This window comes from Streptomyces sp. NPDC058646 (assembly GCF_042716875.1).
Lineage (GTDB): Bacteria > Actinomycetota > Actinomycetes > Streptomycetales > Streptomycetaceae > Streptomyces.
On record NZ_JBHXRK010000001.1, the window covers coordinates 456,948 to 512,614 of the forward strand.

50 protein-coding genes and 1 pseudogene (1 of these 51 only partly in view) are annotated in these 55,667 nt (G+C 73.7%); 27 read left to right on the forward strand and 24 right to left on the reverse strand.

Translation table 11 applies throughout. The features are described from left to right. Both ACFWUZ_RS01970 and ACFWUZ_RS01975 read left to right on the forward strand, forming a co-directional pair. Positions 1 to 77: the 3' portion of a GNAT family N-acetyltransferase gene (locus ACFWUZ_RS01970; RefSeq protein WP_384365468.1), read on the forward strand. The gene continues 277 nt to the left of window position 1, outside the view; only the last 77 of its 354 coding nucleotides appear in the window; the start codon falls outside the window, past its left edge; the stop codon is at positions 75 to 77. Further along, positions 71 to 715 carry an aspartate/glutamate racemase family protein gene (locus ACFWUZ_RS01975; RefSeq protein WP_384365471.1) on the forward strand — a complete coding sequence of 215 codons (645 nt, stop codon included), beginning with the start codon at positions 71 to 73 and terminating at the stop codon, positions 713 to 715. Before ACFWUZ_RS01970 ends, ACFWUZ_RS01975 begins: the two co-directional genes overlap by 7 nt. Positions 716 to 1,057: 342 nt before the next feature. Here the strand turns inward: ACFWUZ_RS01975 and gndA are convergent, their stop codons facing one another. Beyond that, positions 1,058 to 2,503, reverse strand: coding sequence for an NADP-dependent phosphogluconate dehydrogenase (gndA, locus tag ACFWUZ_RS01980; protein ID WP_384365474.1), 1,446 nt, complete (start codon positions 2,501 to 2,503; stop codon positions 1,058 to 1,060). A 185-nt stretch (positions 2,504 to 2,688) separates the two neighbouring features. On the opposite strand from gndA, the gene ACFWUZ_RS01985 reads away from it, so the two are divergent. After that, positions 2,689 to 3,993: a transglycosylase family protein gene (locus ACFWUZ_RS01985; RefSeq protein WP_384365477.1), complete on the forward strand. Its 1,305-nt coding sequence runs from the start codon at positions 2,689 to 2,691 to the stop codon at positions 3,991 to 3,993. Between the two features lie 105 nt (positions 3,994 to 4,098). Here the strand turns inward: ACFWUZ_RS01985 and ACFWUZ_RS01990 are convergent. After that, positions 4,099 to 4,842: pseudogene (locus ACFWUZ_RS01990) on the reverse strand (DMT family transporter); the annotation flags it as partial. Between the two features lie 426 nt (positions 4,843 to 5,268). On the opposite strand from ACFWUZ_RS01990, the gene ACFWUZ_RS01995 reads away from it, so the two are divergent. Next, positions 5,269 to 6,744 carry an SDR family NAD(P)-dependent oxidoreductase gene (locus tag ACFWUZ_RS01995; RefSeq protein ID WP_384365480.1) on the forward strand — a complete coding sequence of 492 codons (1,476 nt, stop codon included), beginning with the start codon at positions 5,269 to 5,271 and terminating at the stop codon, positions 6,742 to 6,744. A gap of 96 nt (positions 6,745 to 6,840) precedes the next feature. On the opposite strand, the gene ACFWUZ_RS02000 is transcribed toward ACFWUZ_RS01995, so the two are convergent. Continuing rightward, positions 6,841 to 7,392: an HD domain-containing protein gene (locus ACFWUZ_RS02000; protein WP_384366283.1), complete on the reverse strand. Its 552-nt coding sequence runs from the start codon at positions 7,390 to 7,392 to the stop codon at positions 6,841 to 6,843. A gap of 295 nt (positions 7,393 to 7,687) precedes the next feature. Between ACFWUZ_RS02000 and ACFWUZ_RS02005 the strand changes: the two genes are divergently transcribed. Further along, positions 7,688 to 7,861 carry a hypothetical protein gene (locus ACFWUZ_RS02005; protein ID WP_384366353.1) on the forward strand — a complete coding sequence of 58 codons (174 nt, stop codon included), beginning with the start codon at positions 7,688 to 7,690 and terminating at the stop codon, positions 7,859 to 7,861. Between the two features lie 187 nt (positions 7,862 to 8,048). After that, positions 8,049 to 9,032: an NAD-dependent epimerase/dehydratase family protein gene (locus ACFWUZ_RS02010; protein WP_384366286.1), complete on the forward strand. Its 984-nt coding sequence runs from the start codon at positions 8,049 to 8,051 to the stop codon at positions 9,030 to 9,032. Here ACFWUZ_RS02010 and ACFWUZ_RS02015 read toward each other — a convergent pair. Genes ACFWUZ_RS02015 through ACFWUZ_RS02025 form a run of 3 tightly spaced genes read right to left on the reverse strand, consistent with a single transcriptional unit; the run spans position 9,018 to position 11,880 of the window. Beyond that, positions 9,018 to 10,457, reverse strand: a complete 1,440-nt coding sequence (locus tag ACFWUZ_RS02015) for a lipase maturation factor family protein (RefSeq protein WP_384365483.1) — start codon at positions 10,455 to 10,457, stop codon at positions 9,018 to 9,020. The genes ACFWUZ_RS02010 and ACFWUZ_RS02015 overlap by 15 nt on opposite strands. 20 nt (positions 10,458 to 10,477) lie before the next feature. Next, entirely contained in the window at positions 10,478 to 11,011 is a 534-nt protein-coding gene (locus ACFWUZ_RS02020; RefSeq protein ID WP_384365486.1) for a DUF1990 family protein, read from the reverse strand. Beyond that, on the reverse strand, positions 11,008 to 11,880 hold the full coding sequence (locus tag ACFWUZ_RS02025) for a YndJ family protein (protein WP_384365488.1): 873 nt from the start codon (positions 11,878 to 11,880) through the stop codon (positions 11,008 to 11,010). The genes ACFWUZ_RS02020 and ACFWUZ_RS02025 overlap by 4 nt, the downstream gene beginning before the upstream one ends. Positions 11,881 to 12,113: 233 nt before the next feature. Here ACFWUZ_RS02025 and ACFWUZ_RS02030 point away from each other — a divergent pair, with 233 nt between their 5' ends. From ACFWUZ_RS02030 to ACFWUZ_RS02050, 5 genes are all read left to right on the forward strand, one after another. Continuing rightward, positions 12,114 to 13,343: a DUF6777 domain-containing protein gene (locus tag ACFWUZ_RS02030; protein WP_384365491.1), complete on the forward strand. Its 1,230-nt coding sequence runs from the start codon at positions 12,114 to 12,116 to the stop codon at positions 13,341 to 13,343. After that, positions 13,315 to 15,441, forward strand: coding sequence for a SpoIIE family protein phosphatase (locus tag ACFWUZ_RS02035; RefSeq protein ID WP_384365494.1), 2,127 nt, complete (start codon positions 13,315 to 13,317; stop codon positions 15,439 to 15,441). Before ACFWUZ_RS02030 ends, ACFWUZ_RS02035 begins: the two co-directional genes overlap by 29 nt. A gap of 156 nt (positions 15,442 to 15,597) precedes the next feature. Then, positions 15,598 to 16,830 (forward strand): hypothetical protein, encoded by a 1,233-nt coding sequence (locus ACFWUZ_RS02040; RefSeq protein ID WP_384365497.1) that lies wholly within the window; start codon positions 15,598 to 15,600, stop codon positions 16,828 to 16,830. 20 nt (positions 16,831 to 16,850) lie between these two features. Further along, positions 16,851 to 17,711, forward strand: coding sequence for an Fpg/Nei family DNA glycosylase (locus ACFWUZ_RS02045; RefSeq protein WP_384365500.1), 861 nt, complete (start codon positions 16,851 to 16,853; stop codon positions 17,709 to 17,711). A gap of 27 nt (positions 17,712 to 17,738) precedes the next feature. After that, a complete protein-coding gene (locus ACFWUZ_RS02050; protein ID WP_384365503.1) occupies positions 17,739 to 18,155 on the forward strand; it encodes a hypothetical protein in 417 nt (138 codons plus the stop codon). Here ACFWUZ_RS02050 and ACFWUZ_RS02055 read toward each other — a convergent pair. Continuing rightward, positions 18,152 to 18,652 carry a hypothetical protein gene (locus ACFWUZ_RS02055; protein ID WP_384365506.1) on the reverse strand — a complete coding sequence of 167 codons (501 nt, stop codon included), beginning with the start codon at positions 18,650 to 18,652 and terminating at the stop codon, positions 18,152 to 18,154. The genes ACFWUZ_RS02050 and ACFWUZ_RS02055 overlap by 4 nt on opposite strands. Positions 18,653 to 18,842: 190 nt before the next feature. After that, complete coding sequence (locus ACFWUZ_RS02060) at positions 18,843 to 19,382, reverse strand: sigma-70 family RNA polymerase sigma factor (RefSeq protein WP_384365509.1); 540 nt, start codon at positions 19,380 to 19,382, stop codon at positions 18,843 to 18,845. A 310-nt stretch (positions 19,383 to 19,692) separates the two neighbouring features. Here ACFWUZ_RS02060 and ACFWUZ_RS02065 point away from each other — a divergent pair, with 310 nt between their 5' ends. Beyond that, a complete protein-coding gene (locus tag ACFWUZ_RS02065; protein ID WP_384365512.1) occupies positions 19,693 to 20,895 on the forward strand; it encodes a CapA family protein in 1,203 nt (400 codons plus the stop codon). Between the two features lie 43 nt (positions 20,896 to 20,938). Here the strand turns inward: ACFWUZ_RS02065 and ACFWUZ_RS02070 are convergent, their stop codons facing one another. Then, complete coding sequence (locus ACFWUZ_RS02070; protein ID WP_384365515.1) at positions 20,939 to 21,400, reverse strand: universal stress protein; 462 nt, start codon at positions 21,398 to 21,400, stop codon at positions 20,939 to 20,941. Positions 21,401 to 21,460: 60 nt separating this feature from the next. On the opposite strand from ACFWUZ_RS02070, the gene lysX reads away from it, so the two are divergent. Further along, on the forward strand, positions 21,461 to 24,766 hold the full coding sequence (gene lysX / locus ACFWUZ_RS02075; protein ID WP_384365518.1) for a bifunctional lysylphosphatidylglycerol synthetase/lysine--tRNA ligase LysX: 3,306 nt from the start codon (positions 21,461 to 21,463) through the stop codon (positions 24,764 to 24,766). A gap of 126 nt (positions 24,767 to 24,892) precedes the next feature. Beyond that, entirely contained in the window at positions 24,893 to 25,747 is an 855-nt protein-coding gene (locus tag ACFWUZ_RS02080; protein ID WP_384365521.1) for a polysaccharide deacetylase family protein, read from the forward strand. A 3-nt stretch (positions 25,748 to 25,750) separates the two neighbouring features. Here the strand turns inward: ACFWUZ_RS02080 and ACFWUZ_RS02085 are convergent, their stop codons facing one another. Then, on the reverse strand, positions 25,751 to 26,413 hold the full coding sequence (locus tag ACFWUZ_RS02085; RefSeq protein WP_384365524.1) for a class F sortase: 663 nt from the start codon (positions 26,411 to 26,413) through the stop codon (positions 25,751 to 25,753). 399 nt (positions 26,414 to 26,812) lie between these two features. On the opposite strand from ACFWUZ_RS02085, the gene ACFWUZ_RS02090 reads away from it, so the two are divergent. Next, positions 26,813 to 27,313 (forward strand): hypothetical protein, encoded by a 501-nt coding sequence (locus ACFWUZ_RS02090; protein ID WP_384365526.1) that lies wholly within the window; start codon positions 26,813 to 26,815, stop codon positions 27,311 to 27,313. A gap of 180 nt (positions 27,314 to 27,493) precedes the next feature. Here ACFWUZ_RS02090 and ACFWUZ_RS02095 read toward each other — a convergent pair whose 3' ends face one another. The 3 genes from ACFWUZ_RS02095 to ACFWUZ_RS02105 form a co-directional block, all read right to left on the reverse strand. Beyond that, the gene (locus ACFWUZ_RS02095) at positions 27,494 to 28,138 is read right to left on the reverse strand and encodes a hypothetical protein (RefSeq protein ID WP_384365529.1); all 645 of its coding nucleotides are present in this window, start codon (positions 28,136 to 28,138) and stop codon (positions 27,494 to 27,496) included. A 196-nt stretch (positions 28,139 to 28,334) separates the two neighbouring features. Further along, entirely contained in the window at positions 28,335 to 29,105 is a 771-nt protein-coding gene (locus tag ACFWUZ_RS02100) for a hypothetical protein (RefSeq protein WP_384365532.1), read from the reverse strand. A gap of 36 nt (positions 29,106 to 29,141) precedes the next feature. Continuing rightward, positions 29,142 to 29,297, reverse strand: a complete 156-nt coding sequence (locus ACFWUZ_RS02105) for a hypothetical protein (RefSeq protein WP_384365535.1) — start codon at positions 29,295 to 29,297, stop codon at positions 29,142 to 29,144. Between the two features lie 884 nt (positions 29,298 to 30,181). Between ACFWUZ_RS02105 and ACFWUZ_RS02110 the strand changes: the two genes are divergently transcribed. Both ACFWUZ_RS02110 and ACFWUZ_RS02115 read left to right on the forward strand, forming a co-directional pair. Next, positions 30,182 to 31,012 carry an SAM-dependent methyltransferase gene (locus tag ACFWUZ_RS02110; RefSeq protein ID WP_384365538.1) on the forward strand — a complete coding sequence of 277 codons (831 nt, stop codon included), beginning with the start codon at positions 30,182 to 30,184 and terminating at the stop codon, positions 31,010 to 31,012. 86 nt (positions 31,013 to 31,098) lie between these two features. After that, positions 31,099 to 33,303, forward strand: a complete 2,205-nt coding sequence (locus ACFWUZ_RS02115) for a putative bifunctional diguanylate cyclase/phosphodiesterase (protein ID WP_384366289.1) — start codon at positions 31,099 to 31,101, stop codon at positions 33,301 to 33,303. 44 nt (positions 33,304 to 33,347) lie between these two features. Here the strand turns inward: ACFWUZ_RS02115 and ACFWUZ_RS02120 are convergent, their stop codons facing one another. Then, complete coding sequence (locus ACFWUZ_RS02120; protein ID WP_384365540.1) at positions 33,348 to 34,499, reverse strand: FAD-dependent oxidoreductase; 1,152 nt, start codon at positions 34,497 to 34,499, stop codon at positions 33,348 to 33,350. 127 nt (positions 34,500 to 34,626) lie between these two features. Between ACFWUZ_RS02120 and ACFWUZ_RS02125 the strand changes: the two genes are divergently transcribed. Further along, positions 34,627 to 35,271 carry a TetR family transcriptional regulator gene (locus tag ACFWUZ_RS02125; protein WP_384365543.1) on the forward strand — a complete coding sequence of 215 codons (645 nt, stop codon included), beginning with the start codon at positions 34,627 to 34,629 and terminating at the stop codon, positions 35,269 to 35,271. Between the two features lie 112 nt (positions 35,272 to 35,383). Here ACFWUZ_RS02125 and ACFWUZ_RS02130 read toward each other — a convergent pair whose 3' ends face one another. Beyond that, a complete protein-coding gene (locus ACFWUZ_RS02130; RefSeq protein ID WP_384365546.1) occupies positions 35,384 to 36,262 on the reverse strand; it encodes a LysR family transcriptional regulator in 879 nt (292 codons plus the stop codon). Between the two features lie 95 nt (positions 36,263 to 36,357). Here ACFWUZ_RS02130 and ACFWUZ_RS02135 point away from each other — a divergent pair, with 95 nt between their 5' ends. The 4 genes from ACFWUZ_RS02135 (at position 36,358) to ACFWUZ_RS02150 (ending at position 40,714) form a co-directional block, all read left to right on the forward strand. Further along, positions 36,358 to 37,062, forward strand: coding sequence for a succinate dehydrogenase cytochrome b subunit (locus tag ACFWUZ_RS02135; RefSeq protein ID WP_384365549.1), 705 nt, complete (start codon positions 36,358 to 36,360; stop codon positions 37,060 to 37,062). Positions 37,063 to 37,064: 2 nt separating this feature from the next. Then, positions 37,065 to 39,041 carry a fumarate reductase/succinate dehydrogenase flavoprotein subunit gene (locus tag ACFWUZ_RS02140; protein ID WP_384365552.1) on the forward strand — a complete coding sequence of 659 codons (1,977 nt, stop codon included), beginning with the start codon at positions 37,065 to 37,067 and terminating at the stop codon, positions 39,039 to 39,041. Then, positions 39,038 to 39,778, forward strand: coding sequence for a succinate dehydrogenase/fumarate reductase iron-sulfur subunit (locus ACFWUZ_RS02145; RefSeq protein ID WP_384365555.1), 741 nt, complete (start codon positions 39,038 to 39,040; stop codon positions 39,776 to 39,778). The genes ACFWUZ_RS02140 and ACFWUZ_RS02145 overlap by 4 nt, the downstream gene beginning before the upstream one ends. Positions 39,779 to 40,063: 285 nt before the next feature. Further along, complete coding sequence (locus ACFWUZ_RS02150) at positions 40,064 to 40,714, forward strand: hypothetical protein (protein WP_384365558.1); 651 nt, start codon at positions 40,064 to 40,066, stop codon at positions 40,712 to 40,714. A gap of 36 nt (positions 40,715 to 40,750) precedes the next feature. Here ACFWUZ_RS02150 and ACFWUZ_RS02155 read toward each other — a convergent pair whose 3' ends face one another. Beyond that, complete coding sequence (locus ACFWUZ_RS02155; protein WP_384365561.1) at positions 40,751 to 43,186, reverse strand: ABC transporter; 2,436 nt, start codon at positions 43,184 to 43,186, stop codon at positions 40,751 to 40,753. Between the two features lie 5 nt (positions 43,187 to 43,191). Next, complete coding sequence (locus ACFWUZ_RS02160; RefSeq protein WP_384365563.1) at positions 43,192 to 44,214, reverse strand: LLM class flavin-dependent oxidoreductase; 1,023 nt, start codon at positions 44,212 to 44,214, stop codon at positions 43,192 to 43,194. Between the two features lie 54 nt (positions 44,215 to 44,268). Here ACFWUZ_RS02160 and ACFWUZ_RS02165 point away from each other — a divergent pair, with 54 nt between their 5' ends. Further along, complete coding sequence (locus tag ACFWUZ_RS02165; RefSeq protein WP_384365565.1) at positions 44,269 to 44,763, forward strand: hypothetical protein; 495 nt, start codon at positions 44,269 to 44,271, stop codon at positions 44,761 to 44,763. A 15-nt stretch (positions 44,764 to 44,778) separates the two neighbouring features. On the opposite strand, the gene ACFWUZ_RS02170 is transcribed toward ACFWUZ_RS02165, so the two are convergent. Continuing rightward, positions 44,779 to 44,994: a dodecin gene (locus tag ACFWUZ_RS02170; RefSeq protein WP_384365567.1), complete on the reverse strand. Its 216-nt coding sequence runs from the start codon at positions 44,992 to 44,994 to the stop codon at positions 44,779 to 44,781. A 164-nt stretch (positions 44,995 to 45,158) separates the two neighbouring features. On the opposite strand from ACFWUZ_RS02170, the gene ACFWUZ_RS02175 reads away from it, so the two are divergent. From ACFWUZ_RS02175 to ACFWUZ_RS02185, 3 genes are all read left to right on the forward strand, one after another. Then, a complete protein-coding gene (locus ACFWUZ_RS02175) occupies positions 45,159 to 46,418 on the forward strand; it encodes an extracellular solute-binding protein (protein WP_384365570.1) in 1,260 nt (419 codons plus the stop codon). A 125-nt stretch (positions 46,419 to 46,543) separates the two neighbouring features. Then, positions 46,544 to 47,407, forward strand: coding sequence for a GNAT family N-acetyltransferase (locus ACFWUZ_RS02180; RefSeq protein WP_384365573.1), 864 nt, complete (start codon positions 46,544 to 46,546; stop codon positions 47,405 to 47,407). Next, positions 47,404 to 48,297: a lysophospholipid acyltransferase family protein gene (locus ACFWUZ_RS02185; RefSeq protein ID WP_384365576.1), complete on the forward strand. Its 894-nt coding sequence runs from the start codon at positions 47,404 to 47,406 to the stop codon at positions 48,295 to 48,297. Before ACFWUZ_RS02180 ends, ACFWUZ_RS02185 begins: the two co-directional genes overlap by 4 nt. Here the strand turns inward: ACFWUZ_RS02185 and egtD are convergent. Genes egtD through egtA form a run of 4 tightly spaced genes read right to left on the reverse strand, consistent with a single transcriptional unit; the run spans position 48,228 to position 52,616 of the window. Continuing rightward, positions 48,228 to 49,202, reverse strand: a complete 975-nt coding sequence (gene egtD / locus ACFWUZ_RS02190) for an L-histidine N(alpha)-methyltransferase (protein ID WP_384365579.1) — start codon at positions 49,200 to 49,202, stop codon at positions 48,228 to 48,230. The two genes, ACFWUZ_RS02185 and egtD, sit on opposite strands and share 70 nt — an antisense overlap. Further along, the gene (gene egtC, locus ACFWUZ_RS02195; RefSeq protein ID WP_384365582.1) at positions 49,199 to 49,972 is read right to left on the reverse strand and encodes an ergothioneine biosynthesis protein EgtC; all 774 of its coding nucleotides are present in this window, start codon (positions 49,970 to 49,972) and stop codon (positions 49,199 to 49,201) included. Before egtC ends, egtD begins: the two co-directional genes overlap by 4 nt. Continuing rightward, positions 49,972 to 51,285: an ergothioneine biosynthesis protein EgtB gene (gene egtB, locus ACFWUZ_RS02200; RefSeq protein WP_384365585.1), complete on the reverse strand. Its 1,314-nt coding sequence runs from the start codon at positions 51,283 to 51,285 to the stop codon at positions 49,972 to 49,974. The genes egtC and egtB overlap by 1 nt, the downstream gene beginning before the upstream one ends. Then, complete coding sequence (gene egtA, locus ACFWUZ_RS02205) at positions 51,282 to 52,616, reverse strand: ergothioneine biosynthesis glutamate--cysteine ligase EgtA (protein ID WP_384365588.1); 1,335 nt, start codon at positions 52,614 to 52,616, stop codon at positions 51,282 to 51,284. Before egtA ends, egtB begins: the two co-directional genes overlap by 4 nt. 112 nt (positions 52,617 to 52,728) lie before the next feature. Here egtA and ACFWUZ_RS02210 point away from each other — a divergent pair, with 112 nt between their 5' ends. Continuing rightward, entirely contained in the window at positions 52,729 to 53,568 is an 840-nt protein-coding gene (locus tag ACFWUZ_RS02210) for a TIGR02452 family protein (RefSeq protein WP_384365591.1), read from the forward strand. A gap of 170 nt (positions 53,569 to 53,738) precedes the next feature. On the opposite strand, the gene ACFWUZ_RS02215 is transcribed toward ACFWUZ_RS02210, so the two are convergent. Together ACFWUZ_RS02215 and ACFWUZ_RS02220 are read right to left on the reverse strand one after the other, a co-directional pair. After that, a complete protein-coding gene (locus ACFWUZ_RS02215) occupies positions 53,739 to 54,203 on the reverse strand; it encodes a type II toxin-antitoxin system PemK/MazF family toxin (protein WP_384365594.1) in 465 nt (154 codons plus the stop codon). A 31-nt stretch (positions 54,204 to 54,234) separates the two neighbouring features. Further along, a complete protein-coding gene (locus tag ACFWUZ_RS02220; RefSeq protein ID WP_384366292.1) occupies positions 54,235 to 55,638 on the reverse strand; it encodes an amidase in 1,404 nt (467 codons plus the stop codon). Between the last annotated feature and the right edge of the window lie 29 nt (positions 55,639 to 55,667).

Sequence of the window (55,667 nt, forward strand, 5' to 3'; positions counted from 1 at the left end):
GCGAGGCGCCGGAAGCGGCGGCCGCGGTGGTCGACGCCGCCAAGGCTCAGCTGGCCGCCGACCCCGACCTGTGGTGAACGGGCTGCTCCTGCTGCACACCTCGCCCGTGCACGTCCCGGTCTTCGACGCGCTGCGCGACCGCTGCCATCCGGGGGCCGGGCTGCGGCACCTGGTGGCCCCGCACCTGCTGGACCGGGCCCGTGCGGAAGGGCCGGAGTCGGTGGCTCCGGCCCTGCTGGGGCTGCTCGCCGAGGCGGGGCCGTCTCCCGTGCTGGTGACCTGCTCCACCATCGGCGCGGTGGCCGAGGCCCTCGCGCCCGCCCTGGGCGTCCCGGTGCTCCGCGTGGACCGGCCGATGGCCGCGGCTGCCGTGCGTACGGGCCCCCGGATCGCCGTACTGGCCACCGTCGAGTCGACGCTCACGCCGACCGGGGAACTGCTGGCCGAGGAGGCACGGGCCGCCGGAGCGGCGGTGTCGGTGCGTACGCAGCTGGTCGCCGGGGCCTGGGAGCGCTTCGAGGCCGGGGACGCGCAGGGCTGCCTCGCCCGTGTGGCGGCGGCCGTCGAAGCCGTCACCGATGCGGACGTCGTCGTCCTGGCCCAGGCCTCCATGGCCGCTGCCGCGGAGCTGGCCGCATCCCGGATCCCGGTGCTCTCCAGCCCCGCCCCCGGTCTGGCTGCCGGCCTGGAACTGGTCTCCCGGCACACCGCCTGATCGGGCCCCGCCGGGCGGCGTACCCCGCGGCATCGGGGGAAGGTGGGACACATGGTGCGAGAACCAGAACGGACCCAGCCCCCCGACCCGCAGCCGCCCGGCCCGGGCCCGGAACCCACCCCGCGGCCGAACCCCTTCCCGGACCCCGATCCCATGCCGCGTCCGGCGCCGCCCGTACCCGGGCCGGTGCCGGAGCCCGACCCGATCCCGGCCCCGCCGGGACCCGCGCCGATCCCGCAGCCCGGCCCCCTGAGCTGAACCGGGGGCCCCGGCGGAGTCGGAGGGTCCGATCCGGGCCGGCACCGGTCCGGCCGACCGGCCGGACCGGTGCCGGCCCGCGCGTCAGTCCGTGCCGACCTCGGAGCGGTCGCCGCTCCAGAGGGTGTGGAACGAGCCCTCGCGGTCGGTGCGCCGGTAGGTGTGCGCCCCGAAGAAGTCGCGCTGGCCCTGGGTGAGGGCCGCCGGGAGCCGCTCCGCGCGCAGGGCGTCGTAATACGCCAGCGAGGCGGCGAAGGCGGGCACCGGGATGCCCTGGCCGACCGCCGCCACGAGCACGGCACGCCAGTCGTCCTGGGCCGCACCGATCTCACCCGCGAAGCTCTCGTCGGCCAGCAGGCTCGGCAGGTCGGGCCGGGCGTCGTACGCGGCACGGATCCGGTCCAGGAAGGCCGCCCGGATGATGCAGCCCCCGCGCCACAGCGAGGCCGTCGCACCCAGGTCCACGCCCCAGCCGTACTCCTCGCTCCCGGCCCGGATCTGGTGGAAGCCCTGGGTGTAGGCGACGATCTTCGACGCGTACAGCGCCTGCTCCACCTGGGCGGCGAAGGCGTCCGCCGCCTCCGGCGACAGCGCGGAGGCCGTCGGGCCCGCCAGCCCGCGCGCGGCCGCACGCAGGTCCTGGTGGCCGGAGACGGCACGGGCGAAGACCGCCTCGGCGATCCCCGACACCGGCACACCCAGGTCCAGCGCGATCTGCACGGTCCAGCGGCCGGTGCCCTTCTGTTCCGCGGCATCGGCGACCACGTCGACGAAGGGGCGGCCCGTCGCGGCGTCCGTGTGGGCGAGCACCTCCGCCGTGATCTCGATCAGGTACGAGTCCAGGCGTCCCCGGTTCCACTCACGGAAGGTCTCCGCGATCTTCGCGGGGGAGTAGCCCGCCACCTCGCGCAGCAGGTGGTAGGCCTCCGCGATGAGCTGCATGTCGGCGTACTCGATGCCGTTGTGCACCATCTTGACGAAGTGCCCGGCGCCGTCGGGCCCCACGTGCGAGGTGCACGGGGTGCCGTCGGAGGCCTTGGCGGCGATCTTCTCCAGCAGCGGCCCCAGGGAGGCGTACGACTCCTCGGACCCGCCGGGCATGATGCTCGGGCCGAGCAGCGCGCCCTCCTCGCCGCCGGAGATGCCCACGCCCACGAAGTGGATGCCGCGCTCGCGCAGCTCCTTCTCCCGGCGCCGGGTGTCCTGGAAGTGGGCGTTGCCGCCGTCGATGATGACGTCGCCCTCCTCCAGCAGCGGGGCGAACTCGCGGATGACGGCGTCGGTGGGCTCCCCGGCCTTCACCATGATGACGAGGCGCCGGGGGCGCTCCAGCGCATCGACGAACTCCTTCGCGGATCCGGCCGCGACGAAACTGCCCTCGTGCCCGAACTCCTCCACCAGCGCCGTGGTCTTCGCCGTGGTGCGGTTGTGGACGGCGACGGTGAAGCCGTTGCGGGCGAAGTTGCGGGCGAGGTTGCTGCCCATCACCGCGAGCCCGGTGACTCCGATCTGAGCCGTGCTGGTGCTCATGCGTGCGCTCCTGCGTGCTTCGACGTGCGGGGAGTGCCGACGCTACCGCGCCGCCGTCACCCGCCGGTCTCCCACGCGTCGATACAGTGTCAATTTCAGCCGGAGCGCGCCCTGTTGCGCCCCTTGTCAGGTCCCGTGCGTGCCGTTAGGTTGTGCGGTTCCTGATGTCTTCGATGGGGGCTCCCATGGGTGTACGGGGCCGGCACCGCCGGTATCAGCCGAGCAGCATCAACCGTGCCTCGCTCGCGCTCACCGCCGGCGGCGCCGGCATCGCGCTCCCCCTCATCGGTGCCGGAGCCGCCCACGCCGCCTCGGTGGACACCTGGAACAAGGTCGCCGCCTGCGAGTCCACCGACAACTGGCACATCAACACCGGGAACGGCTACTACGGCGGGCTCCAGTTCAGCCAGAGCACCTGGCGGGCGTTCGGCGGCACCGCGTACGCCGCCCGCGCGGACCTGGCCACCAAGGACCAGCAGATCGCCGTCGCCGAGAAGGTGCTCAAGGGGCAGGGACCGCAGGCCTGGCCCGCCTGCGGGAAGAAGGCCGGGCTCTCCCGCAGCGGTCCGGCCCCGGCCGTCGCCCCCCAGGCCAAGGTGCAGGTCAAGGTGCAGGTGCAGGAGGCCAGGCCCCAGGCCCGGCAGGCCGGGGCGACCGGCCGGCCGCAGGGGGTCGTGCCCCGGCCGACCGGTACCCCGGTGCTGCCGAACCCGTACGTCGTCGCGCCCGGCGACTCCCTCTCGGCGATCGCCACCCAGCAGCGCGTCGAGGGAGGCTGGCAGGCCCTGTACGAGACGAACCGGGCCACCCTGGGCACCGACCCGAACCTGATCTTCCCCGGCCAGCGGCTCACCCTGCGGATCACCTCGGCGCCGCCCGCCCAGAACCCGGAGAAGCCGCCGCGCACCGCCGAGCCCGTCAAGCCGGTGGAACCGGCGGCGGAGAAGCCGGCCGCGAAGCCCGCGGAGAAGCCGGCCGCCAAGCCCGCGGAGAAGCCGGCCGCCAAGCCCGCGGAGAAGCCGGCCGCCAAGCCCGCGGAGAAGCCCCGGCAGGCGCCCCCCTCAGCGCAGCAGAAGCCGGCCGCCGGGAGCTACTCCGCGCCCGTCGACGCAGCCCTGGGTACCGCCTACCGGGTCTCCGGCTCCTCCTGGTCCAGCGGCTATCACACGGGGATCGACTTCCCGGTGGCGACGGGCACGTCCGTCAAATCCGTGGGTCCCGGACAGGTCGTCTCGGCCGGCTGGGCCGGGGCGTACGGATACCAGGTCGTCATCCGGCACACCGACGGGCGCTATTCCCAGTACGCGCACCTGTCCGCCCTGGGGGTCAAGGCCGGGCAGCAGGTCTCGGGCGGCCAGCGGATCGGCCGCTCCGGTTCGACCGGCAACAGCACGGGCCCCCACCTGCACTTCGAAATGCGCACGGGGCCCGGCTACGGCTCCGACATCGACCCGCTGAAGTACCTCCGCAGCCACGGGGTCTCCCTCTGACCCACGGGTGTGCGCGGGCACGGCGGTGAGCAGGACCAGACCGGACGCCGCCACCACGGCGCTCGCCAGCGCCGCCGCCGTGCCCGCGCTCCCGTACCGGAAGCCCTCCTCGAAGAGGGAGATGCCGACCACCGTCGCGACCACCGGATTGACCACGGTCACCGTGGCCAGCGGCGCGGTCAGCCCGGCTCCCCGGTACGCCGCCTGGGACAGCAGCAGCCCGCCCGCCGCGAGCACGGCGATCGCCGCGAGGTCGGGCCAGAGGGCACCCAGGGAGTCCGGGGAGAAGGTCTCGGCCACCGACTTGGTGAACACCGAGGCCATGCCGAAGGCGAGGCCCGCCGCGGTGGCCAGCAGGACGCTGTGCAGCACGGGCCGGTGCATCCGGTGCGCCGCCAGGAACAGCACGAACGCCCCGGCTCCGGTCACGCTCAGCAGCAGGCTCCGCTCCGAACCCGCCAGGGCCTGCTCCGCCCGGCCGTCCCCGCCGGTCAGGGCCAGCAGACCCGCCAGGCCCACCGTGGCCAGTACAGCCCCGCGCCAGGCCGCGGTACCCGCCCGGCGCCCCACGAAGAACGCCGCCATCGGCAGGGCGAAGACGATGGTGAGCGCGCCGAGCGGCTGGACCAGGCTCAGCGGTCCGTAGGCCAGCGCCACCACGTGCAGCAGGGCGCCCAGGCCGTTCAGCCCCACCGCCGCCCACCAGCAGGCCCGGCGCAGCGGCGCGTACCGCCGGTCCGGCGTGGTCGCCGCGACCTGTTCCTGGACGATGGCGCCACCGGCGTACGCGAGCGCGGACACGAGGCAGAGCAGGACCGAAAGCGCTAGGGCACTCATACGTTCCACCATGCCCCACCCGGACGGACGATTCCTCCCCCCGGAGGCGGGCCCGAGTCATACTCCAGACATAGTCCAGACGGAGTACAGAATCGCTGCACAAGTCGTGCGGACGCGGTACGCAGCCGGTGAAGCGGAGGCAGACGTCCGCTTCCGTTTCCGTCCCCCTTCCGCCTCCGGATCCGCGTCCGGATCCGCTCCGGCCGGCGTCCGCGGACCGCACCGGACGCGATCGGTGCGGTGTCGCCGCGCAGCGTCCCACCGCACCGGCACCGCCCTTCCCGGGGGCCCCCGCTCCGCCGGGTGACGGCCGTTTCGCGGAACGTGAGGGCCGCGTGATCGGGTTTGGTCCCGGGCGCGGGGAATCCGTACAGTTTCCCCTTTGGGGACTTCCGCAGCAGGCGGATGCGGACGAGCGATCAAGGAACGGCAGCGGCGATGACGGTGACCGAAGACAGCCACGACTACGGGCACGCCTACGGACCGGGCATCGACCCCGAGCGGCTGGAGCTGTGCCTGAGCGTGCTCGACGAGCTGGACAAGCTCGACGTCGACCACCCCGACGCCGTCACCGTACGCCGCGCTACCGCCGGGCTCTACCGCACGGTCAAGCAGCGCCGCCGCCAGGAGCGCCGCGCCGCCAAGACCGCCAACGACAAGGCCGTCACCGAGGCGACCGCGACCGGCTCGGCCGAACGCATCGACGACGAGACCCAGGGCAACGCCCTGACCGCGGCCACCAAGGGCCCGATCGCCGGGATACTCCAGCGCCCGCGCTCCTGCTACATCTGCAAGACCCGGTACGTCGAGGTGGACGCCTTCTACCACCAGCTCTGCCAGGACTGCGCCGCCTTCAACCGTGCGCGCCGCGACGCCCGGACCGACCTGACCGGCCGCCGCGCCCTGCTCACCGGCGGCCGCGCCAAGATCGGCATGTACATCGCGCTGCGCCTGCTGCGCGACGGCGCGCACACCACCATCACCACGCGTTTCCCCAACGACGCGATCCGCCGCTTCAAGGCCATGCCCGACAGCGCCGAGTGGCTGCACCGCCTGAAGATCGTCGGCATCGACCTGCGCGACCCGGCGCAGGTCGTCGCGCTCGCCGACTCGGTGGCAGCCGAGGGCCCCCTCGACATCCTGATCAACAACGCCGCGCAGACCGTACGCCGCTCCCCGGGTGCCTACAGCGAGCTGGTCGCCGCCGAGAACGCCCCGCTCCCGGCCGGCGAGCTGCCTTCCGCCGAGGTCATCGGCACCTTCGGCAGCGGCACCGTCGACCGCGTCGCCGCGCTGCCCACCGGCAGGGGCGAGAAGCTCACCGCCCAGGACGTCACCGAGCTGGCCCTGGTCTCCGGCTCCGCCTCCCTGGAGCGGATCGCCGCGGGCACCGCCATCGACGCCGGCGGCCTCGTACCGGACCTGCACGACACCAACAGCTGGATCCAGACGGTGTCCGAGGTGGACCCCATCGAGCTGCTCGAAGTGCAGCTGTGCAACTCCACCGCGCCGTTCATCCTGATCAGCAAGCTCCGCCCGGCGATGGCGGCGGCCGAGGCGGGACGCCGCTACGTGGTGAACGTCTCCGCGATGGAGGGCGTCTTCAGCCGCGGCTACAAGGGCGCCGGGCACCCGCACACCAACATGGCGAAGGCCGCGCTGAACATGCTGACGCGCACCAGCGCCCAGGAGATGTTCCAGAAGGACCAGATCCTGATGACCGCGGTCGACACCGGCTGGATCACCGACGAGCGGCCGCACCCGGACAAGGTGCGTCTTGCCGAGGAGGGCTTCCACGCCCCCCTCGACCTGGTCGACGGCGCGGCCCGGGTCTACGACCCGATCATCCGCGGCGAGGCCGGCGAGGACCTGTTCGGCGTCTTCCTCAAGGACTACGCCCCCGCCAACTGGTAGACCCGCCGGGCCGCCCGCCCCTGCAGCCGCCGCCCCCGCGGCCTCCGCCCCGACCGTGGCGGGAGGCCGCGGGGGCGCACTGCGTACGGGTGTCGCTCAGGCGCGCGCCCGGGTGCGGGCCGCCACCAGTTCCAGGACCGGCCGCCAGTCCTCCACGGTCCCGGCGTCCAGGCCCGGCACCTTGCCCGCGTCGTCCGCCCGGCGCAGGGTCACCGCGGCCTCCGCGTCCGGGTCGGCGGCGAAGGCGCGGACCTCCGCCCCGCCCATCACCCCGCCCTGCGCCCGCAGGGTCAGCGCGCTCTGCGGTGACAGCGCCCGCTCCGGCTCCACGGCGGCCAGGTAGCGCTTCGCCGGCACGTGCAGCCGTATCAGCCGGGCCACCCGCTCGCCCAGCAGTGCACGCAGGGCCTCAGCCGCGCGGTCGGCGTGCCCGGCGTCGTCACCCGGACGGAGCACATGGCCGAGATCGTGCAGCAGCCCCGCGATCTGGAGCTCCTTGTCGGCGGGGCGGGCGCGGCGCAGCAGGGCCGCCGTCTGCAGTCCGTGGTCGTGCAGGTCGACCGGATCGCCGCTGCGGTCCGGGGTGTCCCAGGCGCCCCGGCAGGCGTGCAGCAGCTCCATCAGCTCCTCGACGCAACCGACCTCCACCCCACCGGACTTCGCCACTGTTGCGCCCCCTCCGCCGCCCCGTACGCCGGCGACGAGCAGACCATCGTCGCGGGCGGCCGGAGCCACGACATGATGAACTCGGGGCGAAATCAAGCGGTCGGTGTGGATTTTGCCTTTCCATCGAGCGGGGGTGCGCTCAAATGTGTACTCTGAGGGGCATCAACAAGGCCCCAACCGGGCCATGCTCCACCAAGGCGCCACCGCGCCCGGTAATCCTGATCTCCCTGCCCGGCGCGGTTCGCCCGCCGGGTTACGCGACACAGAGGAGTGCGCGGTGACAGATACGAAGAAGCCCGAGCAGGTGCTGCTCGACACGACGTGGCGCAAGAAGACCCCTCGTTCCGACGAGCTCGGCAGCCTCGAAGTCTGGGCACGGTCCGCCCCGATCAGGCTGGCGGGATACGAGGACGACCTGGCTGAGGCGCACATCCTGCCCGGCATCGACTGACCCTCGCGCCGCGACCCCCGCGCCGCGAACCCGAGCGCCCCCGCCCGAACGGAACCGGGGGCGCTGCCCTGCACGGCAGACCGGGACGCCCGGCTGCCCGGGTTCCCCGAAGGCGTACGCCGTGAGCGTCATCGCTGAGGGCGATCACGGGTTCCGCGGGCCCGGCCGCACCGTCAGGCTGATCGTCATGAAACTGCTGATGCTGGGTGGTACCGAATTCGTCGGCCGCGCGATCACCGAGGACGCCCTCGCCCGGGGCTGGGAGGTGACCGTCTTCCACCGGGGCCACCACGCGCCCCCGCCGGGCACCTCGGCCCTCCACGGGGACCGCACCGCCCCCGGCGGTCTGGAAGTCCTCACCACAGGGGAGTGGGACCTTGTCGTCGACACCTGGAGCGGAGCCCCCGCCGCGGTCCGCGACAGTGCCCGCCTGCTGCGGGACAGGGCCCGGCACTATGCGTACATCTCCAGCCGTTCGGTGTACGCGTACCCCTCCCCGCCCGGCCTCGACGAGGACGGGCCGCTCGTCGAGGGCTCTCCCGACGCCGGGTCCGTGGCGTACGCCGAGGACAAGCGGGGTGGTGAACTCGCCGCCCTGGACGCCTTCGGGGACCGCGCCCTGCTGGTCCGCGCCGGGCTGATCATCGGCCCGTACGAGAACGTCGGCCGCCTGCCCTGGTGGCTGAACCGGCTGGCCAGGGGCGGCCCCTTCCTCGCGCCCGGCCGTCCCGACCTGCCCCTGCAGTACGTGGACGTGCGCGACCTCGCGCGCTGGACCCTGGACGCGGCCGCCGCCGGGCGCGGCGGCGCGTACAACCTGGTCTCCCCGCCCGGCCACGCCACCATGGGCAGCCTGCTGGCGGCCTGCGCGGCCGCCACCGGCGCCTCGGCCGAGCCGCGCTGGGTCGACGCGGCGGCCCTCGAGGCCGCCGGGATCGAGCCCTGGACCGAGCTTCCCATCTGGCTCCCGGAGGGGGAGCTGCACGACTTCATGTTCGGCGGCGACGTCGGCAAGGCCGTCGGGGCGGGCCTGGTGTGCCGGCCCGTGGAGGAGACCGTGGCCGACACCTGGAGCTGGCTGCAGTCGCTCGGCGGCGTCGCCCCGCACCGGCCCGACCGGCCGCAGAAGGGCCTCTCCGCCGAGCGGGAGGCCGCCCTACTCGGGCTCTGACCGGGCCGCTTCCGCGAGGCGGGTCGGCGGGAGGTACTCGCGCAGCAGCGTGCGGTGCCACCAGGCACCCGTCTCGCGCAGCTCCCGCCAGGTGGTGAACCGGTAGCGGTACAGCCGGGCCCGGACCCAGCGGGGCGGGGCGTCCGGGAAGGGGTTGTGGCGGAGCAGGCGCAGGGTGTCGCGGTCGCCCGCGAGCAGCCGTTCCACGAACGGGCCGAACCAGTCGCGCGCGTAGCCGGGGGAGAGCGCGGCGAACCACATCAGCCAGTCGAGCCGCAGGTGGTACGGGGCGAACTGGCGCGGCGTCCGGCGCGGTTCGCCCGGTTTCCCCTTGAACCCGTACTCACGCCAGTCCCCGTCCTCGCGGGGCAGCCGGTCGGCGGTGCCCTCCACCACGACCTCGTCGCGGATCCGGCCCACCGTGCCGAAGGCCCCGTAGGTGTTGACCAGGTGCAGCGAGTCGAAGGAGCGGTTCATCACCTGGCGGCGCGAGACCATGTTGAGCACCGGATGCCGGCTCAGCACCAGCACCAGCACGGTCACGGCGCAGACCAGGGCCGCGAACCACACCGGCGCCCCGCGCGAGGCGGCGGCCGGGGGAGGGCCCGCGAGCCCGGTGAAGTCCACGGCCGACAGGGCCAGCGTGATCGTCAGCCAGTTCAGCCAGGCGAAGTTCCCCGACAGGACCAGCCACAGCTGCGTGGCCACGATGGTCCCGGCGGCGTACGAAGCCACCGGCTGCGGGGTGAACAGCAGCACCGGGACCAGCAGTTGGGTCACGTGGTTGGCCGCGCACTCCACCCGGTGCAGCGGCCGGGGCAGACGGTGGAAGAACCAGCTGAGCGGCCCCGGCATCGGCTGCGTCTCGTGGTGGAAGTACAGGCAGGTGAGCTTGCGCCAGCAGGGGTCCCCGCGCATCTTGATCAGCCCCGCGCCGAACTCCACCCGGAAGAGCACCCAGCGCAGCAGCCACAGCACCAGCACCGGCGGTCCGGTCCGGGCGTTGCCGAGGAAGACGGCGAGGAAGCCCACCTCCAGCAGCAGCGACTCCCAGCCGAAGGAGTACCAGGTCTGCCCCACGTTGACGACGGAGAGGTAGAGCAGCCACAGCAGCGCCCACAGGGCCATGGCCGCGGCCAGCGGAACCTCGTCGCCGGCCCCCGCGGCGAGTGCGGCGGCCAGGGCCGCCCCGGTCCAGGCGCAGGCCGCGAAGAAGCGGTCCGAATAGTGCAGTTGGAACAGGCTCGGGGCGCGGCGGAAGGGCACGTGCCGCACGTACCGCGGCACGGGCAGCATGCCGTGCGCCCCGATCAGGGCCCGGAACTGCAGGGCGGCCCCGAGGAAGGCGAGGAGGTAGACACCGGCCAGGGCCCGCTGGAAGACCAGCCGGCCCAGCCAGTACCCGGGCGCCGTGAACCAGTCCATCGCCTCCAGTATCGGGCCGGTCAGGCCGCCGCGGCCAGCCTGCGCACGGTGCGCCCCAGCCGGCGCGCGTACTGCCGCTGGAGGACGGGGACGACGGGGCCCGCGAGGCGGGTGTACCAGGAGGCGGGGCGGCTGAAGGCGGTGACCGTGAACCACACCGTGCCGTCGGCGTCCATGGCGACGACGAAGGACTCCTCCCCGCATTCGGGGTGGCCCTCGAGGGTTCCGTAGGCGAAGCCGATGCGGGTGGGCTCGTACGCCGTCCAGATCACCTCGCACGCCGCGGTGACCCGCAGCGGGCCCAGGCCGATGCCGACCTCCACCCTGCCGCCCGGCCGGGCGGCGCGGTCCGTGGCCCGCACCCGCATCCCCGAGCTCCGGTGGGCGTGGAAGGTGGTGACGGCGACCCCGGCGCTCTCGAAGACGGCCCGGCCGTGCCCTGTCCGGGTGCGGTGGCGCAGGTGGTGGTATCCGGCGGGCAGGGTCCGGAGCGCCGTCGCACCCCGGTCGGGGTAGCTGAGGGTGCTGCGGCCGGCGCCGGCGAGTCGGGTCATGGGGTGGTCACCTCCGGAGGGTGGGGTGCGTCTTCGGTCAGCCGGCGCCAGGCCAGCACCGAGCACAGGGCGAATCCGAGCGCGTTGCCGAGGCCGTGGGTGGCGGCCATCCAGGTCAGGGTGGGGTGCACGATGCCGGTGGCCTCGCCCGCCGCCCACCACAGGGCGAGCAGCATGGTGGCGACGAGGACGGCCGCCGAGACCGCCAGCAGGGCGCGGGTGCTCCGGTCGCGGGCCGAGGGCCGGATCTCCCGCCAGGTCAGCAGGGCCACGGCCCACATCCCGCCGGTCAGGACCACCGCGCCCACCAGCTCGGCCCAGTCGTCGAGGAAGTAGCCGAGGAGCACGAGCAGGGTGCCGGCCGGCACGCTGTACACGGCCCACGAGGCCCGGGGTCCGGGCGTCGCCGCCCGGCACACGAGCCCGGCGACCAGGGCCGCCGCGAACCCGGCGTAGTGGAAGTGCGGGACGGTCAGCGCCAGGATGTCGAGGTCGAAACCGAAGAGCCGGTGTCCGGCGCGTTCGGCGACCAGGGCCACCCCGGCGACCGAGGGCGAGGCCAGCGCCGCGGCCACGGCGACCTCGGCCGGAGCGGGGAAGGCGGTCCGCCGGCCCGGCGCCCGGGGGTGGGTCCGCAGCAGGCGGGCCGGGGCCCGCGCCGCCAGGGCCGCCGTGGCCGCCGCGTAGAGTGCCGCGAGCGATGCGGCGAGGATGCCGCGCGGCAGCCACAGGCAGACGGCTCCCGGGGCGGCGAGCAGCGGCCAGAGCCGGGCGGTGCGGCGCAGGCCGACCGGGTCGATCAGACGCAGACCCGCGGGCAGTACGTACAACATGCCCAGGGTGACGATCACGTTCACCAGCACCGTCACGCGGACTCCCTCCCCGAAGCGCGGATCAACGCTTTGAACGGGTTCAACTCACAGGGGTGACCCTACGCGGCTCGTTGAACATGTTCAATACGCGCTCTCGGGTTGCGGTGGCCGCGAGGATGCGGCAGACAGGAGCTAGCAACCGGGGCGAAAGGGAGAAACGCGTGCATGCACTGACACGTCCGACACCTCGTCAGGCGCCGCGCCGTCACGGTCCCGCGGGAACCGCCCTCTTGGCCGTCCTCGCCCTGTTCGCCGCGGGCTGCGGCGGCTCCGAGGAGACCGTGGGCGCGGCCGGATCCGAGAGCCAGGAGGTCTACCTCGAACCCGTCGCCGCCGCCGGACCCGCCCCCTTCACCGCCTCCTCCGCCACCCGGGAGTCGGCCCCCGTTCAGCTCCCGCTGCCCAATCCGACCGGCCGGGGCATCCGCACGGTGAACGCGGCCACGCCGGGCCTGTACGGAGGAACCCAGCGGCTCGGCAGCTGCGACGTGGAGCAGCAGGTGCGCTACCTCACCGCCGACGAGGCCAAGGCCCGCGCCTTCGCCGAGGCCTCCGGCATCGAAGCGGCGAAGATCTCCGACTTCCTGCGCGGCCTCACCCCCGTCGTGCTCCGCGCCGACACCCGGGTCACCAGCCACGGCTTCCGCGGGGGCGCCGCCGACGGCTTCCAGGCCGTCCTCCAGGCGGGCACGGCCGTCCTCGTCGACGACCACGGCATGCCCCGGGTGCGCTGCGCGTGCGGCAACCCGCTCCAGTCCCCGCGCGCGGGGAAGGGCTCACCGGTCCACAAGGGCGACCCGTGGAGCGGCTACCGGCCCAACCAGGTCATCGTCATCGAACCGACCCCCCACGTGATCGACAACCTGGTGATCGTCAACATCGCCGACAACACCTGGATCGAGCGCAAGACCGGCGACGACGGCGCCCAGGACCGCACCCCGCGGGTGGTCCCCCCGTACGACCCGGCGAACGGCATCCCGAACGCCGACCCCGGCGGCACCACACCGGCCGACCCGTGCCTGACCACCGGCCCGACCCGTACGGCGCCGCCCACCGAGCCGGGCCGCCGCAGCGCGCCGGGCACCGCCGCGGCCCCCGGGCCGCTGCCCCCGGCCCCCCGCCCCACGGACTGCCCGCCGGAGCCCGGTACCGGCCGCGAGGGCCTCCCGGACCGGCCGCTGAACCCGGCGGAGCCGCAGAAGCCCCCGAACAGCGTCCCCTCGGACGGCACCTCCGACTTCCCGGCCGAGCCCGACCTCCAGGGCGACCCGATGGCGCCCGACGCCTTCGACCCGGAGGCCCCCTACGATCCGAACGCCCAGGGCGAACCGATGGCGCCGGACTTCCCGCAGGAACCCGACGGCACGGCCCCCGCGCCGGACGACCCGTTCGACCCGAACACCGTCCCCGACCCGCAACTGGACCCCTCCGATGCCGGTTCCTCCCTGGAGAGCGCCTGACCGGGCCGTGTGTCATGGTGGACCGGTGCCGAGCACCGTTTCCCTCCCGGACGACTGGCCCGCGCATCCTGACCGGTCGCTGGCACTGAACCGGATGGGCAGTTTCGACTGGGACCTGGCCACCGGCCTCATGCACCTGGACGCGGCGGCCCTGGACGTCTTCGACACGGCTCCCGAGGCGTACGACGGGCGGCCGGACTCCCTGTCGCCGCGCGTCCCGGCGGCCGAGGCGGCCCGGCTCGACGCCCTGGTCTCCAGCGCCCTCAAGAGCAGCGAGGACACCTACGGCGCCTACTTCCGCATCCGGTGCCACGACGGCCGGCTGCGCTGGACCCACACCCAGGGCCGCGTCATGCGCGGCCCGGACGGGCGCCCGTACCGGATCATCGGCATCGTCCGCGACGCCACCGAGGAACTCAGTCATTCGGCGGAGCGGCTCGGGCTCGACGAGGAGCGGCGCCGCCAGACGTCGGTCGTCGAGAGCACCACCGCCGCCCTCGCGCACGCCCGGACCGTCCGGGACGTCATCGACGCTCTCGGCGACGCCCACGGCCTGGAGCGGCTCGGCTCGATGGGCATGGTGATGGGTCTCGTCGAAGCCGGCCGGATCCATCTCGTCGCCGAAGGACCCCAGGGCAGCTTCGTGCCCGGCACCCGCTACACCCGCGTCGACGAGCAGTACCCGATGAGCGAGGTCGTCCGCTCGCTCCAGCCGCGCTTCCTCGACTCGGCGCAGGAGTTCGCCCAGGACTATCCGGGCCTCTGGGCGAAGATCTCGTACATGGACATCTCGGCGGCGGCCTACCTGCCGCTGATCGCCCAGGCCCGCCCGATCGGCGCGATCGGCCTCCTCTACCAGCACAAGGACGGCTTCACCCAGGACGAGCGCAACCTGCTCGTCGCACTGGGCAGCAGCATCGCCCAGAGCCTCCAGCGGGCCATGCTGCTGGAGCAGGAGCACGATCTGGCGGAAGGCCTCCAGCAGGCCATGCTGCCCCGGCGGATCCCGCCCGTGCCGGGCGGGCAGATCGCCGTACGGTACCGGTCCGCCCGGATGGGCCAGGACATCGGAGGCGACTGGTACGACGTCATCCCGCTGCCCTGCGGCTCCCCCTCCGCAGGCCGCGGGGGCGGTCGCGTCGGCGCGGTCATCGGCGACGTGCAGGGCCACGACACCCACGCGGCGGCCGTCATGGGCCAGCTGCGCATCGTGCTGCGCGCCTATGCCGCCGAAGGGCACGCGCCGGCCACGGTCATGGCCCGGGCGTCCGTCTTCCTGCACGAGCTCGACACCGACCGCTTCGCGACCTGCATGTACGTGGAGGCCGACCTGTCCACGGGCGTGCTCCAGCTGGTACGGGCGGGCCACATCGACCCCCTGCTGCGCACCCGGGACGGGGACTGCCGCAGGCTCCCGGTGAGCGGCGGCATGCCGCTCGGCCTGTCGGCCCAGTTCGGCCGACTCGAATACCCGGTGACCACCGTGGAACTGGACCCGGGAGAAACGATACTGCTCTGCACGGACGGCCTGGTGGAACAGCCCGGAGCGGACCTCGACGACGGCATCCAGCTGCTCACCACCCTCGTCCGTACCGGCCCCGCCGACCTGCAGCTGCTGGCGGACCGGCTCTGCGGAGTCGTCGACGAACGAGGCGGGGACGACGACATGGCGCTCCTCCTGCTGCGCCGCGACGTGGAGGACCCCCCGCAGGGCGGCGGCCGCTTCCGGCAGCACGTGGCCCCGGGCGACCCGGAGGCCCTGGTGTCGGCCCGGCACATGATCGGGGCGGCCGTGCGCGCCTGGGGCGCCCGGGAGCGGGTCGACGAGATCGAGCTGGTCGCCGACGAGCTGATCGTGAACGCCCTGATGCACACCGACGGCCCGGCGATCGTGACCCTGCGCGTCCTGACCGGCGCCGCACGACGCCTCCGCGTCGAGGTCGAGGACCGCTCCAGCGCGCTGCCGAGACGCCGGGAAGCGGGGGACTCGGGCGTCTCGGGGCGGGGGCTGATGCTGGTGGACCGCCTGGCGGACGACTGGGGCGTGGAACCGCGGGGCGGCGGCAAATGCGTGTGGTGCGAGTTCGCGATGGCCTGAGCCGTCCCGCGCCCTTCCTGCCGGACCCCGCGCCTCCTGCCGGACCCCGGACCCCGGCGGCCGTCGCCGCCGCCCCTCCGGGGCGTCCCCGGTCTCCGCCGGGCCCCGCGGAAAGTCCGTTGCGGGGACACCTGCCGGTCATCCAGGATCGTGGCGATGACCAACGCCATGGAAGACGTGCGCCGACTGCTGAAGAACGGCGATCTGCCCGGAGCCGTACGGTCGCTGCGGCCGCACGCCGAGACGGCTCCGCTCCCCGAACTCGCCGGGGCCGTCCGCGCCTTGGCCGATGCCGCCGGGTTCGAGGACCTGGCCGGCGCCGCCGAGGCCGCCGCGGCACGGCCGCAGGACCCGCAGGCCCTCTACGACCTCGGCTACGGCTGCGTCGAACGCGGTATCGCCTTCCTCGCCGTCGCACCACTGCGCGAGGCACTGCGGCTGCTCCCCGGCTCCCGGCCGCTGCTCGCCGAACTGGTCTCCGCCCTGGAGGACGAACACCGGCACGCCGAGGCCGCCGCGCTCCTCGCCGCCCGGGGCGACGGCCTGCCCGCCTGGCCCGAGACGTACCTCCTGGTCCACCACACCCTCCTCGCCGGAGACCCGGCCGGGGCCCGGGCCGCCGCCGCCCGGCTGCCCGACCCCGAGGACCCCGCCTGGCACGGGGCGCACGCCCGCCAGCGCCGGATGCTGGCCCGCGCCGAACTCGCGGCCACCGCCGGGCCGCTCGACACCACCGACCTGCGCGGGTGGCAGTTCACCCTCACCGGAGCCCTGCTGGGCACGATCTCCCCGTACGGCTACGACGCCGGCATGACGGGCCGCTACGCCTACCTCGGCGACACCCACGAGCTGTGCCGCCGCGGCCTGCACCGGCTCGCGCTGGCCCTGGCGGCGGCCGGGCAGGAGCCGGCCACCGTCTCGCTGCTGCCCGGCCGCTCCGACCGGATCCTCGGGCTGGCCGCCGCCGCGGTGCTCGGGCTGCCCGCCGTGCCCTACGAGCCCGCGCGGACGGACACCGTCGTCGTCGCGTACGACCTGAACGACTGCGACGGGGACCTCGTGCAGAGCCTGCGCACCCGCGCCGACCGCCAGGTCCTGCACGAGCACGCCACCCGCTGGACCGGGCCGCCCCCGGTGAGCGCCGACTCCAGCGCCCTTCTCGCCCAGATCGTCGCCGTGGCCTGGAAGGACGACGACCGCCCCGAGGAGGAGATCGCCCGGGAGGTCGCGGCCGCCGACCCCACCGCCGACCCGGGCGACGGAGCGGCCCCGCGCGACCCCGACGAAGCCTTCCGCGCCTACGCGGCGGCCGTGGCCCCCGGCTGGCTCACCGGCACCCGCGACCACCTCGGCTCGCCCGGCCCGGTGCCCAGCTCGCGCTTCGCCTGAGGCGGCGGCAGGCTGGGAGCATGCCGGAGCTGCCGGAGGTCGAGGCCCTGCGGGAGTACCTCGACGAGCACCTCACCGGGCGGGTGGTGGAGCGCGTCCACCCGCTCGCGGTGAGCGTGCTCAAGACGTACGACCCGCCGGTCACCGCCCTCGAAGGCGAGCGGGCCGGGGCCACCACCCGCCACGGCAAGTTCCTGGCCCTGGCCGTCGGCGAACTCCACCTCGTCACCCACCTGGCCCGGGCCGGCTGGCTTCGCTGGCAGGACACCCTGCCCGCGCAGCCGCCGCGCCCGGGCAAGGGGCCGCTGGCCCTGCGCGTCGCCCTGGAGGGCGGCGGCGGCTTCGACCTCACCGAGGCGGGGACCCAGAAGCGGCTCGCCGTATACGTGGTGCACGACCCCCAGGAGGTCCCCGGCATCGCCCGGCTCGGACCGGACCCGCTCGCCGCCGGCTTCGACCGGGACGCCTTCGCCGGGCTGCTGGAGGGCGAGAAGCGCCAGATCAAGGGCGTGCTGCGCGACCAGAGCGTCATCGCCGGCATCGGCAACGCCTACAGCGACGAGATCCTGCACCGGGCCCGGGTCTCCCCCTTCAAACTGGCCGCCTCCTTCGACGAGGAGCAGGTCACCCTGCTGTACGAGGCCGTGCAGGACACCCTGCACGAGGCGGTCGGCCGGGCGCACGGCCTGGCGGCCGGGCAGCTCAAGGCCGAGAAGAAGAGCGGGCTGCGGGTCCACGGCCGGGACGGCGAACCCTGCCCGGTGTGCGGGGACACCGTCCGCTCGGTGTCCTTCGCCGACTCCTCGCTCCAGTACTGCCCCACCTGCCAGACCGGCGGGAAGCCGCTCGCCGACCGGCGGCTCTCGCGTCTCCTCAAGTAGTCCGGGGCTGCGTAGACTCCCACGCCAATGGCCGAGGAGCAGCAGTCGCCGCCCCGGCGCGAGATCGTCACCGGGGTTTCCCGGGGCACCCGCCGCCGGGCGCCCGCGCACACCCCGGCGTGTTCGGAGATATCCGAGCAGACCACCCTCGGCGCGACCTACGTACGGGCCATCATGCGCAGCCAGTTGCGGGCCGGCCTGGGGGCGCTGGCCGTGCTCGTGCCGCTCGTCGCCGTACTGCCGCTGGTGCTCGTCCTGCCGGGGGCCGGGTCGGGGCCGCTGGTCTGGCTGGCGCTGGGGCTGCTGGCGTACCCGGTGATGTGGCTCATCGCCCGCTGGTACGTCACCCGGGCCGAGCGCAACGAGGCCGATTTCACCGGCTTGGTGACGGATCCGGCGGAGGCCCCGAGCACCCCCCGGCCGCGGCCCCGGGGCCCCCTCTAGAACAGGTGCATGGCCAAGTGGCCGAGGGGCAGTCCGAGTTGCCACGCCGGGGTCCAGACGCGGACGCTCTCGTCGAGTCCCGGCGGGGTGTCGGTGCGGTCGGGCCGTCCGGGGTCGAGGTTGGTGGCGAACAGTTCGGTGCGGTCCAGCCAGCGCCAGGCCGCCCGGGCCAGTTCCAGGTCCGGGTCCTCGCCCCCGCCGCGTTCCCTGGCCTCCTCGCCCAGCGCCAGGAACCGGGTGTGCACCCAGTCGCGCCAGGGGTGCCCGTACGCGGTGAGGGACAGCCACTCGTCGAGCTGCGAGACCACCCGGATCCCGGAGAGTTCGCCGGCCGCGTCCGAGAGGTAGATCGTCAGCGCGAGCGTGTCGCGTCCGGCCCGGAACTCCAGGGTGCTGACCGGGATCAGCCGGCCCGTGCGCAGCAGTTCGTCCGCGATGTACTCGGCGTAGAGCCAGGCCATGGGCACCGCGAGCCCGCCGTCACTGGTGCCGTTCATACCCTCGGGCTGCACCGTTCCACCTTCTCCCGCGCGTTGAGCCGTCCCGCCGTCACGCCCTGAGCCTTCCCCCAGCGGCTTGAGGAGCGGGGGATGTTTACTCAACTTGAACAGTCTGGTGCCGAATTGCTTGCGCACTGTGTCGGTTCCGTGCACGTTCGGGACGTTCCTTGTGCCCTCGCGCCGCGACTCAGGCGCCGAGGCCGTACCCGTACCCCTGGAGGTCCTTCCGCAGGGCGCGCAGCGCGTAGTACGTACGGGACTTGACCGTTCCGGCCGGAATGCCGAGTTCCGCCGCCGCCTCGGCGACGGACCGGTCCTGGAAGTAGACCTGCATCAGCACCTCCCGGTGCTCCGGACCCAGTGAGCCGACGGCTCGGCGGACGTCGATCGCGATGACCGAGCCGGCCACCTCGTCGACCGGCGCCGGCGCCTGCTCCAGTCCTTCGGGGTCCACCTCCTGCGGCCGGGAGAGCCGGGCCCGGCGGGCGTCGATCGCGAGCCGCCGGGCGACCGTGAACAGCCACGGCCGCATCGACTCGTGGGCGGAGGCCAGGACCTCGGGATGCTGCCAGGCCCGTACCAGGGTCTCCTGCACGAGGTCCTCGGCGCGCTGGGCGTCCCCGGCCGTGAGGCCGAGCAGGAATCCGAACAGGGCACGTCCGTGATCGCGCTGGAGTTCGGCCAGCGCCTCGGGGTCCGTGCGCCGGAGACTGGGTGAGATCGGCACGAGGGGCTCCTTCCGAGGTGCGGGAGGTCCGTAAGGGGAGGCGACGGATCCACCCTCACCTGCACGGGGCCGACCGGGAACCGTCCGGCCCGGGCATTGCGCCCAAGCCCCCGGGTCGTCCGGTGGGCGGCCGCAGCGGTCGGTGAACGGTCGAACGGCGCGGCGAACGGCGCGGGTGCGCGGACTGCCGCGCCGGGGCCGCCATCGGAGTGAGACCGGGCCGTGCGGACGGAGCCGTTCCTTGACTTGACGCGTCTCCTTCTATGGATTGCATCTCATCCAATAATCGTATTAAAGGGAGCCGCGGCAGATGATCAAGCGCACCCGGCGGACCGCCGCCGTCCTCGCGGCCCTCCTGCTGTCGGCCGTCGGCTGCACGGCGGCCGGAGGACCCGCCCCGGCCCGGCTGGCGGGCTCCGGCGGACCGGCCCCGTCCACCGCGGCCGGAGCCCCCGCGGCATCCGCCGCCGGCCGGGGCTTCACCCTCGTCGCGAGCGGTGACGTACTGCCCCACACCTCCGTCATCCGGCAGGGGGCGGCCGACGCGGAGGGGGGCGGTTACGACTTCCGGCCCATGTTCTCCGGCGTCCGACCCGTGGTGTCCGCGGCCGACCTGGCCCTGTGCCACATGGAGACCGTCTACGGAGAGGATGGCGGCCCGTACACCGGATACCCGGCCTTCGTCTCCCCGCCCGAGATCGCCGACGCACTGAAGCACACGGGCTACGACGGCTGCTCCACAGCCTCCAACCACACCCTGGACGACGGTGCCGACGGGCTGCGCCGCACGCTGGACCGGTTCGACAAGGTCGGCCTGAAGCACGCCGGTTCGGCCCGCACGGCGGCCGAGGCCGCGGCGGTCACCCTGTACACGGCCGGCTCGGCCGAGGTGGCGCACCTCGCCTACACCTACGGCACCAACGGCCACCCGATGCCCGAGGGGCAGCCGTGGGCGGTCGGCCTCATGCAGCGGGACACGATCGTCGCCGATGCGCGGGCCGCCCGGAAGGCCGGCGCCGACGTGGTCCTGGTGAGCGTGCACTGGGGCACGGAATGGCAGACGGAGCCGGACGCCACGCAGCTCTCCCTGGGCAGGGAGCTGACCGCCTCGCAGACCGGCGGCCGCCCGGACATCGACCTGGTCCTCGGCACGCACGCACACGTCCCGCAGGCCTACGAGAAGGTCAACGGCACGTGGATCGTCTACGGCATGGGGGACCAGGTCGCCGGGCAGATGTTCAACCACTCCGGCGAGGAGGATCCGCGCGGAAGCTACGGTTCCATCGGACGCTTCACCTTCGTCCCGCCCGCAGCGGCCGGGCAGCGCTGGCAGGTCACCAAGGCGGAGTTCGTCCCCCAGTGGATGGACCGGGGCGCGGGCCGCGTGGTCAACCTCGCCGAGGGCCTCGCCGCGCACCCCGACCGCGAGGACTACCGGACGGCGCAGGAGGCCGTCACCGAAGCAGTCCTCAGCCGCGGCGCGGCCAAGGAGGGCCTGACGATGGGCCGGTAGCCGGGCCGGTAGCCGGGCCCGACGGCCACAGAGCCCTGGCGCCTCAGGGCACCACGGTCACGGGCCACTTGCCCGCCTTGACCAGGCGGACCGCCACCGAGCCCACGAAGCGGTGGCCCGCCTGCTCGGACGCGCCGACCACCACCGCGTCCGCCGTCAGCTCCTCCGCCGCGCTGACCAGACCCGCGTACGGGTCGCCGCGGAAGGTGTGGAACTGCCAGCGCACCTCGTAGATGCCCCTGAGCCGCTCCGCCGACTCCCGGATCTCCGCGATCAGCTCCTGTGCGATGTCCCCGGTGGCGTCGCCCACCGGGGCGCCCATCGAGGCCCCGGCAGTCATCACCGGCTGGACGTACACCAGGGCCAGCAGCGCGTTCTGCCTGCGGGCCAGGCCCGCCGCGTAGGCCGCCGCGCGCAGCGAGGAATCCGATCCGTCAACCCCGGCGACGATCACCTTCGGGCCGTCCGTACCGCGCTCGAACCCCGTGTTCACGTGCTCTGTCACCCTTCCGAGGCTAGCGGGCTCGGCGCGCGGACCGCCGCCGCCCTCCCTACAGTGCGAACCATGAGTGTCAGCGCGGGGGAGACCCACGGAACCCGGAACCGCTTCCTGAACCGGGTGCCCGACGGATTCGGCGCGTTCTTCGCGGTGCTCGGCCTGCTGTGCGCCCTGCTCGCGCTCTCGCCGACGCTGCGGCGGCTGCTGCGGCACGTGGTGCGCTTCCTCGACCTCGTCGTGGTGCCGGTCAGCGCGAACCTCGCCTACGCCGTCTTCCTCTTCCTCCTCGCCGCCGCCCTCGGCACCCGCAAGAAGGTCGCCTGGTGGATCGTCGTCACCTATCTGGCCCTGCTGATCCTCGACGACGTGCTGGACATGGCCGTCGGCGACTACTGGGTCGGCGTCCCCTCCCTGCTCGTCGCGGTCGCCGCCCTCGCGCTCCTGATCGCCGCCCGCCAGGAGTTCTACGCCGCCTCCCGCCCCGGAGCCCTGTGGCGCGCCCTGACGGTGCTCGGCCTCGGCCTGCTCGCCGCCGTCCTCGTGGGCTGGGGCCTCGTCGCGCTCTTCCCGGGCACCCTGGCCAAGGGCCAGTGGCTGGACTGGGCCGCCAAGGAGGTCTTCGGCGGCCTCTTCTCCGCCCGCCAGTTCGACGGGCGCCCACCCCGCCCGCTGTCCTTCCTGCTCGGCCTGTTCGGCGCCCTCGCCCTGCTGAACGCCGCCGCGACCCTCTTCCGTTCCCAGCGGCTGACCGCCGCCCTGCACGGGGACGAGGAGCCCCGGATCCGGGCCCTCCTCGGGGCGTACGGCCGGGGCGACTCCCTCGGCTACTTCGCCACCCGGCGCGACAAGGCGGTCGTCTTCGCCCCCAACGGCATGGCCGCGGTCACCTACCGGGTCGAGGCCGGCGTCTGCCTCGCCAGCGGCGACCCGGTGGGCGACCCAGGAGCCTGGACCCCCGCCATCGACGCCTGGCTGGCCGTGGCCCGCCGCTACGGCTGGCAGCCCGCCGTCATGGGCGCCTCCGAGGACGGTGCCACCGCCTACGCCCGCTCCGGACTCAGCGCCCTCCAGCTCGGCGACGAGGCGATCCTGCACGTCGGTCGCTTCGACCTCGACGGCCGCGACATGCGCGTCACCCGCCAGGCCGTCAACCGCGTCCAGCGCACCGGAGCCACCACCGTCATCCGCCGCCACTGCGCCCTCTCCGAGGACGAGATGCAGATGATCGTGGACCGGGCCGACCGGTGGCGCGACACCGAGACCGAGCGCGGCTTCTCGATGGCGCTGGACCGGCTCGGCGACGCCGCCGACGGGGACTGCCTCCTCGTCGAGGCCCTCGACGAGAAGGGGGAGCTGATCGCCCTGCTCTCCTTCGTCCCCTGGGGCAGGGACGGCATCTCCCTCGACCTGATGCGCCGCGACCGCGCCGCGCCCAACGGGGTCATGGAGTTCATGGTCGCCCAGCTCTGCGCCGCCGCCCCCGGCCTGGGCGTGCGCCGGATCTCCCTCAACTTCGCCGTCTTCCGCTCCGCCTTCGAGGAGGGCGGCCGGATCGGGGCGGGCCCCGTCCTCAAGCTCTGGCGCAAGCTGCTGCTGTTCTTCTCCCGGTGGTGGCAGCTGGAGGCGCTGTACCGGTCGAACGTCAAGTACGGCCCCGAGTGGTACCCGCGGTTCCTCTGCTACCAGGACGCCGGCTCGCTCGCCCGCGTCAGCCTCGCGTCCGGCATCGCCGAGGGCTTCGTCTCCGTACCCAGCCTGCGCACCCTGTGGGGCAACGGCCACCCCAAGGGCCTCACCAACCCGGCCACCACCGAGGGGCTCCCGTCCCTCGCCTCCCTGAACCTGGACGCCGTGGGGGAGGAGTCCGCCGGGGCGGCCCGCACCGAGCGGCTGCCCGAGCAGGTCCGGGTGCGCCACGACAAGGTCGAGCGCATCCGGGCGTCCGGCACCGACCCGTACCCCGTCGGCATCCGGCAGCGCACCCACACCGTCGCCGAGCTCAAGGCCGTCCACCCGGGCTACCCGCCCTCCACCCGCACCGGCGAGGAAGCCACCCTGGCCGGACGGGTGATGGTCGTGCGCGACCTGGGCGGCGTGGTCTTCGCCGTGCTCCGCGACTGGTCCGGGGACCTGCAGCTGATGCTCACCCGCGACGAGGCCGGCACTTCCGTACTGGACACCTTCACCTCGCAGGTCGACTTCGGCGACCACGTGGTCGCCAGCGGCGAGATCGGCACCAGCAGGAGCGGCGAGCTGTCGCTCGTCGTCCGGTCCTGGCAGCTCACCGGCAAGTGCCTGCGCCCGCTCCCCGACAAGCGCAAGGGACTCGCCGACCCCGAGGCCCGCGTCCGGCGCCGCTACCTGGACCTCGTCGCCAGCCCCGAGGCGCGGGACGTCGTACGGGCGCGCTCCAGCGCGGTGCAGGCCCTGCGCCAGGGGCTGCTGGACCGCGGCTACCTCGAGGTCGAGACGCCGATGCTCCAGCAGATCCACGGCGGCGCCAACGCCCGCCCCTTCCGCACCCACATCAACGCCTACGACCTCGACCTGTACCTGCGCATCGCGCCCGAGCTGTACCTCAAACGGCTCTGCGTCGGCGGGATGGAGAAGGTCTTCGAGATGGGCCGCACCTTCCGCAACGAGGGCGTCTCCTACAAACACAACCCCGAGTTCACGATGCTGGAGGCCTACCAAGCCTTCGCCGACTACGATGTGATGCTCGACCTGACGCGCGACCTGATCCAGAGCGCCGCCACGGCGGCCTTCGGCTCGCCCGTCGCCCACAAGACGGGACCCGACGGGAAGCTCGTCGTCCACGACATCTCCGGGAGCTGGCCGGTCAAGACGATGTACGGGGCGATCAGCGAGGCCCTCGGCGAGGAGGTCGACGCCGACACCGAGGAGCACGTGCTGCGCGGGCTGTGCGACCGGGCCCGGGTGCCGCACGCCCCCGAGGACACCCGCGGCGACGTGGTCCTGGAGATGTACGAGCGGCTGGTGGAGGAGCGGACCCTGCTGCCCACCTTCTACAAGGACTTCCCGACCGACGTCTCCCCGCTCACCCGCCAGCACCGCAGGGACCCCCGCCTCGCGGAGCGCTGGGACCTGGTCGCCTTCGGCACCGAACTGGGCACCGCCTATTCGGAACTGACCGACCCCGTCGAGCAGCGGCGCCGCCTCACCGCCCAGTCGCTGCTCGCGGCGGGCGGCGACCCGGAGGCGATGGAACTCGACAACGACTTCCTGGACGCCCTGGAGTACGCGATGCCACCGACCGGCGGCCTGGGCATCGGCGTCGACCGCCTGGTGATGTTCCTGACGGGGCTGACGATCCGCGAGACGCTCCCCTTCCCGCTGGTGCGCCGGGGCTGACGAGGGGCGGGCCGCTGGTCCGAGCGGGTGAGGGGACGGAGGTGCGTCCGCGCCTCTCGACATCCGGGACGATGTCGTTGATACGTAGTAATAATGAAAAATGACGAGCCGACAGTAGGGCGACGCATGCTCCTGCGCACCGCCGCCTTCCTCGGAGTCGCCGCCGCCTACGGACTGCTCAGCGCAGCCGAGGGCGGTGCGCCCGGAACCGGTACGGCGAGCGGCCCCGCCCCCGCGGCCGGGCCGGGCCCGCACCCGGCGGCGGGAGCGCCCGGAGCCCTGGTCCAGGGCCTGCCCGAGAGGTCGTACCGGCTGCGGCCGATGACGGCCGAGGCCCCCGCCCGGCAGGCCGCCGCGAAGCCCGCGGTCCGCACCCGGCCCATCCTGGAGCTGCCGTCCGACCCGAGCACGGCCAGCTCCATGGTCCTCACCTTCGACGACGGGCCGGACCCGCGCTACACCCCGGCCATCCTCGACACCCTCGCCCGGTACGGCGTCCGCGCGATGTTCTTCGTCTGCGGGGAGATGGCCGCCGAGAACCGGAGCCTGCTGCGCCGCATGGCCGACGAGGGCCACGTCATCGGCAACCACACCTGGACCCATCCGCACCTCACCCGGCTCAGCCGCCCCGCGCTCGCCGCCGAGATCGCCGACACCAGCGACGTCGTCGAGCAGCTCGTCGGCGAGCCGCCACTGTGGTTCCGTGCGCCCTACGGGGAGTGGAACCGCGCCGCCTTCGAGGTCGGGGCCGAGCTGGGCATGGAGCCGCTCGCCTGGACCGTGGACACGCTGGACTGGAAGGAACCCGGCACCGCCACGATCGTCTCCCGCGTCCTGGGGGGCGCCGGCCCCGGCGTGATCGTCCTGTCCCACGACGCGGGCGGCAACCGGACCCAGAGCGTGCAGGCGCTCGACTCGTACCTGCCCCAGCTGCTGGCGCGCGGCTACCGGATGACCCTTCCGGTGCTGCCGGCCCGCTGACCCTCAGCGGGCCTCCACCATCCGGGCGAAGACGACCACGTTGCCCTCGTAGCCGCGGGACTTGGAGTAGCCGCCGCCGCAGGTGATGACCCGGAGTTCCGGGTGCCCGGTGTCCCCGTACACCCGTGCTCCGGGGAACGTCTCCTTCGAGAACACCTCCACGCCGTAGACCTCGAACACCGCGGTGCGCCCGTCGTACCGCTCCACCTCGACGTGGCTGCCCGGCTTGACCGAGCCCAGGCCGAAGAAGACCGCCGGGCCCTGCGCGTTGTCCACGTGGCCCACGATGACCGACGAGCCGCGCTGGCCCGGCGAGATGCCGTTGAGGTACCAGCCCGCGAGGTTGCGGTCCTGCGGCGGCGGGGCGTCGATCCAGCCCTCCGCGTCCAGCCCGACCGTCATCACCGGCGCGTCCACGTTGATCGTGGGGATCCGGATGCGCTGCACCGACGAGTGGTCCAGCACCTCCAGGTCCGCCGGCGGCTGCGGCGGATTCGCCGGCAGCCGGCCGGCCGTCAACGCCACGGCCGAGGCCGCGGTGGGCTGCGGCGGTCCGTCGTCGACGGTCACGCCGTTGCGCACCATCGCGAGGCCGCTGAGCATGACCAGGGCGAGCACGCCCCACGGTGAGCGTTTGCGCGACTGCCCGGTCTCGTCCTCGCCCATCGTTCTCCCTTCCCGACGCGGGGGTCCCGTCCCGCGTTCCTGTCCCGCCCCGGTACGCCCTGCTTCGTACGCCCTGCTCCCCGCACGCTAAGGCTGCCCCGGCGGGACGGCGAGGGGGGAGGGGCGAACGGGTGGCGAGCGCTCGGCGAGGGGGCGGTGCGGAGCGGAAGGGGCCGGAAGGGGTGCGCCCATCCAGGTAATCGTCACATAAATGCCTGACGGGTCGTGACCTGCGGATCCGTCAGCTGAAACGTCCGCGCTTCGGCGTGTCGCTCAACCGGGCGGACCAAAGCCGGACATGCGGAGCTTGCGCCCCGACCCGAGGGTTCGTCGTGGGAGGCGTTCTCGTCGATCATCCGGGGCCGACGCTCCGGGGCGCTTCCCGCTGGAGGTTCCACCATGCGTGCTTTCCGCGCCCTCACCGTGACGGCGGCCGCCTGCGCCGCGATCGGACTCAGTGCTGCTCTCGCGTCCGCGAACCCCCCGAACGGAGGGGGCAACGGCCCCAGCAACATCTCGGTCAACCCGTACGCCGTGCACCAGGGCTCCACGATGCAGGTGAGCGCCTCGGGCTGCGGTCACGGCGGCACCGTCGCCTCGAACGGCAACTTCCCGCCCGCCAACCTGTCCGCGGGGTCGATCGGTTTCGCGACCGTCCGGATCTTCAACCACGCCTCGCCGGGCAACCACACGCTGTCGGTCAAGTGCAACGACAGCAACCTGGTCGCCACGCACCGCTTCCGCATCCTGCAGGGCAACGGCGCCCAGGGCGGCATCGGCGGTTCCATCGGTCCGTCCACCGCCGAGACCGCCATGGGCGCGGGTCTCGTCGGCGCTGCCGCACTCGGCGCGGGAGTGCACGTGATCCGTCGTCGCCGTCCGCTCCGCGGCCAGGCCTGAGCGGCCGGCCACCCCGGTCGGCCCCCGGAAGCCTCGACCGTGCTCGCCCCGGGTCCTGTCCAGGACCCGGGGCGACCGGCGGTTCCGGGGCGGGCGGGGCAGGACGGGGGTGCGCAGGACGGGGGTGCGCAGGACGGGGCCTTTCGGGCGGACGCGCCCGGTGGGACGGCACGGCCGGCCTCAGTGGCCGTGGCGGGCGCCCCGTCGTCGAAGGGCGTACGCGCTGCCGCCCGCGGCAGCCAGGAAGAGGGCCGAGCCGACGCCGAGTTCCACGGGGTCCAGCCCGGCCACGCTGCCGCCGAGGCCGCCGCGTACACCGCGCGCTGCCGGGGGCGTGGCGACGGTGGTGGTCCTGGTGGGCGCGGGGGCCACGGGAGCCACGGGGGCTACGGGGGCCACGGGGGCTACGGGGGCCACGCTGGCGGTCCGGGTGGAGCTGGTGGTGGGTCTGCTCGTGCCGCCGGCGATCGTCAGATCGGCCGAGCCGGTCTCCCCGTTGCAGGTGAAGGAGACGGAGTACTGGGCTCCGCGCCGGGCGTCCCGGTCGACGGTGACCCGCGCGGTCCTGCCGCGCTCGATGCTCACGGTGTCGAAGACACCGGAGGAGGCGGTGGCGAAGGCGGCGTCACAGGCGCTGACCGCGAGCACCACCTGGCCGCCGGGAGCGACCGTCGAGGGGGTGAGGGTGAAGCCGAAAGAGGTGACCTGCCGGGTGCCGGCCTCGGCCCCGGCCGAGGTGGGCGCCGTGAGGGCGCCGAGTGCGATGACGGCGCCCGCGGCGCCGACGCTCAGCAGGGCTGTGGCGGAGGTACGTATCGCGCCCATGGTGGTTCTCCGGATCCCCGAGGAGCAGCCGCGGAACGGTTTCCGCACGTGGGGGGTCGTGCGCCTCGATGCCCGTCACGCTAGGCGCGGCGGCGGTGACCCGCGATCAGGAACGGGCGAATGGGGCATAGCCCTGGGCCGAACCGGGGACGGGACCCCCGCCCCCGGTTTGCGGGCCGCCAGGGCGGGGCGGTCCTCAGTCGCCGCCGCCCAGATGCGGGAACTGTGCGAGGAACGGTTCCGCGGTGGCCGAGATGCCCCGTCCGAACGGCGCGTCGAAGTCCCAGATGAGGAACAGCAGGAACGCGATGAGCGCGCTGAACAGGCCGGCCAGCAGAAGCTCGCGGAACGACCGCCGGATCTGCAGGGTGAAGATCAGACCCACCGTCACCAGGGCCCCGGCGATCAGCCCGAACCACACCACCCCGGGCATGGTGGCCCCGGCACCAAGGCCCCGTGCGCTGCGGGCGTCGTCCGCCACCGCGACCTGGTCGACCAGCGGCTGGTACGCCTGTCCCTCGTGGTCGGTCTGCGGCTCGTAGTCGGTGACGTCCCGGCGGATACGTTCCAGCAGTTCTCCGCCGCGGTCCGTGAGTCTGCCGTGCTCCCCCATGTACTTCCACTCGGTGTCCAGTACGTGGGTCACGTACGCGTCGACGTCGGAGCGGATCCTCTGCCGCACCTCGGCCGGGTAGACCTCGGCGCGGATGCTGATCTCGTGCAGGGCCTGGGCCTCCTGGCGCACGTGCTCCTGGGCGGCCCCGCGGCCCTCCCAGACACCCGCGATCGCCAGGCCCAGCACGATCGCGTAGATCACCCCGATCATCATCGTCATGTACTCGATGACGTCCGGGGTCTCGTTCGGATCGTCGTCCTCGCCGATCCGGCGGTGGTTGAAGAACGCGATGGACAGCACCACGGCACAGGCCGCGGCCATCGCGAGGGACAGAACGAGCCATTCCGACAAGATGACTCCCCTTCGGTTACAGGTGGGGCACCGCGGCTACCGGGGGCGCAGCGCGACGATCGCGAGCACCGCGGGCGCGGAGGTCAGCAGGGTGAAGGTGACGGGTGAGATGCGGTGCTCGACCGGTTTGCGGGCGGGCGCGCGGTAGGAGGGCCGGGCCACCGGGCTCGGCGTGGCCGCCGGGGTCACCACGGGCGGGGGTACGGGCGCCGGTGCCGGGGCCGGAGGGGGTGCGGGTGCCTTGTGCGCGGGCGGGGGTGCGGGCGCGGGCTTCGGCGGTGCCGGTTCGGGCCGCACGGGCCGGGGTGCCGGTTTCGGCGGCGGTGGTGGTGGCGGCGGGGGCGGGGTGGGCTTCGGGGGAGGCGGCGTGGGGACCGGGGGCGGTGGAGTGGGCTTCGGTGTAGGTGCGGGCGTAGGTGTGGGCGTCGGCGTGGGCGTCGGCTCAGGGGGACACGGAGGCGGCGGCGGGGGCGGCGGGGGGCAGTGCCGCCCTCCGTGATGACCCCCTCCGTGATGACCCCCTCCGTGGCCGTGGCCGTGACCGTCGCCGGGGCCCTTTCCGTGGCCGTGGCCGTGATGTCCGCCACCCGGGCCGCCTCCCGCGACGGCGACGCGCGCGGCCGGGGCCGCCCCGTCGCCGGATCCGGTGGTCGCATAGGCGCTGCTATCAGCCACGGCCGGCGCGGCGGACAACGCCGCCCACAGCAGGACCGGGACGGCCAGCAGACGCCTGGCACAGGCTCTGTTCACCCGGGGAGCATGGGGCCGCGCGTGCCCGAGTGTGCGGGCCTCAGGTCCGGTTCGCCTGAACGGGTGGCCTGCCGAGCGTAGAGGTTTGAGCCAATCCTGGACCGTTCCGCGTTTGGGTCCGACTGCTCATCGATCAATTCTCAAAAGGGATTTGTCGGTATCGATCAATGTGCCCGGGGGGCACGTCAGGAGGCTTTGGTGTGTGACGAAGAACGGATCGCCAATTTCCGCTTTTGCTCGCCCCGTTGGGCAATGATCAGTAGATTCGGCTCGGACAGGAGTCCGATGCAGGACGGACCACCGCAGGAACAAGGCTTGGAGACCCGATGGAGCGCCCCGCCTGGGCCCCGCCAGGCATCGACATATCGGTGCCGAGCGTGTCCCGCATCTACGATTACTACCTGGGCGGCTCGCACAATTTCGAGGTCGACCGCCAGGCCGCCCGCCGGGCCATGGAATTCATGCCGGGCCTGCCCAAGATCATGCAGGCGAACCGGGCGTTCATGCGCCGCGCCGTCCGGCATGCCGTCGCCGAAGGCGTCACCCAGTTCCTGGACATCGGCTCCGGCATTCCCACCTTCGGCAACGTCCACGAGATCGCCCGCGCCGCCAGTCCCGAGGCGCGCGTGGTCTACGTCGACCACGACCCGGTGGCCGTCGCGCACAGCCAGGCCGTGCTCGGCGGTGACGAGCGCACCGGTGTCGTCGCCGCCGACCTCCGCAAGCCGCAGGACATCCTGAGCTCCCCCGAGGTGCGCGGGCTGCTGGACCTGGACCGCCCCGTCGCCCTGCTGCTCGTCGCCGTGCTGCACTTCCTGGAGGACACGGACGAGCCGTACGCCGCCGTCGCGGAGCTGCGCGACGCGCTGGCCCCGGGCAGCCTGCTGATCCTCACCCACGCCTCGTACGAGGGGATCCCGCTCACCAAGGAGGAGGTGGGCGGGACCGTCGGCGTCTACCGGGACATCCGCAACCCCCTCGTCATGCGCAGCGGCGAGGAGGTCCGCGGCTTCTTCGACGGCTTCGAGCTGCTGGAGCCCGGCCTCGTGCCCATGCCCAACTGGCGGCCCGACCGGTCCGAGGACACGGACGACGCCGAGGCACAGGAGGACCCGTACGCCTTCTCGGGCTTCGGCGGAGTGGGACGCAAGGCGTGAGACAACCGGCACAGACGGCGGGTTCGCCGCAGGCCGCGGCGCAGCGCGGCCCGGTACCGGTTCCGGCGGCGGTACCGGCTCCGGCGATGGCACCGGCTCCGGCGGCAGCGCCTCCGGGACCCGGGTCCCAGGCCGCTCCGCAGGGCGGCCTGGAGGACCGGATCGCCCGCTTCGCGACCATCTGGGGCCGGGCGATCTTCCCGGTCACGGCGACCTCGCTGACCCGGGTCGAGTTCGAACGCCACCTCGTACCGCTGACCCGGACCCTCACCGAGGCGCTGCACGCACGGCGCTTCGACGCCGCCGTCGGCCAGCGGGTCGGGACGGAGCTGGTCGCCGTGCACTGCACCGACCCCGAAGCCCTGGCCGGCACCCTCGGCGTGATCGAGTCGTACCTGGTGCTCTACTGCGGCTCCCCGTACCCCCACAGCCCGGGGTCCGAGGGCGCCGAGGAGTCCCGGTCCCGCTGCGCCCGCCTCCAGCACGGGATCGCCGCGGGCTTCGCCCGCGCCCTGCGCGAGCGGACCCTCCGGGAGCAGGAGGCCATCGCCCGCTCGGCGCTGACGGCCCGGATCGACGCCCAGCAGGCCCTGCACGCCAGCGAGGAACGCTTCCGGGCCGTCTTCGAGGGCGCGGCCGTCGGCATCGGCATAGCCGACCTGGACGGCAACGTGCTGGAGTGCAACGACGCCCTGCTGCAGATGTTCGGCGGCCTGGAAGGGCACGTCCGCAGCCGCAACGTCAGCGAGTGGGGCCACCCCGACGACACCCCGCACGTCTGGCGGATGTACGGAGAACTGGTCCGCGGCGAGCGCGAGAGCTATCGCGTGGAGAAGCCGTACTACCGGCACGACGGCACCGTCCTGTGGACCAACCTGACGGTGTCGCTGCTGCGCGACCCCGACGGGGTGCCGCAGTACCAGCTGGCCCTGATGGAGGACACCACCGAACGCCGGCTGCTGAACCTGCGCCTGCGTTACGAGGCCACCCACGACGCGCTGACCGGGCTGCCCAACCGGACGCTGTTCTTCGAACGGCTGGAGAAGGCGTTGAGCGGGACCGGGGACAGCCGCTTCGGCCTGTGCTACCTGGACCTCGACGGCTTCAAGGCGGTCAACGACAGCCTCGGCCACTCGGCGGGGGACCGGCTGCTGGTGGAGGTGGCCGACCGCCTGCAGAGCTGCGCCACCGGCCCCGGCGAGGTGGTCGCGCGCCTGGGCGGCGACGAGTTCGTGGCGCTGACCACCGGCTCCGACACCGAGGAGAAGGTGACCGACCTCGCGGTCCGCATCCTCTCCGCCCTCTCCACGCCGATCCGCCTGGAGGGCCGCGAGCTGACCGTCCGGGGCAGCATCGGCATCGTCGAGGGCCGGGCCAGGGAGCGCACCCCGGCGGAGGTCCTGCGCAGCGCGGACATCACGATGTACCGGGCGAAGGCGGCCGGCGGCAACCGCTTCGAATTCGCCGACGCGGAGGCCGACGCCCGCGCCATCACCCGGCACGGCCTGACCAACGCCCTGCCCGCGGCCCTGGAGCGCGGCGAGTTCTTCATCGAGTACCAGCCCCTGGTGCACCTGCACGACGGCAGCGTCCACGGTGCCGAGGCGCTGGTGCGCTGGTCGCACCCGCAGTACGGGGTGCTCGGCCCGGACCGCTTCATCCCGCTCGCCGAACGCACGGGGCTGATCGTGCCGCTCGGGCGCTGGGTCCTGGAGGAGTCCGTCCGCCAGGCCCGCAACTGGCGCAATCAGCACGGCGGAGGGTCCCTGCGGGTCAACGTCAACCTCTCGCCGACCCAGCTGCACCACCCCGGCCTGGTCGCCGACACCGTGGCCGTGCTGGAGAAGTCCGGCCTCGCCCCCGGCGCGCTGTGCCTGGAGGTCACCGAATCGGCCCTGATCGGAGCCGACGACGAACTCCTCGAACCACTCCGCAGGCTCGCCGCCCTCGGCGTGGACATCGCGCTCGACGACTTCGGCACGGGTTACTCGAACCTCGCCAACCTGCGCCGCCTCCCGGTCAGCGTCCTGAAGCTGGACCGCTCCTTCACCCAGGGGATGCAGCAGCAGCCGGCCGACCCGGTCGACGTCAAGATCGTGGAGGGCATCGTCGCCCTGGCGCACAGCCTCGAACTCGCCGTGACCGTCGAGGGGGTGGAGACCGGGGTCCAGGCGGCCCAGCTGCGGGCCCTCGGCTGCGACACCGCCCAGGGCTGGTACTACGCCCGGCCCGGCGCCCCCGACCGCATCCACACCCTCTCCCTGTCGGACGCCGTGCCCACCCCTTCCTGAGGCGAGCAGCTCCCCGGGGCCCGGTCCGCCGGCCCCGGGGCAGGTCAGCCCAGGCCCGCCTCCGTCCCGACGCCCGGCTCGCGGACCGCCGCGAGAACCCGCTCCATCCGCTGCGCCGTGTCCGCGAGCAGGGCCGACGCCACCGGCAGGCGCTCCGCCCCGTAGGCGTCGAGCACGTCTTCGCCGGCCGTCCCGCCGAGCGCGGCTGCCAGGGTCCGGCCGAGGGCGGTCGCGTCCTGGATGCCGGTGTTCATGCCCAGTCCGCCGGCGATGGGGTGGACGTGCGCCGCGTCTCCGGCCAGGAAGGCCCTGCCCTCGCGTATCCGGGCCGCCATGCGGACGTTGACCCGCCAGGACGACAGCCAGGTGGCATCCGCCAGCCGGACACCGGGCATCCGGGCGTGCCGGTCGAACAGTCGCTGGAAGCTCTCCAGCGAGGGCGGCAGCGGCTCCCCGCGCTCGTCCAGTTCCCGCGACGCCTGCAGCTGGAAGGTCTCGGTCCCCGGTATGGGACAGAGGAGCACCCCACCGCCGTCCGAGGTGAACCACTGGTGCCAGACCGCGCGGCTCAGCCCCGGCGCCGTCACGTCCCCCAGGACCATGACCTCCTCCTCCGCCGTGCTGCCCTCGAAGGGGATCCCGAGGAGGTGGCGGCTGGTGCTGCCGCCGCCGTCGCAGCCTGCGAGGTAGCGGCTGCGTACGAACCTGCCGTCGGAGAGCCGGGCGGTCACCTCCGCCCCGTCCTGCTCGATCCCGAGCAGGCCGACCCCGTGCTCGACGTGGACGCCCAGCTCCGCGAGCCGGGCGCGCAGCACCTGCTCGACCTGCCACTGGCCGATGAGCAGCCCGCCGGTGACGGTCGTGTCCCGGACGGGGACACCGTCGAAGTACTTGCGGAGCGTCACCTCCGCCGTGCCCGTGGCCCTCATGTGCTCGCAGACGCCCAAGGGCTCCAAAGCCTCGATGCTCTCCTGGGTCAGGCCCTTCCCGCGGGATTCGCGGTGGGGCTCCGTGCGCTGCTCGATCACCCGGACGGCGACGCCGCGGCGGGCGAGGTCGCAGGCCAGGGTGAGTCCGGTGGGGCCGGATCCCACGACCAGCACATCGGCCTTCCCGTCAGTCGCCCGGTCAGTCGTCCCGTCAGTCGTCACGCCCGTCGTCCCGTCAGTCATCCCGTTGGTCATTGCGTCGCTCATCGCGCGTCCTCTCATCGCGCCGGTGTCCCGGCGGATTTCCCGATGTCTCCAGGGAAGCCGTTCCCCGAGAAGAAAGCAACCCGGTTACAAAAATAACTCGGTCACGAATTCGTGCTAGGGTGGGTGCATGGACGACACGAGGGGTCTGCGCGAGAACAAGAAGCTGCGTACGCGGCGCCGCCTGGAGGCCACGGCGCTGGAGCTCTTCCTTGAACGGGGGTTCGACGCCGTATCGGTGGCGGACGTCGCCGCGGCGGCGGAGGTCTCCAAGCCCACGCTCTTCCGGTACTTCCCGACCAAGGAGGACCTGGTGCTGGACAGGTTCGCCGACCATCAGGACGAGACGGCGCGCATCGTGCGCGACCGGCCGGCCGGGCAGGGGCCGGTCGGCGCGGTCCACGCGCACTTCCTGGACGCCCTCGGCAGACGCGATCCGATCACCGGGCTCTGCGACCATCCCGATGTCCTCGCGTTCCAGCGGCTGCTCTACTCCACGGCGAGCCTGGAGTCCCGCCTCGCCCGCTACGGCGCCCGCGAGGTCGAGCTGCTCGCCGCGGTACTCGAAACCGAGTCGACGCCGGCGCTCACCGCCCGCCTGGCGGCACTGCACCTGGTGACGGTCCGCCAGGAGCTGGGCCGCGAGAACTGGCGCCGGATCGATGCGGGCCGCAGCGCCGACGAGGCCTACCCGGACGCCGTGGCCGACGCGGACGCAGCCTTCGGGATGCTCACCGACGGGCTCGACCGGCTCCTGCCCGTCCGCACCACCTGACCACCTGACCACCTGACCACCTGACCCGTGACAGCCTGACCGCGCCTGCCGGCCGGCCCGCAGATGCGGCCGCCGCCGGCCGGTGGGCCCGCGGGCAGGGCGGCGGTCCGGGTCAGCCGACCAGGATGCGCTTCAGCTCACGTGCGGCGCGCGGCGGCGCCACGTCCGTGCGGTGCGCCAGGGCGATCGTGCGCCGCAGGGGGGAGCCCGCCAGGGGTGTGGCCCGCAGGCCCGGGCCGGCGTGGTCCACCACCATCGCCGGGACCACCGCGACACCCAGCCCCGCCCGGACGAAGCCCAGGACGGCGTCCATCTCCCCGCCCTCCACGGTGAACACCGGCTCGAAGCCCTCCGCGCGGCAGGCCGTCACGGTCAGCTCCCGCAGGTCGTACCCGTGACGGAACATCACCATCGGCTCGTCCCGCAGCCCGGAAATGGTCAGCGCCCCGCCACCGCCGGGCGCCGGCAGCTCCGCCGAGGAGACCACCACCAGGTCCTCCGTCAGCAGCTCCACCGTGGTCAGTGCCGGAGCCGAGGGCGGCAGCGGCATCGCGATCAGGGCCAGGTCCAGGGCCCCGCGCGCCAGCTCCCGTACGAGGTCCAGGGAACCGCTCTCCTCGATCAGCAGCTCGATCCCCGGATGCGCGGTGTGGAAGGCGCGCAGCACCGCCGGAAGCAGGCCCGTGCACACGCTCGGGGTGGCGCCCAGCCGGACCCGCCCGCGGCGCAGCTGCGCCAGTTCCTGTACCTCCAGCCGCGCCGTGTCCGCGTCCGCCAGGAGCCGCCGCGCCAGGGGCAGGAGCGTCTCGCCGGCGTCGGTGAGGGTGATGTTGCCGCGGGCCCGGCTGAACAGCTCGGCGCCGAGTTCCCGCTCCAGTGCCTTGATCTGCTGCGAGAGCGAGGGCTGGGCCACGTGCACCCGCTCCGCCGCACGGGTGAAGTGCCGGGTCTCGGCCACGGCCACGAAGTACAGGAGCTGCTGGAACTGCATCGGCCCAGGCTAGCCCCGTCGATAGCTTCTGACTATCGATATGAGCCCCATCATGTCTTGGACCTTTCGGGACCTTCGTCCTTACCGTCGGTGACATGGTTCTGGCAACGCGGACGGGCCGACGGCCGTCCATCACGCGCACGCTCTGGGACTCGTCCGTCGGCAAGAAGTCCGTGATGGCCGTGTCCGGTTTGATCATGCTCGGCTACCTCGTCGTGCACATGCTCGGCAACCTCAAGATCTTCTTCGGTGCGGACGAGTTCAACGGCTACGCCCACTGGCTGCGCACCCTCGGCTCGCCCTTCCTCCACCACGAGTGGGCGCTGTGGATCGTCCGCGTGGTGCTGCTCGCCGCGGTCGTCGCACACGGCGTGGCCGCCTACCAGCTGAGCCGCCGCGGCATCGGCGCCCGCCCGGTGAAGTACGCCCACAAGCGCCGCCGCGCGAGCTATGCCACCCGCACCATGCGCTGGGGCGGCATCATCCTCGCCCTGTTCATCGTCTGGCACCTCCTCGACCTGACCACGCTCACCGTCAACGAACGCGCCTGGGCCGGTCACCCGTACGAGAACGTCCTGGCCACCTTCTCCACCTGGTACGGGAACGCGATCTACATCGTGGCGATGGCCGCCGTCGGCCTGCACGTCCGGCACGGCTTCTGGAGCGCCGCCCAGACCCTCGGCGCGGGCCGGGCCCGGCGCGAGCGGACGCTGAAGTTCCTTGCCGACGCCCTGGCCCTCGTCCTCTTCGCGGGCTTCGTGTCCGTCCCCGTAGCCGTCATGACCGGAGTGGTGAACTGACCATGAGCCAACCCACGCCCCGCCCCAGGTACGCCGACCACACCACCGGTGAGCCCCTCGCCGACACCAAGGCCCCCGCAGGCCCGATCGCCGACCGCTGGGACCGGCGCCGCTTCGAGGCCGGGCTCGTCAACCCGGCCAACCGCCGCAAGCACACGGTCATCGTCGTCGGAACCGGCCTCGCCGGCGGATCCGCGGGAGCCACCCTCGCCGAACAGGGCTACCGCGTCGTCCAGTTCTGCTATTCCGACTCCCCGCGCCGGGCCCACTCCATCGCCGCCCAGGGCGGTATCAACGCCGCCAAGAACTACCGCAACGACGGCGACTCGGTGCACCGCCTCTTCTACGACACCGTCAAGGGCGGCGACTTCCGCGCCCGCGAGTCCAACGTCCACCGCCTCGCCCAGATCTCCCTGGAGATCATCGACCAGTGCGTGGCCCAGGGCGTCCCCTTCGCCCGCGAATACGGCGGTCTCCTCGACACCCGCTCCTTCGGCGGCGTCCAGGTGTCCCGCACCTTCTACGCCCGCGGCCAGACCGGCCAGCAGCTCCTCCTCGGCGCCTACCAGGCCCTCTCCCGGCAGATCGCCGCCGGCAACGTGGAGATGCACGCCCGCACCGAGATGCTCGACCTGATCGTGGTCGGGGGAGTGGCCCGCGGCATCGTGGCCCGCGACCTGATCACCGGCGAGATCTCCACCCACCACGCCGATGCGGTGGTGCTGGCGAGCGGCGGCTACGGCAACGTCTTCTACCTCTCCACCAACGCCATGAACTCCAACGCGACCGCCGTCTGGCGGGCGCACCGCCGCGGTGCCTGGTTCGCCAACCCCTGCTTCACCCAGATCCACCCGACCTGCATCCCGCGCACGGGCGAACACCAGTCCAAGCTCACCCTGATGAGCGAGTCCCTGCGCAACGACGGCCGCATCTGGGTCCCCAAGGCGCAGGGCGACACCCGGCCCGCGGCGGACATCCCCGAGGAGGAGCGCGACTACTACCTGGAACGGATCTACCCCTCCTTCGGCAACCTCGTCCCCCGCGACATCGCCTCCCGCGCCGCCAAGAACGTCTGCGACGAAGGCCGCGGCGTCGGCCCCGGCGGCCAGGGCGTCTACCTCGACTTCGCCGACGCCATCCGCCGCATGGGACGGGACAAGGTCGCGGAGAAGTACGGCAACCTCTTCGAGATGTACGCGCGGATCACCGCGGAGAACCCGTACGAGGTCCCCATGCGGATCTATCCCGCCGTGCACTACACGATGGGCGGCCTCTGGGTCGACTACGACCTCCAGACCACCGTGCCCGGCCTCTTCGCCATCGGCGAGGCCAACTTCTCCGACCACGGAGCCAACCGTCTCGGAGCCTCCGCGCTGATGCAGGGTCTTGCCGACGGCTACTTCGTCCTGCCCGCCACCATCAACGACTACCTCGCCCGCCGCCCGGCCGAGGACCCCGTCGGCCAGGTCGACGCCACCCACCCCGAGTCCGTGGCCGTCGTACGCGAGACCCGCGAACGGCTCGCCCGGCTGCTCGCCGTCGACGGTGACCGCACCCCCGACTCCTTCCACCGCGAGATCGGCGAACTCATGTGGGAGTACTGCGGAATGGCCCGCACCGAGGAGGGGCTGCGCAAGGCCCTCGACCGCATCCCGGAGATCCGCGAGGAGTTCTGGAGGCGCGTCAAGGTGCCCGGCAGCGGCGAGGAGTTCAACCAGTCGCTGGAGAAGGCCAACCGCATCGTCGACTACCTGGAACTCGCCGAGCTGATGTGCCTCGACGCACTCCACCGCGCCGAGTCCTGCGGCGGCCACTTCCGCGAGGAGTCCCAGACCCCGGAGGGCGAGGCCGAACGCCGCGACGAGGCCTTCTCCTACGCCGCGGCCTGGGAGTTCACCGGTCCCGGCGCCGCCCCCGTCCTGCACAAGGAAGACCTCGTCTTCGAGTACGTCCACCCCACCCAGCGGAGCTACGCATGAAGCTCACCCTGCGCGTCTGGCGCCAGCCGAACCCCGGCACCCCGGGCGCCATGGCCTCCTACGAGGTCGACGGCATCTCCCGGGACATGTCCTTCCTGGAGATGCTCGACATGCTCAACGAGGACCTCATCCTGCGCGGCGAGGACCCGGTCGCCTTCGACCACGACTGCCGCGAGGGCATCTGCGGCGCCTGCAGCCTCGTCATCAACGGCGACGCCCACGGCCCGGAACGCACCACCACCTGCCAGCTCCACATGCGGTCCTTCGCCGACGGCGACACCATCGACGTGGAGCCCTGGCGGGCCGCCGCCTTCCCGGTGGTCAAGGACCTCGTCGTCGACCGGAGCGCCTTCGACCGCATCATCCAGGCCGGCGGCTACATCACCGCCCCCACCGGTTCCGCGCCGGAGGCCCATGCCACCGCCGTGCCCAAGGCGATCGCCGACCACGCCTTCGAGCACGCCGAGTGCATCGGCTGCGGGGCGTGCGTGGCGGCCTGCCCCAACGGCTCGGCGATGCTCTTCACCTCGGCCAAGATCAACCACCTCAACGTCCTCCCGCAGGGTTCGCCCGAGCGCGAGACGCGCGTCCTGGACATGGTGGCCCGGATGGACGACGAGGGCTTCGGCGGCTGCACGCTTGCCGGCGAGTGCGCCACGGCCTGCCCGAAGGGCATCCCGCTGCCGTCGATCGCCGCGATGAACAAGGAGTGGCTCCGGGCGGTCCGCAAGGGCTGACCGCACGGGCCCAGCATGCGGGCTGACCGGCACGGGCTGCCCGTACGGCCGCCCGCGGGGCCTGCCCGTACGGCCCCCGCGGGGCCCGCTCGCTGGGCCTGCTCTCACGGCCGCCTGCGGGCCGCCCGCGTGCCGACGGCCCGCTCGCGCCCCGGCCCGCTCGGCCCGTGCCCGGGCCCGCAGGGCGCCCGATCGGACCATCGGATGGGCCGACCGGGCGTTCGTGACGGGCGGGGCGCCGCGCCGCACCCCGGCGGCGCCCCGCCGTCGGCGACAGTGGACCTCATGCCACACGCCCCCGCCGGGTCCGGACCGCGCCGCAGAGCCGTGCTGGCCGCAGCCCTCGCACCCCTGGCGGGAGCCGCGTGCACGGCCGGGGAGCCGCCCCGCGGCCCTGCCCCTGGTGCGCTGGCCACGCCGAAGGACGCCCTCGTCATGGTGATCCGGCACGCCGAGAAGCCGTATGCCGGAGCGACCGGCGAGGACGAGGAGGGCAACGAGGGCCCGGGCTTCCTCGCCGGCCGGGGCCGGCGCCGCGCCGAGGAGCTGCCGCGCCTCTTCCGCCGGTCCCGCGGCGCCGTGCTGCCGAGCCCCGCCGGGTTGTTCGCGGCGGGCGGCCCGCCGGGAGCCCCCGAGTGGTGCCGGCAGACCGTGACGGCCCTCGCCGAGGGGCTGCGCACCCCCGTCCGCAGCGAGTTCGCCGTCGGAGCCGAACCGGCCCTGGCCCACGCCGCGCTGGCCGCCGCGATGCCCGTCCTCATCTGCTGGGAGCACGACGGGATCCCCCGCCTGGTGCGGGCACTCGGAGCCCACGAGGTGCTCGGCGTCCCCGCCTCCTGGCCCGACCGCTACGACCTCGTCTGGATGTTCACCCGCAGTCAGGGCCGCTGGAGCTTCCGCGAACTGCCGCAGCACCTGCTCCCCGGCGACGCCTGAGCGGCCCCGGGACTCCATCGGGTCATCGCCGGGGCGTCACCGGCCGAGGGCCCGTGCCAGGTAACCGGCCGTGCGGGTGCCGGGCGCGGCGGCCACCTGCGCCGGGGTGCCCGCCGCGACGATCCGGCCGCCCTCCGTGCCGCCGCCCGGACCCAGGTCGATGACCCAGTCCGCGCCCGCCACCACCGCCATGTCGTGCTCCACGACCACCACCGAGTGCCCGGCGTCGACCAGGCCGTGCAACTGCCCGAGCAGCACCCGCACATCGGCCGGATGCAGCCCGGTCGTCGGCTCGTCCAGCAGGTACAGCGTGTGGTCCCGCCGCATCCCTCCCCCCGCCCTTCGGGCCGGGGATGCCCCGTGGAGTTCCGTGGCCAGCTTGATCCGCTGCGCCTCCCCGCCGGACAGCTCCGTGGCGGGCTGCCCCAGCCGCAGGTAACCGAGCCCGATGTCCTGCAGGGCCCGCAGCCTGCGCGCCGCCGCCGGGACCTCCGCGAAGAAGCCGGCCGCCGCCTCCACCGTCAGGGCCAGGACCTCAGCGATGTTCAGCCCCGCGTACCGGACCTCCAGGGTCTCGGCGTTGTACCGCGCACCGGCGCACTCCGGGCACGGGGCGTACGTACTCGGCAGGAAGAGCAGCTCCACCGAGACGAACCCCTCGCCCTGGCACGTCTCGCACCGGCCGCCCGCCACGTTGAAGGAGAACCGGCCCGCCTTCCAGCCGCGCGCACCGGCTTCCGGCGCCGCCGTGAAGAGCCGGCGCACCACGTCGAACAGTCCGGTGTACGTCGCGAGATTGGACCGGGGCGTACGGCCGATCGGCTTCTGGTCCACCTCCACCAGCCTCCGTACGGGGAATCCCGGCTCGGCGAGCCGGTCCGCGACCTCCTGGGCCAGCGCCTGCCCGACGAGCGTGGACTTCCCGGACCCCGACACCCCGGTCACGGCCGTGAACACCCCGAGCGGGAACACCGCGTCCACGTTCCGCAGGTTGTGCCGGTCGACGCCCCGCAGCCGCACCGCCCCGGTCGCCTCCCGCACGGGCCTCCGCACACCGGGCCCCGTCGCGTCCGCGGCGAAGAGGTGGCGCGCCGTCGCCGACTCCGCGACTCCCGCCAGCTGCTGCGGCGGCCCGCTGTAGAGCACCTGCCCGCCGTGCTCCCCGGCCAGCGGGCCGACGTCCACCAGCCAGTCCGCGTGCCGCACCACGTCGAGGTGGTGCTCCACGACGAACACCGTGTTCCCGGCCTCCTTGAGCCGGTCCAGCACGCCGAGCAGGGCCTCGGTGTCGGCCGGGTGCAGCCCCGCCGAGGGCTCGTCCAGGACGTACACCACCCCGAACAGCCCGGACCGCAGCTGGGTCGCAAGCCGCAGCCGTTGCAGCTCGCCCGCCGACAGCGAGGGCGCCGTACGGTCCAGGCTCAGGTAGCCGAGCCCGAGCTCCACGACCGGGCCGATCCGGGACCGCAGGTCCTCGGCGAGCACCCGGGCGGCCTCCCCCTCCACCTGCGCGGAAGCGAGTACGCCGTCCAGCTCGGTCAGCGCCAGCCCCGCGAGCTGGGCGATCGTACGGCCCGCGAAGGTCACGGCCAGCGCCTCGGGCCGCAGCCGGCGCCCTTCGCACACCGGGCACGGCGCATCGGAGAGGAACCGCTCGGCGCGCGCCCGCAGGGTGGCGCTCCGGCTGTCCGAGAAGGTCCGCATCACATAGCGGTGGGCGCTCATGTACGTGCCCTGGTAGGGCCGTTGGATGCGGTCGGCCTCCCGCACCGGGTGCACGGTGACCACCGGCTGCTCCTCGGTGAACAGGATCCACTCGCGGTCGCCGGCGGGCAGCTCGCGCCAGGGCCGGTCCACGTCGTGGCCCAGCGTCTCCAGGATGTCCCGCAGGTTCTTGCCCTGCCAGGCACCGGGCCAGGCGGCGATCGCGCCCTGGCGGATCGACAGGTCCGGGTCCGGGACCAGGAGTTCCTCGCTCGTGCGGTGGATCCGTCCGAGACCGTGGCAGGAAGGGCAGGCTCCGGCGGCGGTGTTGGGGGAGAAGGCGTCGGAGTCGAGCCGTCCGGCCCCCGGGGGGTAGGTGCCGGCCCGGGAGTAGAGCATCCGCAGGGAGTTGGAGAGCAAGGTGACCGTACCGACCGAGGAGCGCGAGCCCGGGGAGGAGCGGCGCTGTTCCAGCGAGACGGCGGGCGGCAGGCCGGTGACGGAGTCCACCTTGGGGGCGCCGACCTGGTGGATGAGGCGCCGGGCGTACGGGGCCACCGACTCGAAGTACCGGCGCTGGGCCTCGGCGTAGAGCGTGCCGAAGGCGAGGGAGCTCTTCCCGGAACCGGACACGCCGGTGAAGACGGTCAGCGCGTCGCGCGGGATGTCCACGTCGACGCCGCGCAGGTTGTGCTCCCGGGCGCCCCGGACGCGGACGTAGGGATCGAGGGGGTCACGGGACGCGGAAGGATCGGCGGGCTGGTGCATTCGCCCTAGTTTAGGGGCCGGGCGGGTGACGGCGGGCGGGGCAGCCCGGCGATCCGGGCCAGCCGCGCGAAGGAGTCCAGCAGCGCCGTCCGGTCGTAGGTGGACGTGGTGACCAGCAGCTCGTCCGCCCCGGTCAGCGCGGCGACCCCGGCCAGCTCGGCCGTGACCTGCTCCTGCGTGCCGTGGAGGTGCCCGGCCAGGGCGCCCTCGTACAGCTCCCGTTCCTTCGGGGTCATGGCCATGGCCTCGATCTCCTCGGCGGGGCGCAGCGGCGGGAAGCTGCCCCGGGTCCGGGAGCGGGCGAGGGACCAGGCCTCCGGGACCAGGATCCGCCGGGCTTCGGCGGTGGTGGCCGCGACCGCCACGGACCCGGAGACCACGACGTACGGTTCCGCACCCCAGGGGGAGGGGCGGAACTCCCTGCGGTACCTCTCGACGGCCTCCGCCACCCGCTCCCGGGCCCGCAGGTCACCGACCACCACCGGCAGCCCGGCCCGGGCGGCGATCGCGGCACCCTCCCCGGTCGCCAGTACGTAGGCCGGTATCCGCAGGCCTTCGGTGGGGTGTGCGTGGACCTCGGGGTGGGCGCGCTGGGTGCCGTCGACCCAGCCGAGCAGCTCCGTCAGCTGTTCCTCGAACCGGCCGGCGTCCTCGACGTCGCGGCCCAGCGCGCGCCGGATGCCGTTCGTGAAGCCGACGGAGCGGCCGAGGCCCATGTCGATCCGGCCAGGGTAGAGGGACTCCAGCACCCCGAACTGCTCGGCGACCACCAGCGGCTGGTGGTTGGGCAGCATCACCCCGCCCGTGCCGACCCGGATCCGCCGGGTGGCGCCGGCGACGGCGGCCGCCAGTACCGTCGGCGCGGAGCCGGCCACGCCGGGCACGCTGTGGTGCTCGGACACCCAGAAGCGGTGGTAGCCGAGCCCTTCGGCCGCACGGGCCAGCTCCACGGTGTCGCGCAGGGCCTGGGGGGCCGGGTGGCCCTCGCGGGTGCGGGAGCGGTCGAGGAGGGAGAGTTTCCGGATCACACCGTTCTCAACGCCCGGGGCCCGCGAGGATTCCCCCGGCCTAGGCTGGGCCGCATGAGCGAGATCAACAGCCGCCGGCCGCTGGCCGTCTTCGACATCGACAACACCCTGGCCGACACCGCGCACCGCCAGCACTTCCTGGAGCGCCGCCCGCGGGACTGGAACGGCTTCTTCGGCGCGGCTCCGGCCGATCCGCCGCTCGCGCGCGGCGTGGCGCTGGCGGTGGAGAGCGCCGCCGACTGCGAGGTGGTGTACCTGACCGGGCGCCCGGAGCGCTGCCGGGCGGACACGCAGGACTGGCTCGGCCGGCACGGGCTGCCCGAGGGGCGGCTGTGGATGCGCGGGGACCGGGACCGGCGGCCCGCCCGGGCCACCAAGCTGGAGGTCCTCGGGCGGATCGCCCGGGGCCGGGAGGTGCGGGTGCTCGTCGACGACGACGAGCTGGTCTGCCAGGCGGCCCGCGCGGCCGGCTTCGCGGTGCTGCGGGCGGACTGGGCGCAGGACGCGCCGGAACTCAAGGCCGCCCAGGAGCACGAGGGCCGGACCTGAGCCCCGCCGGGGAGGTCACTCCTCGGCTTCGAGGCGGAAGCCGACCTTGAGTCCGACCTGGTAGTGCGCGATCTCGCCGTTCTCGATGTGCCCGCGCACCTGGACCACCTCGAACCAGTCGAGGTTGCGCACGGTCTGGCCCGCCCGGGCGATCCCGTTGCGGATGGCCTGATCGATGCCCTCGTGGGAGGTGCCGACGATTTCGGTCACCCGGTACGTGTGGTTGGACATGGGGGTCTCCCGACACTGGGGGCTGTTGCCTCGTTCTACGGTGCCCCAGTAAGTCCGGCTCCGCGAACTTTGCGTGAACAGTCCCGAGCGAAAGGCCCTTGACCCGCCCATTGGTCTATGCCAATTTCAAGCCATCTGAGATCGAACCCCAGAAGGTGACCTTCGTGAAGATGCGCTTCCTCGCCCTGTGCACCGCCCTCGCGGCCGCCACCGCCCTCACCAGCTGCAGCCAGTCGGCGGGCTCCGGCGGGCCGCAGAAGGTGACGCTCTGGCTGATGAAGGGCAGCGCCCCGGACGACTTCGTCAAGAGCTTCACCGCGTCCTTCGAGGAGGAGCACCCCGGCGTCGACCTGGACGTCAGGATCCAGGAGTGGACGGGCATCGGCGACAAGGTCAACGCCGTGCTCGACGGCACGAGCAAGGAGAGCGCCGACGTCATCGAGGTCGGCAACACCCAGGTCGCCCAGTACGTCGAGACCGGCGGTCTCTCCGAACTCACCCTGGAGGGACTGCGCGAGTGGGGCAGCAAGGACTGGCTCAAGGGCCTGGCCGACCCGGGCAGCGTCGACGGGGCGCAGTACGGCGTCCCCTGGTACGCCGCCAACCGCGTGGTCATCTACCACAAGGACCTCTTCGCCGCCGCAGGCGTCAAGAACCCGCCCAGGAGCCGCCAGGAGTGGATCCAGGCCACCCAGAAGCTCGACAAGGGCGACCAGCAGGGCATCTACCTCGCGGGCCAGAACTGGTACGTCCTCGCCGGGTTCATCTGGGACGAGGGAGGGGAACTCGCCGTCGAGGCCGGCGGTCAGTGGGTCGGCACCCTCGACGACGAGAAGGCCCTGGCCGGCATGGAGTTCTACAAGCAGCTCCAGGCCCTCGGCGACGGCCCCAAGGACGCCGACGAGGAGACGCCCCCTCAGTCCCAGGTCTTCGCCCGGGGCCAGGTCGCCCAGATCATCGCCCCGCCCGGACAGGCCGCCGAGATCGAAGCCGCCAACCCCGCACTGAAGGGGAAGCTCGGCTTCTTCCCGATCCCCGGCAAGACCTCGGACAAGGCGGGCTCCGTCTTCACCGGCGGCTCCGTCCTGATCATCCCCGAGCGGACCGGGCAGCGGGACGAGGCGGTGGACGTGATCACCGCCCTGGTCAGCGAGAAGTGGCAGACCCAACTGGCCCGCACGATGAGTTACGTGCCGAACAAGACCACCCTCGCGCACGTCGTCCAGGGCAACGAGGGCGCCACCAGCATGGCCCCCGGCGCCGCCCAGGGCCGCGCCACGCCCAAATCCGCCCGCTGGGCCGAGGTCGAGGCCCAGAACCCCGTCAAGCCGTTCATGACGGCCGTGCTCACCGGGCAGGACCCCCGGCAGGCGGCCACGACCGCCTCGGAGACGATCAGCAAGGTGCTCAGCTCCGACCGCTGAGTTCAGCGTCCGCACATCCAGGATCCGCTGGGCTGTCATGTCGAATCCAGCCGGTCACGGAAGAAGTAAAGGAGCCAGGCCGACACCTGCCGGCCCGGCCCTCCGTGCCCGGATCAGGAGCCGCCATGACCATCGCCCCCCTGTCCCCGTCCGCCCTTCCCCCGGCCACCGCCCCCCTCCCCGCGGCCGCCCCGGCCCCCGTCCCCGCGCAGTCCCCGCTGCGCCCGGTCCGGGCCGCAGCCGCCCCCGCAGCCGACGGCCCCCGCTACGCCGTCCGCCTGGCCCGCGACGAGGACGAGGTGCGCGCCGCCCAGCGGCTGCGCCACCAGGTCTTCGCCGGGGAGCTCGGCGCCCGCCTCCTCGACGGACCCGAGCCGGGCCTGGACGCCGACGCCTTCGACGCCTACTGCGACCACCTCCTCGTCATCGAGGAGGAGACCGGACAGGTCGTCGGCACCTACCGGCTGCTGCCCCCGGAGCGCGCGGCCGTCGCCGGCCGCCTCTACTCCGAGGGCGAGTTCGACCTCTCCGCGCTCGCGCCCATCCGTCCCGACCTGGTCGAGGTCGGCCGCTCCTGCGTCCACCCCGACCACCGCAACGGCGCCGTCATCGCCCTCATCTGGGCCGGCCTCGCCCGCTACATGGACCGTTCCGGGCACAACTGGCTCGCCGGCTGCTGCTCGATACCGCTCGCCGACGGCGGCGTCCTGGCCGCGGCCACCCGCGAGACCGCCCTCGCGCGCGCCCGCGCCCCCCAGGAGTACCGGGTCACCCCCCACCTCCCCTGGAACCCCGAAGGCATCCCCTTCCCCGCCCGCACGGAGCTGCCCCCGCTGCTGCGCGGCTACCTGCGCCTCGGCGCCTGGGTCTGCGGCGAGCCCGCCCTCGACGCCCGGTTCGGCTGCGCCGACCTGTACGTGCTGCTCTCCCTGCGCCGTACGAACCCGCGCTACCTCAAGCACTTCCTCTCGCTCGTCCCGGGCGCATGAGCGCCTGGCTGCCCACCTCGCCCTGCACCCCCGCGGCCTGCACCGGCCACGACGGGCGTACCGCGAGCGTCCCGCACGCGGTACTGCGGCTCGCCACCGCCGCCGCCCTGATCCTCCTCGCCATCCTGGCCGCCCCACCGGTCCGGCTCCTGCCGGCCGGCCCCCGCCACACCGTGGTGCGGGCCTGGTCGGCCGCACTGGTACGGGCCTTCGGCATACGGATCACCGTGCAGGGAAGCCCCGGGCCGGACGGCGGCCGCCTGATCGTCGCCAACCACATCTCGTGGCTGGACATCCCCCTCGTCGCCGCCGTCCTGCCCTGCCGGATGCTCGCCAAGAGCGACATCCGCGCCTGGCCGCTGCTCGGCCGCCTCGCGGGCGGCGCCGGGACCCTCTTCATCGAACGCGACCGCATCCGCGCCCTGCCCGCCACCGTCGAGGCCGTCACCCGCGCCCTGCTGGCCGGAGATCGCGTCACCGTCTACCCCGAGGGCTCCACCTGGTGCGGGCGGGTCCGCGGCACCTTCCGCCGGGCCGCCTTCCAGTCCGCCCTGGACGCACGGGTACCCGTACAGCCCCTGCGCCTCGCCTACCTGGCGCGCGACGGGCAGCCGGCCGGGGCGCCCGCCTTCGTCGGGGACGACCCGCTCACCGCCTCCCTGTGGCGGATCGCCCGCGCCCGCGGCGTGCGGGCCGAGGTCCGGCTGCTGCCGCGGATCCCGCCGGGCCGGTACGCGGACCGGCGGGACCTCGCGGCGGCTGCCCAGCGGGCGGTGGCCGCGACCGGCTCCCTTCCGCCCGCTCTGCCGGGCGTCCCCGCTCAGCCCACCCCGCCGTCGGCCACCGACAAGGACAGGGCGAAACGGCCGGCGGCATCCGTCCACCAGTGAGTCAGCTCCATGTGCGCGGCCGCCAGTTCCTTGCGCACGCCGTCCTCACGGAACTTCGCCGAGATCTCCGTCAGGATCTCCTCGCCCGCGGCGAACGGCACCACCAGATCCAGGGCCCGGATCTTCACCAGCACGTCCGACCGGGCCCGCAGCCGCATCTCGATCCACTCCTGCTCCCGGTTCCACACCGCGACGTGGACGAAGTCGGCGGCGTGGAAGTCCCCGCCCAGCTCCCGGTCGATGACCGCCAGCACGTTCTTGTTGAACGCGGCCGTCACCCCCTGGGAATCGTCGTACGCCGCCACCAGCACGGCCTCGTCCTTCACCAGGTCCGTCCCCATCAGCAGCGCGTCCCCGGGGGACAGCATCGCCCGCACCGCAGCCAGGAACACGGCCCGCTCGGGCGGCAGCAGGTTCCCGATCGTGCCGCCCAGGAACACCACCAGCCGCGGCCCCGGGGAGTCCGGCAGGTGCAGCGCCTTGGTGAAGTCGGCCAGCAAGGCGTGCACCCGCAGCCCCGGGTGCTCCGCGAGCAGCGCCTCGGCCGCCCCGGTCAGGGCGCTCCCGCTCACGTCGACCGGTACGTAGGTGTCCAGCGCGGGCATCGCCTCGATCAGGTGACGGGTCTTCTCGGAGGACCCGGATCCCAGCTCCACCAGCGTGCGGGCCCCGGTCGCCGAGGCGATCTCCCCGGCCCGCGCCAGCAGGATCTCCCGCTCGGCGCGCGTGGGGTAGTACTCCGGCAACCTGGTGATCTCCTCGAAGAGTTCACTGCCGCGGGCGTCGTAGAACCACTTCGGCGGAAGCACCTTCGGGGTGCGGGTCAGTCCGTGCAGCACGTCCGACCGCAGGGCGGCCTCCGCGGCATGCTCGTCGAGCGTACGGGTCAACTGGAAGTCACTCACAGCACTCCTTCTTCGTGCACGGTCTCCTTGAGCGGGGTCAGCCGGACCCGCGTGCGCGTGGCGGTCACCAGGGTCCGGTCGGGCACCTCGCACCACCGGGCGTCGTCGTCATAGGGTTCGGACGCCACCACCGTCCGTCCGGCCGGCGGGTCGGCCAGGTACCAGAGCGAATCGCCCCAGGCCGTCGCGGAGATCGTGACCCCGTCCGTCAGCAGCAGGTTCAGCCGGGAACCGGGCGCGGCCGAGGCCAGCTCCCGGACCGGTTCGGCGAGCGCCGTGCCGAGGTCGTCCCCGGCGCGCAGGCGCCGCAGGACCAGCGCCCAGACGAACGCCGAGTCGGTACGCGCGGCCAGCCGCAGCAGCTCGCCCGGCGGCAGCCCGGCCGCGAGCGGCGCCGCCGCCTCCGGCCAGTCCCGCACCGCACCGTTGTGGCTGAACAGCCACGGCCCGTCCGCGAACGGGGCCGCCGCGGCCTCCCCGTCGGCCCCCGCCCAGGTGGCGTCCCGTACGGCGGCCAGCACGGCCCCGCTGCGCACCACGCGGGCCAGATCGGCGAAGCCCAGGTCCCCCCAGACCGGACCGGAACGCCGGTAGCGGGCCGGCACCGGGTCGCCCTCCGCGTACCAGCCGACGCCGAACCCGTCGGCGTTCACCGTGCCGTAGGGCTGCCGCCGCGGTTCCCAGGACTGCCGGACGAGGGAGTGCTCCGGCTCGCTCAGCAGTCGGCCGAGGGTCACCTCGGGTCCCACGTAGGCCAGGTGACGGCACATCAGGCGTCCCTCGCCGTCCGGAAGCCGGAGAAGATCTGCCGCCGGACCGGAAGGTCCCAGTTGCGGAAGGTGCCCCGGCAGGCCACCGGGTCCACCGCGAAGGAACCGCCCCGCAGCACCTTGTGCTCCGGCCCGAAGAACACCTCCGAGTACTCGCGGTACGGGAAGGCGCGGAACCCCGGGTACGGCAGGAAGTCGGAGGAGGTCCACTCCCAGACGTCCCCGATCAGCTGGCGCACCCCGAGCGGGGACGCCCCCGCCGGGTAGCTGCCCGCGGGGGCCGGGCGCAGGTGGCGCTGGCCGAGGTTGGCGTGCGCGGGCGTCGGCTCCGCGTCGCCCCACGGGTACCGGGTCGAACGGCCCGTCGCCGGATCGTGCCGGGCGGCCTTCTCCCACTCCGCCTCCGTGGGCAGGCGGCGTCCCGCCCAGCGGGCGTAGGCGTCCGCCTCGTACCAGCTGACGTGCAGCACCGGTTCGTCCCCGGGCACCGGCTCGGTCACCCCGAAGCGGCGGCGCAGCCAGATGCCGCCCTCCTGGCGCCAGAACAGCGGCGCCTCGATGCCGTGCCCGCGGATCTGCTCCCAGCCCGCCGGCGCCCACCAGCGCGGTTCGCGGTAGCCGCCGTCCGCCATGAAAGCCTGGTACGCGGCGTTGGTCACCGGTGCCGTGTCGATCCGGAACGCCGCGGTCTCCTGGACGTGCGCGGGCCGCTCGTTGTCCAGTGACCACGGTTCGGCCGACGTGCCCATCGTGAACGGACCGGCGGGCACCAGTACTTCGGCGGCCCCGGGCGGCGGACCCTGAGGCGGATCCGGGTCGGGCGCCGTGAGCACCGGGGCCCCGGACCGCAGCTGATGCGTGATCAGCATCGTCTCGTCGTGCTGCTGCTCGTGCTGGGCGATCATCCCGAAGACGTAACCCCCGTCGAGCAGGGCGGTGCCCTCCAGCGGGGTGCGCTCCAGCAGGTCGAAGACGCGCCCCCGCACCTCGGCCGCGTAGGTACGGGCCTCCGCGGGCCCCAGCAGGGGCAGCTTCGGCCGTTCGGCGCGGGGATGCTCGAAGGCGTCGTACAGCGGATCGATCTCGGGCCGCATGGACGCGCGCCCGGCCACGTTGCGCAGCAGCCAGAGCTCCTCCATGTTCCCGATGTGCGCCAGGTCCCAGACCAGCGGGGACATCAGCGGGGAGTGCTGTGCGGTCAGATCGTGGTCGCTGACCGCGTCGGTGAGTCCGGCCGTACGGGCGCGGGCCGCGGCCAGCGCGGCGGCCGCCCGCTCCCGCAGGCCCTCCTGGGAGGGGGATTCGATGGTCACTGGCTCGCGTCCTTCCCGGTGGTCCCGTCGGCGGCCCGGTCATCGCCCGGGCAGCGGCCGCGCAGTACGTAGCGCTCCGCGAAGGCACCGACCGCGTCCTGGACCCGCGTACCCGCACCGAGCCGGGGCAGCGCCTCGGCGGCGGCCCGGAAACAGGCGGCGGCCGCCGCCCGCAGCTCCGGGTCGGCCAGCCCGTCCCGGGCGGCGGACCGCCACAGCGGATTGCGCGGCGAGGGCTGGGCCCCGTAGGCGTCGGCCAGGCCCTTGGCCACCCGGTACGCGCCCTCGGCGGCCTCCTGGTCGTCGAAGAGCGCGTGCACCACGGCCACCGGCACCAGCCAGCCGTCCTCGCCGGGCTGCGCGTCCACCATCCGCAGCTCCAGGTGCCCGCGGGGCCGTACGGGTGGGAACAGCGTGGTCAGGTGGTAGTCCAGGTCCTCGGCGGTGGGCGGCCGGGGGTGGCCGGTGCGCAGCCAGGACCGGAAGGTCAGCCCCCGGGGCACCTGCCAGGCCCCGTCGGCGTCCGACCGTACGCACATCACCTCGGTGTCCAGTGCGTGCCGGGTCCATCCGTCCCGCGGCGCCGCGTCCAGCGGCGGGGCCAGGGTGCGCCGCCGGTCCAGATCGCACCAGATGCCCTGACGGGCACTGCGCCAGCCCGCGTACGGGCCCTCGGAGGCGGGAGAGTTGGCGAACGCGGCGACGAGGACCGCGCCGAGCAGGTGCGCCATCCGCCAGCGCCGGCCGTGGCCGAGCGGGCCCGGCTCCTCCTGACCGGCATCCACGCACACCTGGACGGAGGCGGTGGCGCGCATCATGTCCCGCCCGGCCGGGCCGGTGCGGTCGAAGTAGGTCTCCATGGCCTCGTAGCGCGGGCTGGTCAGCAGCCGGCGGTGCGGGCGCCGCGGATCCGAGCCCAGGCCCTGGAGGACCAGCCCCTGGGACCGCAGGGTCGCCCGGACGGCGGTGAGGTCCTCCTGGAGGCCGTCCACGCAGCCGGTGAGGGTCGTGGCGGGGGCGGAGCTGAGTTCCAGCTGGCCGCCGGGCTCGACCGTGAGCCGGGAGTGCAGGGGCAGGGCGCGGGCCGCGTCGTGAGCGGCGGTCAGCCGCTCGGGCGGCAGCGGCTGCCAGGGCCGCTCGGCGTCCAGCACCAGCCATTCGAGTTCGGAGCCGAGCAGCCGGGGCGGACCGGTCTTGAAACAGATGCCGTGCAGCAGTTCCTCGGCGGCGTCCTCGGTGAGGGCGGGCCCGGAGCCCCGTGCGTCCGGGGGCCGGTCCGGTTCGTCCGCGGGATGGGACGGGGCGTTCGGAGCGGGTGAGTCCTGAGGCATGACCGGGATCCTAATCTCCTGTCGCTGACCGGGACTTCACCCCTGTGGCTGCTTTCAGCCGCTCTGGCAAAATGCTTTTGAGGGTCGGGGCCGGGTCGCCGATGATGGCCGTGTGAGCAGCAGATTGCGGGAGATCGCGCGGGAGAACGCGCAGCTACTGGAGGCCGGGGGTTACCGGACGAGGTCGGGACGGCAGGTCTCCCTCGCCGCCGCCTTGGCGGAAGCCAAGGCGGGAACCAGGATATATGGCCCGAACCGGATCATTCCAGACGGGCAACCGTCCGCCGGAGCCGTGCCGACGGCGATCGAGGTCACCGGGGAGAGCAGTACGGTCGCCGCCCGCCGGCTCGCCGGGAACGGCGACGGGACGGTTTCCGTGGCGGTCCTGAACTTCGCCTCGGCCCGTAACCCCGGGGGCGGCTACCTCCGCGGGGCCAAGGCCCAGGAGGAGGCGCTGTGCCGGGCGTCGGCCCTCTACGAGACGCTGCTGGAGGCCCCGGAGTACTACGAGGTCCACCGCGCGGAGCGCAGCACCTTCTACACCGACCGGGTGATTCACTCGCCCGGGGTGCCCGTTTTCCGCGACGACCGGGGCGATCTGCTGGAGACGCCGTTCCGGGCCGGTTTCCTGACCTCGCCCGCACCCAACGCGGGCACCATCCGCCGACAGGAGCCGGAGCGCGTCGCCGAGATCCCCGGGGCGCTGGCCCGGCGCGCGGAACGGGTCCTGGAGGTGGCCGCGCTGCACGACTACCCGCAGCTGGTGCTCGGCGCCTGGGGGTGCGGGGTCTTCCAGAACGACCCGGCCGAGGTGGCGGAGGCCTTCCGGGGGTTGCTGGCCGGACGCTTCGCGGGCGTGTTCGAGCGGGTGGTGTTCGGCATCCTCGACCGGCAGCCGCAGACGCGGGAAGCCTTCGCCCGCACCTTCGCGACCGGCGCAGGCCCGGGCTGACCCCGCCCCTGCCCGCACACCGGGCTGAGGACGGCGCGGGGTCAGCCCGGGCGTGCTGCCCGGCGCGGCCCTGTCCGGAGCGAGGCCGTCCCCCCCCGGCCTGCCCCCTCGAGGCTGCGCGTCCGCGGCCGGCGCGGTCGGTGGCCTGCGGTGAGGGGCGGGTGCGCGGGTCAGTGCCAGCCGTAGCGCTCCCGCAGCCGGTCCGCCACCAGCTGGAACCGGCCCCGGTCCAGCGCACAGGCCTCGCGGCGCATGCCCGACTCGTACACCCGCAGCACCCGGTCCACGTCCACCCACGACTCCCGCCCGGCGCCGTCCCAGGGACCCGTCCCGATCGGCACCCATTCCCGGTCCCCGTCGTGCCGCTTGCTCGACAGCGGCACGGCCAGCAGCGTGCTCCCGCCCGGCTCGCGGGCCACCACCAGCACCGGCCGGTCCTTGCCCCGCCCGTCGTTCTCCTCGTACGGAACCCAGGTCCACACGATCTCGCCGGGGTCCGGATCCCCGTCGTGGTCGGGCGCGTACTCGGTGCGCACCGGGCCGATGCCGCGCGGATCGGCCTGCGTCGTCGCGGTGGCCCCGTCCCGCCCGGGCTGCTCGGTGTGGCCGTTGCTCTGCTGCGGAAGTGCCGTCATCCGGCCGAGATTACTGGCTCGGCCGGTCCCGTCACGACGCCCGCCGGCTCCGGACCACCGCACCGTCACCGAAGCCCGCCGGCCAGTACGAGGCCCAGTCCTGCGCCGCCTCCACCTGCGCGGCCAGGGACAGCAGCAGCGGTTCCGCGTCCGCCGGGCCCAGCAGCTGGGCCCCCAGCGGGAGGCCGTCGCCCGTGAAACCCGCCGGGACGTTCACCCCCGGCCAGCCCAGTACGTTCCACGTCCAGGCGTACGGGCAGGCGGCGATCATCGCCCGGTCCGTGGCCATCGCCCCCAGCCCGGCCAGGGCGCCGACCCGCAGCGCGGGCGTGGCCGTCGTCGGCGTCAGCACCACGTCGAAGCGCCCGAAGATCTCCCCGACCCGCCGCTGCAGCGCCGCCTCCGCCCGGCGCGACACCCGCAGCGGCAGCCCGCCCAGCAGCCGGCCCGTGCGCACCGCCTCGTGCGTACGGGGGTCCAGCAGCGAACGGTCCGGCACCAGGTCCACCAGGTCCCGGACGCCACTGGTGGCCCGCGGCACGAAGGCCAGCCCCACCGGCCCGTACCGGGGGTCCTCCGGCACCACCTCGTGGCCCAGCGACTCCAGCACCCCGGCCAGCCGCTCCACGGCCGAACGGACCTCCGGGTCGACGGACTTGAAGGTGGCAGTGAACGCCGTCCGGAAGGACAGGGCGATCCGCAGCCGCCGCGGCGTGCGCCCGGCCGCCTCCCTCGCGGAGATGCGTGCGGGGCGGTGCAGGTCCTCCGGGTGCGGGCCGCTCGCGGCGTCCAGCAGGAGCGCGGCATCGGCGACGGTGCGGGCCAGCACGCCGTTGACGGTGAGCCCGTGGAAGGCCTCGGGCGCCGGCCAGGTGGAGATGCGCCCGCGCTGCGGTTTCACACCCACCAGATGGGTCCAGGCCGCGGGGATCCGCACGGAACCCGCGCCGTCGGACCCGAGCGCCGCCGGGACCAGCCCCGCGGCCACGGCGGCCGCGGAACCGCCCGAGGAACCGCCGGGGGTGTGGCCCGGGTTCCACGGATTGCGGGTCTCACCGAAGGCCTCGCCCTCCGTGAAGGGCCACTGGCCCAGCTCCGGGGTCTGGGTCTTTCCGACGATCACGGCACCGGCCGCGCGCAGCCTCCGTACCGCCTCGCTGTCGGAGGTCTTCGGCGCGAACGCCCCGGCGCAGCCGAAGGCGGTCGGCTCACCGGCCACGTCCATGTCGTCCTTGACCGCGAGCGGTACGCCCAGCAGTGGCAGCCGCTCCCCGGCGGCGAGCCGCCGGTCCGCCGCGTCCGCCTCGGCGAGCGCGGCCTCCGCGCGCACGATCCGGAAGGCGTTGAGCGCCGGCTGCGCGGCGGCGATGCGGTGCAGCGCTCGCTCGGTCAACTGCCGTGCGCTGACGCGTCCTTCGGCGAGCGCGGCCGCCATGGCGACCAGCCCGGAGGGCAGCCCGTCCG

Excerpts from the sequence above, each read along its gene's own strand:
- ACFWUZ_RS02110 (WP_384365538.1), top strand. The coding sequence starts at position 30,182 with ATGGAGCGCCCCGCCTGGGCCCCGCCAGGCATCGACATATCGGTGCCG.
- ACFWUZ_RS01985 (WP_384365477.1), top strand. The coding sequence starts at position 2,689 with ATGGGTGTACGGGGCCGGCACCGCCGGTATCAGCCGAGCAGCATCAAC.
- ACFWUZ_RS02155 (WP_384365561.1), bottom strand. The coding sequence starts at position 43,186 with ATGCACCAGCCCGCCGATCCTTCCGCGTCCCGTGACCCCCTCGATCCC.
- ACFWUZ_RS02050 (WP_384365503.1), top strand. The coding sequence starts at position 17,739 with ATGGCCGAGGAGCAGCAGTCGCCGCCCCGGCGCGAGATCGTCACCGGG.
- ACFWUZ_RS02045 (WP_384365500.1), top strand. The coding sequence starts at position 16,851 with ATGCCGGAGCTGCCGGAGGTCGAGGCCCTGCGGGAGTACCTCGACGAG.
- egtA (WP_384365588.1), bottom strand. The coding sequence starts at position 52,616 with ATGCCTCAGGACTCACCCGCTCCGAACGCCCCGTCCCATCCCGCGGAC.
- ACFWUZ_RS02170 (WP_384365567.1), bottom strand. The coding sequence starts at position 44,994 with ATGTCCAACCACACGTACCGGGTGACCGAAATCGTCGGCACCTCCCAC.
- ACFWUZ_RS02040 (WP_384365497.1), top strand. The coding sequence starts at position 15,598 with ATGACCAACGCCATGGAAGACGTGCGCCGACTGCTGAAGAACGGCGAT.
- ACFWUZ_RS02215 (WP_384365594.1), bottom strand. The coding sequence starts at position 54,203 with ATGACGGCACTTCCGCAGCAGAGCAACGGCCACACCGAGCAGCCCGGG.
- ACFWUZ_RS02090 (WP_384365526.1), top strand. The coding sequence starts at position 26,813 with ATGCGTGCTTTCCGCGCCCTCACCGTGACGGCGGCCGCCTGCGCCGCG.
- ACFWUZ_RS02035 (WP_384365494.1), top strand. The coding sequence starts at position 13,315 with ATGCCGGTTCCTCCCTGGAGAGCGCCTGACCGGGCCGTGTGTCATGGT.
- ACFWUZ_RS02010 (WP_384366286.1), top strand. The coding sequence starts at position 8,049 with ATGAAACTGCTGATGCTGGGTGGTACCGAATTCGTCGGCCGCGCGATC.
- ACFWUZ_RS02120 (WP_384365540.1), bottom strand. The coding sequence starts at position 34,499 with ATGAGCGACGCAATGACCAACGGGATGACTGACGGGACGACGGGCGTG.
- ACFWUZ_RS02220 (WP_384366292.1), bottom strand. The coding sequence starts at position 55,638 with ATGGCGGCCGCGCTCGCCGAAGGACGCGTCAGCGCACGGCAGTTGACC.
- ACFWUZ_RS02125 (WP_384365543.1), top strand. The coding sequence starts at position 34,627 with ATGGACGACACGAGGGGTCTGCGCGAGAACAAGAAGCTGCGTACGCGG.
- ACFWUZ_RS02150 (WP_384365558.1), top strand. The coding sequence starts at position 40,064 with ATGCCACACGCCCCCGCCGGGTCCGGACCGCGCCGCAGAGCCGTGCTG.
- ACFWUZ_RS02015 (WP_384365483.1), bottom strand. The coding sequence starts at position 10,457 with ATGGACTGGTTCACGGCGCCCGGGTACTGGCTGGGCCGGCTGGTCTTC.
- ACFWUZ_RS02085 (WP_384365524.1), bottom strand. The coding sequence starts at position 26,413 with ATGGGCGAGGACGAGACCGGGCAGTCGCGCAAACGCTCACCGTGGGGC.
- ACFWUZ_RS02165 (WP_384365565.1), top strand. The coding sequence starts at position 44,269 with ATGAGCGAGATCAACAGCCGCCGGCCGCTGGCCGTCTTCGACATCGAC.
- ACFWUZ_RS02065 (WP_384365512.1), top strand. The coding sequence starts at position 19,693 with ATGATCAAGCGCACCCGGCGGACCGCCGCCGTCCTCGCGGCCCTCCTG.
- ACFWUZ_RS02145 (WP_384365555.1), top strand. The coding sequence starts at position 39,038 with ATGAAGCTCACCCTGCGCGTCTGGCGCCAGCCGAACCCCGGCACCCCG.
- ACFWUZ_RS02080 (WP_384365521.1), top strand. The coding sequence starts at position 24,893 with ATGCTCCTGCGCACCGCCGCCTTCCTCGGAGTCGCCGCCGCCTACGGA.
- ACFWUZ_RS02140 (WP_384365552.1), top strand. The coding sequence starts at position 37,065 with ATGAGCCAACCCACGCCCCGCCCCAGGTACGCCGACCACACCACCGGT.
- ACFWUZ_RS02135 (WP_384365549.1), top strand. The coding sequence starts at position 36,358 with ATGGTTCTGGCAACGCGGACGGGCCGACGGCCGTCCATCACGCGCACG.
- gndA (WP_384365474.1), bottom strand. The coding sequence starts at position 2,503 with ATGAGCACCAGCACGGCTCAGATCGGAGTCACCGGGCTCGCGGTGATG.
- ACFWUZ_RS02055 (WP_384365506.1), bottom strand. The coding sequence starts at position 18,652 with ATGAACGGCACCAGTGACGGCGGGCTCGCGGTGCCCATGGCCTGGCTC.
- ACFWUZ_RS02020 (WP_384365486.1), bottom strand. The coding sequence starts at position 11,011 with ATGACCCGACTCGCCGGCGCCGGCCGCAGCACCCTCAGCTACCCCGAC.
- ACFWUZ_RS02185 (WP_384365576.1), top strand. The coding sequence starts at position 47,404 with ATGAGCGCCTGGCTGCCCACCTCGCCCTGCACCCCCGCGGCCTGCACC.
- egtC (WP_384365582.1), bottom strand. The coding sequence starts at position 49,972 with ATGTGCCGTCACCTGGCCTACGTGGGACCCGAGGTGACCCTCGGCCGA.
- ACFWUZ_RS02130 (WP_384365546.1), bottom strand. The coding sequence starts at position 36,262 with ATGCAGTTCCAGCAGCTCCTGTACTTCGTGGCCGTGGCCGAGACCCGG.
- ACFWUZ_RS02180 (WP_384365573.1), top strand. The coding sequence starts at position 46,544 with ATGACCATCGCCCCCCTGTCCCCGTCCGCCCTTCCCCCGGCCACCGCC.
- ACFWUZ_RS01995 (WP_384365480.1), top strand. The coding sequence starts at position 5,269 with ATGACGGTGACCGAAGACAGCCACGACTACGGGCACGCCTACGGACCG.
- ACFWUZ_RS02095 (WP_384365529.1), bottom strand. The coding sequence starts at position 28,138 with ATGGGCGCGATACGTACCTCCGCCACAGCCCTGCTGAGCGTCGGCGCC.
- lysX (WP_384365518.1), top strand. The coding sequence starts at position 21,461 with ATGAGTGTCAGCGCGGGGGAGACCCACGGAACCCGGAACCGCTTCCTG.
- ACFWUZ_RS02115 (WP_384366289.1), top strand. The coding sequence starts at position 31,099 with ATGGCACCGGCTCCGGCGGCAGCGCCTCCGGGACCCGGGTCCCAGGCC.